Origin of the sequence: Deinococcus planocerae, from assembly GCF_002869765.1 — a bacterium.
Classification (GTDB): domain Bacteria; phylum Deinococcota; class Deinococci; order Deinococcales; family Deinococcaceae; genus Deinococcus; species Deinococcus planocerae.
In genome coordinates, this window is the sequence record NZ_PNOR01000006.1 from 54,254 (window position 1) to 107,933 (window position 53,680).

Sequence of the window (53,680 nt, forward strand, 5' to 3'; positions counted from 1 at the left end):
CGGGGAGGATGTCCATGCCGACGAGGCTCGCAAGGCCGCGGTACATCGGGTAGGAGGCGATGCAGGCCGCGCGAAGGCCGTAGATGTTGGCGAAACTGGGGAAATGCGGCACGTCGCTGTAGCCGCGGAAGAGCACGCCGTTGACCTCGGGCTCACCTTGCAACGCCGCCTCCGCCCGCTGCACGAAGGTGTTCACGAGGTCGGCGGTGGGCGCACTCGTCGTGTCCCCGGCGACGGCGAGCATGGGCTGCACGCCCGTTACCTGGGGGTCCACGTCGCTGATGTTCGCGCCGAGCCCCTGCCCCGCCTCGTCGAGCCCGCGCGAGCGGAAGACGACCACGAAGCGGTGCTCGCTTTCGGTGTAGACCTCGACCGGGGTGCCCCCTATCTCGGGAATGGCCTCGCGCAACCTCGCGACGATCTCGGCGTTCTTCTCGTTGGAGGGGCGCCCGGCGCGGCGGTCCTCAATCACGCGGCCCTTGCCCAGGGTGGCGAAGTTGCCGCGCACGGCCACGTCCCCGGCATTCAGCCTCACCCCGATGCCGACCGCCGAGAGCGCCCCGCGCCCCACCACGTACTTCAGGGGGTCGTACCCGAAGAGGCTGAGGTGCCCCGGGCCGCTCCCCGGCGTGATGCCCGGCCCGACGGGCTCGATCAGGCCAAGTTGCGCCTCCACCGCGAGCGCGTCGAGGTTGGGCGTCTGGGCGGCGGCGAGTTCGGTCTCGCCGTTCGTCGTCAGCGGCAGGCCCGCCACCCCGTCGAGGACGACCATCAGGATTTTGCTGTCGGTCTTCTTCGCCAGGGGCCGGATGGTGTCGATCAGGTCGCTCATGGGGCGAGTGTAACCCGGTCCCAAAAGTCGGGGGGCCGGGGTGGCGGGGGAGCAAAGCACAGGGACCACCCCGCGCCGGAGGTGGCCCCCTGGGAGGGCGCGCGCAGAGGGAGAGCTCAGCGCCCGTCGATGCGCCCGTCGGCGGCGTCCACCACCATGTCGTCGATGGTGTGGACCACCCGCTCGGCCTTGGCCTCGGCGGCGGCTTCGGTCATGGCGGGCTTGCGGGTGGCGAGGAAGGTGCCGATGACGGCGATGGCCGCCATCACGGTCCAGAAGAGGGTCTGGGGCAGATGGAAGGTGGGCACCGCCGGGTAGACCTCGTGGGCGGCCTCCAGCGTCTCGACGCCGAGCTTGACGGCGATCCAGCCCACCAGGGCGTAGGCCACGTTGTCCATCGCCGGGTAGCGGTTGAGCACCCTGAGAAAGATCGTCGCCGCGAAGCGCATCAGGATCAGTCCGATGATGCCGCCGATCACCACGATGGTCAGGCCCTGCTGGGGCGGCATGTCGCGCGGGATGAGCGCCACCCCCGCCAGAATCGAGTCCACGCTGAAGGCGAGGTCGGTGAGGTTGAGCAGCACCACGGTCGCCCAGAAGCCGCGCCCCCGGGCCTTCCCCGCGCCGTCTTCCTCGGAGGTCTTGTGCTTCAGGAAGTGGCTGATGGCGAGGTAGGCGAGGTAGAGCGCCCCGAAGGCCCGCAGCCACCAGTATTCCAGCACGTACGAGGCGAGCAGCACGCCCAGGATTCGCAACACGACGGCCCCGCCGATGCCGTAGGCGAGCGCCTTGCGCTGGAGGTCCCCGGCGAGGTGCCGCACCATCACGGCGAGGACGAGGGCGTTGTCCGCCGAGAGCAGGCCCTCCAGCAAGACGAGGGTGCCGAGGATCGCCCAGGTCTCGGCGTTGAGGGGGGGCATTTCGAGTCCGAACATAAACACGCCAGTCTAGCCGCCCGCCCCGGAGGGAGTGGGACGCACGCAACACACGGAATGCAACGTCCGGGGAGGCGAGACCGACCGCGCCCTCAGCGCACGATCTGCCCCGCCTCGTCGAGCGCCGGGTAGGGTTCGCCGCGCCCGCGCAGGCCGGGGGCGAGCCCCGGGTACGCCCACTCGAAGGCGAGGCGGTCGAGTTCACCGGGAGAGAGCTGCGGCGTGTCGTACATCCCCGCCGCGAGGCGCTGCCGCTGGGCCTCGAAGAGGATGGTGGCGGCGGCGACCGACACGTTGAGGCTTTGCACCATGCCGAACATGGGGATCACGATGTTCGCGTCGGCGAGAGAGGCGGCCTCGTCCGACACCCCCCACTTCTCGGCGCCGAGCAGGACGCAGGTCGGGCGGGTGTAGTCGGGCTCGCGGTAGTCGAGGCTGCGCGTGCTGAGGTGGGTGGCGAGAACCTGCACGCCCTGCGCCTGCAACTCGCGCACGGCGCTCTCCGCGTCCGCGTGCCTGCGGACCTCCACCCACTTGTGGGCGCTGCCGCTCGTGGCGTCGAAGGTGGGCAATGACCCGCCCTTCGGGGGCACGGCGTGGGCGGTGAGCACCCCCACCGCGTCGCAGGTGCGCAGGATGGCGCTGAAGTTGTGGGGCTTGTGCACCTCGTCCATCAAGACGCCCAGGGTAGGCTGGCGCCGGCTCAGGACGCGCCGAATCTTCTCGTACCGCTCGGGGGTCATCAGGGGGCAGGGTAGCGCAGGGGCCGCATGGCGCAGACGACGCCACCCTCAATCCCGCCGGGTCGGGGCCTCAGCATCCGTCAGGTTGCGCGTGCTAGCACTACCCCTATGAGGCTCGCCCTGCCCCTCCTCGCCGCCCTGCTGCTTTGCCCTGCCCTCGCCGCCCCGGGCCCCGGGGACGTGGAGCGGGCCACCACGCGCGTCGCCCAGGCGCTCGACGGGGTGTTGCGGGGCTGCCCGACGAGTTTTGCCCGCATCGGCACCCCCGACAAGAGGTGCGTGGGGGCGGGCGGCACTGTCGAGGGCGTGCGGGTGCGGCTCGGCTCGGCCCTGGGGGCCGACCTCTACGGCGTGTGGCGCAGCCGCGACGAGCAGCGCAGCGTCTACAACTGGCTGCGCACCCCCGGCGGCTACGTCTACGTGCGCGTGCAGCCCGACCCCGACGGGCGCGCCCAGACCCTGGTCTACCTCGACCTGCCGCCCGGCAGCGTGGGCGCCACGGGCAACGGGAGCACGGGTTCGGCCACAGGCTCGGCGACGCCCTCCACCACCCCCCAGGGAGGCGTGAGCGTGCGTCGCCCCACCCCGGCCCCCGCCCCGGTCACCCCGGCGAGGCCCGCGCCCCGGGCTACCCCCCAGCCGACCGCGCCCGCCGCCCCGGCCCGCACCGCTCCCCAGCCGAGCCCGCAGGCGTCTGCCCCGGCCACCCCCTCTCCTGGCCCGTCCACGTCCGGGAACCTCGCGCCCGTGGCCTTCCGGCGAACCCTGCAACTCCAGGCCCAGCGGCAAAACGGAGCGGACGTCGAGGCCGTGCAAAACCGCCTGATCGCCCTCACGCGCCCGAGCGGCGGCGGGCGCGGCGACGGCTGGTACGGCCCGGTCACCGCCGCCACCGTGCGCGCCTTCCAGGCCTCCAACGGGCTGCCCGTCACGGGCCGGGTGGATCAGGCGACCTGGAATCTCCTCTTCAGCGGGGAGGCCCGGACCTTCCCCGCGAGCGCGATCCGCTAGACCACCGGGCCCGCCGGGAGGCCCCACCCGCTGAGCGTCGAGCGGGGCTCTTCTCCGTGTCGGGGCCGGAAGGGCTACCCTGGGGCATGGAAGAATTGCGAGGCCGGATCGTGGTGGGAGACGTCAGGCACGAGGAGCAGCATTTTGTCGTCGTGGGGGGCAGCGTGACCGAAGAAGACTTTGCCGCCCTGCGCCGCGCCGCCGCCGGGGACGGGCAGGTGCGGCTGAACACCGAGTACGGTCCCTGGCCCTTCCGCATCACGCGGGCGGACCCCGCGGCGGGTTCCTTCCACCTCGTCAGCCTGCCGGGCTCGGTGCGGTAGGCCGCGGCGCGGAACGGCGGCGGGCCCCGTCCGTCTCAGCAGGGCCCGTGTTCCGGCGAGGGGGCTCAGTCCTGCCGGGTCTCGCTGGGCAGGTTGGGGCCCTGGGCGTCGTCGCTCTTGACGTGCCCAAAGACGAACTCGTCGGAGGGCTCGGCCCCCTCCACCTCGCGGGCGCCGCGGCCCGGGCGGGCGTTCAGCTCCGCGATCTCCTGCTGGCTCAGGTCGGTGCTGTCCGCGGCGGGCACGTCACCGCCGTCCGAGTGCTGCTTTTGCTCGTTCTGCCCTTTGCTCGTCATGGCGGTCCTCCGGGGAAGAGTCGGGCGTGGTGGACGGGGGATCAGGCCTCAGCTCTTGCCGCCCTTGCCCCCGCCGCTGCTCTTGCCACCGCCCCCGGCGCCGCTCTGGCTGCCGTTGCGCCGTCCGTCGCCGTTTTTCTCGTCCGCGCTCCCCTTGTTGGCCCCCGGGTTGCGGCTGTGGTCGCGGTCGCCCTCGTTGTAGTTGTTTTTGTGGCTCATGGGGGCATCGTGCGCCCTCCTCTCCCGCAGCGGGTGAGGGGCAAATCAAGGTCGGGGCCGAAAGCTGGGCCCCGGCTACCATTGGGCCCCGCACCCCTCCCCGGCCAGGTGCCCGCCGCCGTCGAGTACCCTGAGGGGAAGAGGTCAGACGTGATGAAAGCAGCGCTGTGCGAGGCGGTCGGGGCAGGTCAGAGACGATGAGGAGACTGCTGTGGGTCCCGGTGTTGGTGCTGGCGGCGTGTGCCCCGCGGTTCCAGCCGCCCGTGACCTACGCCGCCTCACGGGCGCAGGTGCTGGCGACGGTGGCGCAGACCCTGGAGACGGACCGCCGGGCGCCGGGCGGCTGGAACATCGTGCAGCGCGACGAGGGCTACCTCAAGGCCGAGGCCCGCAGCCCGCGCGTGTTCGCTGACGGCCCGAATGCGGGCATCCGCGAGAGCGTGACCGTGATGGTGTCGGTGGCCGGAGACGAGACCGTCGCCACCGTCTCCATCAGCACGAGCCCGGCGGCGGCGTACGTGGACCGCAGGATCACGGCGGCGCTGGACGCGCGGTTCAAACGGCGCTGAATTCCTCACAAAGAGGAGAGCGGCAGGACGTGGTGGAAAACCAGCGTCCTGCCGCAGCGGTGGTGCACTCGACTGGAATCGAACCAGTGGCCTAGGGCTTAGGAGTCCCCCGCTCTATCCGACTGAGCTACGAGTGCGTAGCAGCCGGGAGTATAGCAGGGGCGGGACGCTCAGGAACATCCGGCCACGGGCGCGGGGCAGGCTCCCTCACTGGCTCGTGATCGGCGTCGGCACGTGCAGCTCGTAGCGTTGCAGGCCCTGGCTCTCCAGGCTGCGGCGGTAGGTGTCGCTCCCCAGGGGCAGGTAGACGTAGTGCTCGGCGCGGCCCCACCCCGGGTTCAGTTGCCAGCGCTGGATCATCTTCGGCTCGGCGGTGGTGAAGGAGACGTTCACCGCCCCGGAGGCGTAGACCACCCGGTCGTGGGTCATCAGGTTGAGGGCTTCGCCGGAGTCGCGGGCGCCGTCGCTGTTGCGGTCTTGCCACATCAGCCAGCGCAGGAAGAGGACGCGGGTGCCCGGAGCGCTGACCTGCACGCCCTCGGCGGCCCCAGGGATCAGGCTCTCCACCGGCTGCGCGAGGTTCGTCGGCCCCTGCCAGGAGGCCGGGTTCACGTTCACCGCCGTACTCGTGGCCCCCGCCGTGACGGCCTGCTGGAACACGCTCTCGCCCGACTCGGTGAGCAGGTTGAGGTAGACGGTCCCCCCGGCGGGCGCGGCGGGGTGCCGGACCTCCACCCCGGAGGGCAGCGGCGGGCGACCCCCGGTCGAGGACGACGAGCTGCCGCAGGCGGTCAGGGCGCCCGCGAGCAGGGCGAGCAGGGTCAGACGCTTCACTTCCGGCCTCCTTGCAGCCCCTGGCTGGTGAAGTAGTCGGTGGGCTCGTGCATCCGGATCGTCAGGGCCTCGTCGGCCTGGGGGACGCTGTTCATGGTCACGAGGTAGCGGTCCGGCGTGGCGGACGGTTGCAGGACGAGGTGGCGCACCAGCGACCACCCGGCGGCGCGCGTGCCTGTCTCGGTGCTGCGCCCGTCGGGGCTGACGAAGCGGTAGCCGAAGGCCTCGCTGGCGAAGCTGTAGAGGTCGTGGGTGTTGTACAGCTCCTCCTCCGCCGTGGGCCTGCCGTCGCGGTTCGCGTCCCGGAAGACCAGGAAGTACACGTTGCAGGTCTTGGCGGTCGGCGGCGTGACCGTGACCTCGCTCTTGCCTGCCGCCTCGCCCGTCAGGAAGGGGGTGGTGCAGCGGGGGTCGGCGGCGAGCGCCTTGAGCCCGTCGCCCCACAGCGAGAGGGTCGCCGTGCCCGGGCCCGTCGGGTAGCCCAGCCCCACCACGTTGACCGCGCCGCCGAGATAGGCGATGGCGGCGACCCTCACGTCCGTCATGTCGGTCGGCGCCGGGAACTGGAAGTTGAGCTGGACGGGCGGCTGGTAGGGCGGAGTCGGGCCGGGGCAGGCGGTCAGCAGCGAGACGCCCAGCCCGCCGACCGCCAGCAGGGTGAGGGATGGTCTTTGCGCAAATTTCATGGCCCCCTCACCGTACAGGACGAGGGGGCTACCCGTGGGCAAATGTGCGGCGCTCAGCGGTTCACGATGTGGATGGCCTGCCTGTGCACGGCCTCGGCGGCCTCCAGCACGCTCTCGCCGAGGGTGGGGTGGGCGTGGATGGTCAGGGCCACGTCGGTGGCGGTCGCCCCCATCTCCAGCGCGAGGCTCGCCTCCCCCAGCATGTCGCTGCCGTGCGCGGCGACGATGTGGACGCCGAGGAGCAGGTCGGTGTCGTGGTCCACGACCATCTTCACGAAGCCGTCGGTCTGCTGGAGGGTCATCGCGCGGCCCGACGCACTCAGGGGAAAGACGCCCGTGCGGACGTTGTAACCCTTGTCGCGGGCCTCGCCCTCGGTCAGGCCCACCCAGGCGAGTTCGGGGCTGGTGTACACGACGCCGGGGATGGCCACCGCATCCTGCGCGGCGGGCTTTCCGGCGATCACCTCGGCGGCGACCACGCCCTCCTTCATCGCCTTGTGGGCGAGCATGGGGTTTCCGGCCACGTCCCCGATGGCGAAGATGTGGGGCACGTTCGTGCGCTGCTGCACGTCGGCGGGGATGAAGCCGCGCTCGTTCTGGGCCACGCCCGTCACCTCCAGGTTCAGCCCGTCCAGGCGCGGGCGGCGGCCCACCGCGACGAGCACCCGGTCGAAGACCTCCGTGCGCTTCTCGCCGGTTTTCACGTTCTCGATCTCGACGTGAACGCCGTCGTCCTTCTTCACGGCGGAGTTCGCCTTCGTCTCAGTCTCGAACTCGATGCCCTGCTTTTTCATCGACTTGCCGAACTCCTTCACCGCGTCGGCGTCGGCGCCCGGGATGATCGTCGGCAGGAACTCGATGATCTTCACCTTCGAGCCGAGGTTGTTGTAGATGTGCGAGAACTCGAAACTGATCACCCCGCCGCCCACGCACAGCATCCGCGCGGGGATGGGGTCGGGCACGTTCAGGGCCCCCGTCGAGTCCACGATCTGCTGCTGGTCCACGTCCAGGCCGCGAATCTTGGCGGGCTCGCTGCCCGTGGCGATGATGACGTTCGCCGCCGTGTAGGTCTTGTCGCCGACCTTCACGGTGTGCGCGTCCACGAAACTCGCCTGCCCGACGAGGTGGGTGACCTTGTTCGCGCGGAAGAGGCCCGCCACGCCGCCCGTGAGCTTCTTGACGATGCCGTCCTTCCAGCCGTTGAGCTTCGCCACGTCGAGCTTCTGCTCGCCGAAGGTCAGGCCGAAGTCGGAGGCGTGGCGGGCGGCGGCCACCTGCTCGCCCGCGTGGAGCAGCGCCTTGGTGGGAATACAGCCGATGTTCAGGCACACGCCGCCCACCGCCTCGCGCTCGGCACACGCCGCCCGCAGGCCGAGCTGGGCCGCCCGGATCGCCGCGTGATAGCCGCCGGGACCCGCGCCGATCACGAGCACGTCGAAGTCGTAAGAGTTCGTCATGCGGGCAGTCTAAAGCGAGGGAAGGAGGGCGCCAGTAACCTGCATCGAAAGTCGTGAAGGGTTCATTGACGACTCGAACTGGTAGATGCGGCGCCCGGCTCCTCCAGGAAATCCGTCACCACGCGGTTGAGCGTCCACCACCCCTGGGAGGTCGCGCGCAGCCGCCCGCCCTCCAGCGTGAGCAGGCCCCGGCGCACGTTCGCCGCGATGGGCTCGGCGTAGACTGCGCGTACGTCCACCCCCGAGCGGCGCGACAACCCGGCGAGGTCCACCCCGTCCCGCAGCCGCAGCCCCATGAAGAGGGCGTCGGTGACGAACTCGGCGGCGTCCACGTCCTGCACCTCGGGCCTCTCGCCCGCCAGCCAGCCGTGGAGGGGGGGGTTGGTCCAGCGGCGGGAGAGGAGGCCGCTCTCCCCCTCTGCCGGGTAATGCCCCGCCGCGCCCGGTCCCAGGCCCAGGGAGAGGCGGTTGTGCCAGTAGGCGAGGTTGTGCCGCGACTCCTCGCCGGGGCGCGCGTAGTTGCTGACCTCGTAGCGGGTGAAGCCGAGGGCGCCCAGCAGCGCCTCCGTGCGCTCGAAGCCCTCGCGCTCGTCGTCCTCCTCGACCGTCACGCCCCGGCGGGCGAACTCGGTGCCGGGCTCGACCGTCAGGGTGTAGGCGCTGACGTGCCCGACCCCGAGGTCCACCAGGCCGCGAATGTCCGCCTCCAACGGCTGCCCCGGCACGGCGGTGATCAGGTCGCCGCTCACCCGGAAGCCCGTGCCGATCAGCGTGGTCACGGCTTCGCGCGCCTGCTCGGCGTCGTGCTGGCGCCCCAGGAACTTCAGCGTCGCGTCGTCGAGGCTCTGCACGCCGACGGAGGCGCGGTCGAAGCCGAGGCGTCGCCAGTGGCCCGCGCGCTCACGCGACACCGTGCCCGGGTTGACCTCCAGCGTGTTCTCGACCCGGCCCCAACCCAGGTGGCGCCGAATGCTGCCGACGAGGGCTTCCAGCTCCGCGTCCCGCAGGAAACTCGGGGTGCCGCCCCCCAGGTACACCGTGTCGAGGTCCACCGCGTACCCCTGCGCCAGCCGGGCCGCCTCCGCCTCGATGCCCTCCAGGTAGCGCTCGACCAACCCCGCCCGGCGGGTCAGGACGTGGAAGTCGCAGTACGGGCAGATGCTCGGGCAGAAGGGCACGTGCACGTAGAGGTGGCGCACGGTGGGGGCGGGGTGGGGGGCCGTCACGCGGGAAGTGTAGGGGGAGGCGGGGCGCGGCGCGCGGTACACGGTCGCTTTTGGCCCTACCGCCCGTGCGGCGTGGCGTCCATCCAGGCTTCCAGGGCGGCGCGCACCCCGTCCGGCGAGGTAACGACGACGGGCACTCTCAGCGATGCGGTGGCGCTCGCGGCCTCGTTCTCGCCCATCTCGCCCGCGAGGGGCAGGGCGGCATTCCAGGCCGGGTACTCGCCCCCCTCGCGGTAGGGGGTGCCGCCTTGGTCGTCCACCACGCGCTCCGGCACGGTCACGGCGGGGCCGCCCGGCAGGGCACGCGGCGCGACGACGATCACCCCGCGCGGCTCCAGCTCGCGCAGGGCGGCGAGGAGGGGGGTCAGGCCGTCGTGGACGAGGAGGTCGGCGCGGCCCTTGCCGTCGAGGGCCGTGAGTTCGGCGGGCACCCCGGCAGCGAGATCCGGCGGGGCGGCGACCAGCCAGCGGTGCCCCCCCGCGCGCCCCTCGAAACTCGCGCGGGCCGAGCCGTAGATGTCCGTCCAGGTGCGGGTGTGCTGCATGGGGGCCAGCATACGGGGCCGGGCACGGAGAGGGGGGCCGGAGGGAGGCACAAAAAAGCCGCCTCTCGGGCGGTGATAGGGAAACAATAGCGTGCTATGCAGGCCCTGTCAAATCATGCAGCCGGATTTCGCGGAGGCACGGCCCACCCTCAGGAGCCGACGCCTCCGGAGGCCGTCGCCCTCAGCCCATCCGGCTCGCTTCCCAGGCCACATCCCGTCCACTCCGCAGCGGCGGGCCGCACCACCAGCGGTCCCGTCGGCCCCAGGGTCACGCCGGGGCGGGGGCCAGGGTCGCCGCGCACGGGGGCGAGGGGGGGCAGGGCGGCCAGCGCCTCCAGGATGAGGAGGTGCGCGAGGTGCATCCCCAGGCACACCCGCTCGCCGCCGCCGAAGGGCAGGTAGGCCCAGGCGGGGGGCGGAGACTGCCAGCGGCCCGGGCGGAACTCGTCGGGCTCACTCCAGAGCGAGGGGTCGCGGGCGCTGAGGTAGGGGCTGTAGAGGGCGAGGGTGCCGCGCGGGAGGCGCACCCCCTCCCAACTCAGGTCGCGGGCGAGGCGGCGGCTGCCCATCCAGCCGGGGGGAAAGAGGCGCAGCGTCTCCTTGAGGACGGTGGGGTGGTGTTCCGGCGCGTGCCACCCGGGGTGGGCGGCGAGGTGCCACGCGGCCCAGGCGAGGGCGTGGGTGGTCGTGTCGTGGGCGGCGGCGAGGCTCACCCGCGTCTCCTCCAGCCCGCCGGGCAGGGGCGCGAGGAGGGCGAGGAGATCGTCTCCCCCACCCTCCGTCAGCCGGCGGCGGGCGAGGCGGCGCAGCTCGGCGTCCACCCGCGCGAAGAGGAGCGGGCGGGGCAGGGTGGGCAGCGGAAAGGGCAGCCGCAGCGGGGCGAGGAAGGCGTGGAGCAGCTCCGCGTCGAACTCCCCGCCGAAGTACGCCGCGTTGAGCATCCCGAGCACGGCGCGGTCGGCCCAGGCCAGGGCGTCGAACTCCCCCGCCGGGACGGGGGGCAGGGCCGAGCGCACGCGGGAGCGCAGGGCCTCCAGATGCCGCCGCCCGAAGCCGGGGTTCACCGCCTGCCGCCGGGGGCCGTGGCCGGGCGCGTCGGTCAGGATCACCCCGCCCGAGAGGTACGGCACCACCCGCGAGAAGCTCCCCGCGCTGCGGAAGGTGGCGAGGTCCCCGAGCAGGCGGCGGTTCCACTCGGGGCTGAAGCCCACCACGGCGGGCAGGCCCAGGCGCAGGCGGAAGAGGCCCACGCCGTCCGCCCTCGCCCGCCGCGCGCCCTCCTCGACCAGCCCCAGCGGCGAGAGCGCCCAGTCGCGCAGGTGGCCGTCGCCACGCCGGGCGGGCGGCTCGGGCAGGGTTTCCAGCCCGCGCACGTCGGACCTGGGCACGGGCAGGATCGGCACGGGGCGCATTCTGGCACGGGCGCGTAGGCGCGAAGTTGATCAAAAGGAACGGTCCGGGCGGGCAGCGTCTAGCCCGCGGGCGTCTGCACCGCGTCCCACGTCTCCCCCTCCCCCGGCACCCGGGGGCCGTCCAGATCGTCGTAGGGCAGGCCGAGCAGCCCGCCCGCCCCGTTCCACCCGCTCAGCATGGAGAGGGGCACGCCGCCGCCGGGGTGGACGGTCCCGCCGACCTGCGCGAGGTTGTGCGCGCCCGGGTGCGTCCAGCCGGGGCGCAGGCTGCCGATCAGTCCGTGGGGGGCGCGGCCATACAGGGCCCCCCGCAGGGAGGTCCGGGCGTACTCGGCGGGCGAGAGGGGGTGCCAGTCCGTCACCGGGAGGGGGAGCCGGGCCTGGAGCCCCCGCAGCAGGAAGGCGCCGTAGCCGCGCGGATCGTCCGTCGCCCCGGGGTCAGGCGGCGCGTTCACGAGGAGGAAGGCCCGGTCCCCGTCGAGGTGCAGGTAGAGGGTGGGGTCGGTGGGGAGACGCCCGGCGCGGATGTCCCGCCACTCCCGGGCGTAGTCGGCGGGCCAGAGGATGTGGTGGGCGTGGCCGCGATCTTCCGAGAGCCGCAGTTGCAGCGCGAAGCCGCTCACCCCGCGCGGGCTGCGGTCGTCGGGGAGGCCCAGCCAGCCCCGCGTGAGGGCCCGGTCGGCGGCGCTCACCCAGGCGTCCGCGGTGTAGACGCCCCGGCCCGTGTGGGCGCCCACCACCTGGCCCCCCCGCGTGATCAGATGTTCCACCCGCGTGCCGAACTCGAAGCGCACCCCCAGCGCCTGCGCCCGCTCCCACATCCGCACCGCGAGCGCCCCCAGGCCCCCCTCCATGTGCCATACCCCGGAGCCGAGTTCGACCCAGGAGACGTTGTGCAGCACGGCGGGGGCGCGGTAGGGGTCGGCCCCCAGATAGGTGGCGAAGCGCAGCCAGAAGGGGGTCAGGAAGGGGCCGCTCTCCACCAGACGGGCGAGGCTGGACCAGGGGGCGGCGCCGAGCCCGCGCGTGACCGCGTAGCGGGCCAGCCTCAGCCGACCCGGCGGCGGCGCGAAGAGGAAGGTGGGCGCCGCCCCCTGGTAGATGCGCCGCGCGACCCCGAGCAAGCGGACGTACTCCAGCCCCTCCGCCCGGCCCAGTTGCGCCAGGGTGGGCTCCAGGCTGCCCGCCACGTGCAGCGCCTCCGGGGCGAAGGTGCGCCCGCCGAGCGCGTGATAGGTCGTCGTGGGGCGCGCGGGGTCGAGCGGGGGCAGAGTCAGGCCGGTCCGCTCGTGCAGGGCGCGGAAGATCTGGGGCATGGTGACGACCGTCGGCCCGCTGGAGAAGTCCTCGTAGCCCAACGCCGCCTTGCCGCCGGGGCGGTCCAGATGGTCGAGGACGGTGACCCGCACGCCCTCCCCTGCCAGCCGCAGCGCCGCCGCCAGCCCCGCGAAGCCCGCGCCGAGGACGATCACGTGGTCGGGGGAGCTCGCCGTGGCCCTCACTGCTCGTACTCCCGGCCCTTCCAGCCCACCTGACGGCGCAGGCCGCGCAGGTACACGGGGAGGGCGAGGAGGGGGGTGACCGGGCTGAGCAGCCCCTCGGCGAGGTCGGCGGGGCGGCGGCGCCCGGTGACGAGGCTGACGAGGGGACGCTCCAGGAGCCCGGCGGCGCGCAGCGCCCAGAGCCAGCGGGCCCGGCGGGCGGGGAGGAGCCACGGCAGGGTGTACACGGCGAGGTGCCACCCGATGGAAACGGCGAGCACGGCCCGTGAGCGCAGGTGGACCCGGTAGACGTTCTTGCCGAAGCCCGCCACCGAGGCCGGGTAGCTGCGGTACATCCGCACCTCCATACATTCGCCCGCGAGCGCGAGGGCCAGCCGCCCGCCGCGCTCCTTGAGGCGCTGCCCGAAGATCACGTCCTCGAGCACCTCGCTGCGCACCAGGGCGTGTCCCCCCAATCGATCGTAGGCCGCGCGGCGAAAGGCCATCAGTTGCCCGTTCGCCGCGCTCGCCGCCGGGAAGGGCAGCCGCAGTCCCGGCGCGGGCAGGAAGGTCAACAGCACGACCTCCACCAGGGGGGTGATCAGCCGCTCGCCCAGGGTCACGTTGCGCTGGCGCGGCCACACGCTCAGGAGGTCGGCGTCCGAACGTGTCAGCTCGGCGAGCACCGCTCCGAGCGCCCCCGGCCCCCACCGCACGTCCGCGTCGGTGAAGATCAGCACGTCGCCCGTCGCCGCCCGCGCGAGCTGCTGGCAGGCCCACGGCTTGCCGTGCCACCCCGGCGGCAACCCCTCCCCGCACAGCACCCGCGCGCCCGGCACCCCCGCGCACAGCCGCCGCGCGAGGCCGCCCGTGCCGTCGCGGCTGCCGTCGTCGAGCACGAGCACCTCGTCCGCCCCCTGCGCGAGCACGCCGGGGAGGGTGTGGACGAGGTTGTGCGCCTCGTCGCGCGCGGGAATCAGGATGGAGACGCGCGGGCGCTCCCGGGGCACAGGGCGGGGCCGCAGCCGGGGGAAGGTGAGGACGTTGAGGAAAAAGACCGCCGCCTTGTACGTGAAAAAGCCCCGCGCGGCCTCGCGGTAGGCCCGGGCGAGGTCGAGCTTCACCGCTCCCCCGTAAGCCACGCGAGGGCGCGGCCCGGCAGGTCCAGCCGTTCCTGCGCGCTGACCCGTCCCCCCGCCAGGCGCAGGTAGCCCGCCAGGGGCGCCTCGGGGTCGCTCTCCCGCAGCTCCGCATCGAGGGCGGCGAGTTCGCGGGTCAGCGCGTCCTCCAGCCCAGGCCCCTCCACCGCCCGCCCGAAGCGCGCGTAGGCCTCGGGGTGTTGGGCGCCCCGCAGCGTCACCCGCAGGGCGACGGGCACCAGGGGCACGCCCGCCGTCCGGGCGATCCAGGCCGCCCCCGGCTGCACACCCCGGAGCGGCCCGGCGGGTTGCAACGCCCCCTCCGGAAAGACGACCACCCAGGCACCCGCCCGCGCCGCGCGCACCGCCTCCCGCAGGTCGCGCGTGCCGAGCGCCCCCAGCCGCCGCAGGAAGGGAAAACGGGCGAGCTGCCCCTCCGTCATGAGCACCCGGTAGCCCTGCCCCAGCACCCACGTCACCTCGCGCAGCACGTACCCGTCCCACCACGAGTGGTGGTTGGGAGCGAGCACCGCCCCTCCCCCGGGCAGCGGGCCGCGCACCCAGACTCCCCGCAGGTCGGTGTGAACGCTGCGGCGCACGCTCGTTTTCAGCAGGGCCGTCACCGGGTCAAGGCTCACGCCCGCCTCCCGCGCACCGCCCGCGCCAGCGCCAGGCCCGCCAGCATCGCCGCCAGGGTCACGCCCGCCTCCACGTACCGCCCGACGAGGACGAGCCCGCCCGGCAGGAAGAACGTCTCGACCGGGTAGGCGACCCCGAAGGTGAGGCGGGAGAGGTCGGGCTGCGGGGCGGGTTCGGCGGTGGCAGCCTGCACGTTCGGGGAGACCCGAGCCGCCCCTTGCTGCGTGGGCAGATTCCGGGCCCGTCGCCTCGCCCCGAACGTCCCCGGGCTGATCCGCGTGAAGGCCCAGGCGAGCCCCGTGCCCACCGCCCACCAGCCCAGGAAGTTCTGGAGGGGCGCGCCCGCCCACAGCGGCGCCGGGTCCTGCCACGTCCAGTAGCCCTGCGCCGTCATCAGCGGTTCCAGGCCCACGTCCCAGGCCACCATCAGGAGTCCGGCCAGCCACGCCCGGCCCCCCGCGAGAAGCGTCGCCGCCAGCGTCAGGGCGAACCAGCCCAGCGGCACGATCAGGGGCACGCTGAGGAGAGTGGGGGCAGGCGCACCCGCGTAGGTGTAGACGCCGAAGGGAAAGCCCGTGCGGCTGCCGAGCAGTTCGACGCCCAGCCCCACCCCGGAGGCCAGAGCCGCCATCACCAGGGCCCGCCGCCCCCCCGCCCGCTCCCAGGCGTAGGCGAGGGCCGCGGCGAAGAGCGCCCCGGTGCTGAGCAGCGCGAGCAGGGAAAAGCCCTCCGGCCACAGCGGCACGGGCACCTTGAGCGCGGCGTAGAGGGCCAGCCACACCATCCAGGGCCGCGTCTGCCGGGCGAGCGCCGCCCCTCTCTCCCGCACCGTCCCGCCGAAGTCGCCGCGCAGCGCGTCGCCCCCCAGCGCGAGGAGTCCGGCGAGGGGCAGGCCCAGGGCAATCAGCCCCCACCCGCCCGGCACCCCGTCGATCACGAGCAGGGCCCCCAGAAACGCGACCCCCAGCGCGGCGAAGGCGAGCCCGGAGCGCAGGAGGACCGGACTCACGCGGCCTCCCGTCCGGGGGCCACCCGTTCGCCCCCCTCACGGAACGCGGGGGAGAGGGCCTGCCCCCCGGCCTTCTGCCCTCTGCCTTCCACCTGCCGTCCCCTCACCTCCACCCCTTCCTCGTCAGGTCCCCCACGAGCACGCGGGCGGCGTTGCGCCCCGACGCGCCCATGATGCCGCCTCCGGGGTGGGTGCTGGCCCCGGTCAGGTACAGGCCCTTCACGCCGGGCCAGCGGTACCCACTCGCGGCCATCCACGGGCGGAAGGCGAACATCTGGTCGAAGCTCATCTCCAGGTGCATCACGTTCCCGCGGTGCAGCCCGAGGTTGGTCTCCAGCCACTGCGGCGTCTGCACGAGTTCGCCCACGATGGTGTCCCGCGTGCCCGGCGCGTAGTGCTCGAACGCCCGCAGGATGTTCTCCCGCGCCTGCGCCGCGCGCGTCTCCCAGCTTCCCGAGGCCAGCTCGTAGGGGTAATACTGCGCCCACAGCCACAGCACGTCGCCGCCGGGGGGCGCGAGGCTGTCGTCCACGGCGGAAAAACTCATGGCGACCAGCGGCGGATCGGTCGTCGGCTCCCCCGCCAGATATTCGCCGTAGCCCTTCATCAGTTGGCGCTCGTCCTTGATCAGGAGGCCCAGGCCCACCCGGCTCTCGGGCTCGGTGTGGTTTCTGTACCGGACTTTTTCGCTGAGGGCGAGGCGCAGGATCATCCCGAACCCGTTGCCCACCCGGCCACCCCGCGCGGCGGGGGGCACGTACTCGTCGGGCAGCGCGTCTGCCGTCGTCAGGACGTGGGTGCCCGACACGACCGCGCGGGCGGTGTAGGTATCGCCGTTCTCCAGCTCGATGCCCTGCGCCTTGCCGTCCCTGACCAGGATGCGTTTGACGGGCGCGTTGACGAAGACCTCGCCGCCGTCGGCCTCGACCGCCCGGCGCAGGGCCTTCGTGAGTCCCCCCGATCCCCCCTTGGGCCGGGCCACGCCGCCCTCGTGGTAGAGGGGGTGCCACAGCAGGAAGGGGGCACTGAGCGGATCGCTCGGCGGGGGTCCGCTCTGGGCCGCCATCCAGACGAGGGGCGCCCGGACCCGCTCCTCCTTGAAATACTCGCGCGCCACGTCCCCGTAGGGCCGCAGGATGCGCCGCAGTTGCGTCTGGGCGTCGCGGCCCTTCCCGCTCTTGACGAGCATCTTTCCCATCTCCAGGGGGCCGGGGGCCGAGTTGAAGAGGTCGGCGACGCTTCGGGCAAAGGGCGTCCAGTCGTCCAGAAAGCGGCGGTACGCCTCCCCCTGGCCGGGAAAGAGGGTCTCCAGCTCCCGCGCCGTCCGGTCGGCGTCGCGCCACACGAACCAGGGCGTCTCGCCGTCCGAGGCGTGGAACATGGGGTCCACGTCGAGGTAGTGCAGCCCGTGGCGGGTGAGTTCCAGCTCGCGCACGACGGGCGTCATGCGGATCAGGATGTGCGCGCTGCCGCCGTAGTCGAAGCGGTAGCCGGGCACGAGTTCTTCCGTGCTCACCGCCCCGCCGACGAGGTGGCGCCGCTCGAACACGCCCACCCGCAGCCCCGCCTTGGCGGCGTAGGCGGCGGTCACCAGGGCGTTGTGGCCCGCGCCCATCACGATCACGTCGAAATCCGGCATCCGGCCCGAATCCTGTCACACCGGGAAGGCGGGAGACGGTCAGGGATGCCGCCTTCGGGCGCGCCGCCGCCACCTCACGGGGAGAGTTCCCTGAGGCCTCCCATATCTTGGTGCTAACACTTGACTTTTTGTTGTAGAAATACAACAATGCGTGGCATGGTTGCCAAGGCGGCTGGTCGTCCCTCTCCCCCGTCCCTGTTCAACCGGCTGCCCGTGCTGCGCGCCGAGCGCGGGCTGAGCCGCCAGGACCTCGCGGCGGCGGTGGGGGTGAACTACCAGACCATCGGGTACCTGGAGCGCGGGGAGTACCACCCGAGCCTGGACCTCGCCTTTCGCCTCAGCGAGTATTTCGGGCTGCCCATCGAGGCGATCTTTTCGCGCACGCCCTTCACGCCGCTCAGCGAGAGAGTCTACGGAGGTTCCGCATGAACGCGACCCTGCCCCGGCCCCGCCCGCCCGCGCCGCTCGCCGCCCGTCGCCGGGTCGTGCTGCTCGCCGTGGGCGGGTACCTGCTCATGCTGCTCGGCACCGGCCTGAGAGCCGTTCCCGGCGTGTCCGACTGGCTTTGGGGGCCGCTCTCGCTTCTCGGGCTCGTCACGGCCTGGGCCGCGGCCTTCCAGCTCATGCTTCCGGTGCGGCTGGGCCTGCCCTACCTGAAGGCCCCGGGGTTGGATGAGCGGCAGTGGCAACGGCTGGCCCAGGCCCACGTGAGCGCGTACCGGGTCGTGGGCATCCTGATCCTCCTGGGTTACCTGTACTTCCAGACGGCGGATCGCGGCCATTCCCTGCCCGTGCCCCGAGACAGCTTCACCTGGACGGCCCTCTGGTCGGGCGCCATGCTCCTGATCTGCGCCCTTCCCGGCGCTCTCCTCGCCTGGACCGAGCCGGACCCGCCGGGCGAGTAGACAGAACCGCGTGACAGGGCGGGGGGTACGCTGGGCGCCATGTTCGGTCGCCGCGTGCCCCCCCACATCGTCTTCGCACTCAGCGTCGTCCTCGCGCTCCTGTGCGCCGTTCCCGCCGTCCGGTACGGACTCACGGCGAGGTGGCTCCCCGCCCTGCTGTGGGGCGCGGTGGCCGTGTGGTTCGCGGTGGACGCGGTGCGCGCCCACGGGTGGAGGCAGCAGCAGAGGGCCTAGCCGGGGCTCAGCCCAGCCGCCTGACCCAGAAGCGCATGAGCTTGGGGGTCTCCCGCTCCTCGCCCACGTCCTGCCAGCTCATCGTCGTTTCCAGGTCGGGACGCTCCGAGTAGCCGCGTGACCGCCAGAAGGCGTCCAGCGGTCGGTAGCCCTCGGGCCGGGCCGGGTGGTCCTCCGGGCGCCGCACGGCGCAGAAGGCGGTCACCCCCAGCCCCAGGCGCCGGGCGTGGGCCTCGCGCTCGTCGAAGAAGCGGTGGCCGAGGCCACGCCCCCGGTACCCGGGCAGCAGCACGCTCTCGCCGAGGTACAGGATGTCGGCGGGGTCGAACTCGGGGGGCCGGAAGGGGGCGCGTACCTCGGGCGTCTCGCGCGTCAGGGGCACCGCCGTGCTCGCCCCCACCACCCGCCCCCCGTCGCGGGCGAGGACGACCAGCGCCCCGGGCGCGCCCAGGTACGTCCGCAAGTAGCCCTCCTCGTACTCCGCGCTGCCCTCGTACAGGTACGGGAAGGCGCGGAACACCTCCTGCCGCAACCGGGCGAGGTCGGGGAGGAAGGCGCGCAGCTCGTCCCCGGTGGCCGGGCGGACGGTCAGGGCGTCCGGCACCCCCTCAGCCTCCGCCTACCTGCCGGGTCCAGTCGGCGAGGTTGTAGTAGTTCGTCACGCGGGCGAGGCGGCCCCCCCGCACCTCGAAAAAGGCGCCCACGGGGAGCACGTAGGTCTGGCCGCCCGCCTCGGGCAGGCCGGGGTCGGTCCTCAGGTACTCGCCGTGGATCACGAACTCGGCGGCGGCGCGCCCCCCGTCCTCCGTCGCCATCACCACGAGGTCCTCGGCGCGCTCGCGGTAGTGGGCGTCCATCTTCGCCAGGAAGGCGCGGAAGGCCTCCACGCCGCTTTGCGTCTCGCCCTCGTTGATGTCGTGGCGCACGTCCGCGCTCAGGAGGGCGAGCATCCCCTCCGCGTCCCCGGCGTTAAAGGCCGCGTAGTAGCGCCGCACGAGGTCGAGGGTGGCCGCCTGGGGCTCGGGTGCCGTCATGGGGGGCAGTGTAAGCAGGGCGGGGGCGGGAGGCTGGCCGACGTGACGAGACGGTGAAGCCCCCCAACCTCTGCCACATGCCCCGGCAAAAAGGGCATGATGGGGAGGCAGGCTGTTTGCCCCTGCCGGCGTGCGTCCCTCCCTGCTCCGGCCCCGGGCGCGCTCTGCTCCTCTCAACCCCCCTTGAACCTCCGCGCCTGCCGTGTTCCCCGCGGGGCGCTTGTGAAACGGAAGGAGTCCCCGCGTGAATCCTGTGCGCTACATCATCACCCGGCCCTGCCTGCAAGAAGGCAGCCTGCGCCTGCTCAAATACGTCCAGCCAGTCTTTCCGGAACAGGGCCCGGCGCAGTTCGTGGACGACCGGGGCACCGAGCACACGGTGCAGATCGACCGCGCCCAGGGCCGCGTGTGGGGCCTGGGCAAGCTCTACCACGACCTGAACCTCGGGGTGAACGACGTCCTCACGCTCACGCCCCTCGCGCCGGGCCGCTTTCAGGTGGAGGCCACCGTCAAGCCGCACGCCGCCCCGCCGCCCCCCGCCCGGACGAGCGCGCCCCAGGCCCCCGAGCCCCGCCGCGTCGTGGTGTCGGCCACCCCCCACGTCCGCGAGGTGCGCCTGGAGCACCCCCGGCCCACCGCCGAGGCGCGGGAGGCCACCCCGGCGGAGCCCGGCGTGACGGCGCGGCTGGGCTCCAGCCTGAACGCCGAGGCCGCCCCGAGCACCGTCCCCGCCCCGGCACCGCTCGTCCCGGTGCCGCCCTCGCCCGCCGAAACGGCCTCCCAGACGCCGCGCCCGCGGGCCGGGCAGCGACCGGAGGTCAACCTGTCGCGCCCCGCGCCGAGCAGCGTGGAGGGCCAGCTCGCCGAACTCGCCCGGCTGACCGGGTACCGGCTGGACTTCCCGGCGCCGGGGCTCGCGCGGCTGCGCGCCGACCTCGGGGCGCACGGGTACACGGTGCACGTCGCGCTGACGGGCGACGCGACACGCTCGCCCGCCTGGGGGCAGGGGGCGGAGTACACGGCCCTGGTGACGGGGGAAGGCGAGCGGCCCGGGGACCTGCCGCGCCTGACCCGCGAGGCGCTCGCCGCCCTGATCGAGCACGCGCGGCTCGCGCCCCTCTCGCCCATCGACCTGCGCGGGTACTGGAAGGCCGGGAACCTCGACCTGGAGACGGCGGCGAGCGTGTCCGAACTCGTGGGAGCGCACCTCGCCCAGCGCGGGGCTTTTTCCTTCGTGCTCCTCACCCTGGCGAGCCACCCCGCCCACAGCGTCGTGAGCAGCGCCCGCCTCGCCGAGAAGCTCGGCAGCGGCGTGAACACCGCCGAGCTCGGCAGCATCCTCGACACGCTCACCCGCGCGCCCTTCCTGGCCCTCACGCCGCTGCCGGGCGGGCAGTTCCTGCTGCGCGCCGACGTGCGCGACCTCCTCGCCGATCTCGCCGAGTACGCCGAGGGGGTGCGCCGCCGGGTGCGGACGCCGACCGCCGAGGGGGGCACGCGGGCGGGCGAGACCCTGGCCGTCACGGCGTAGGCCGGGCCAGACGGGCCGGGCGGAGAGACACACACGCGCTCCCCGCCCGGGGGGTTGGCCGGCGGACTACATCCCCTTGTCGTCGCCCCCGGTGCCGAAGGTGGTGCCGGTGGAGGTGAGCCCGTCCGCGAGGCCGGGGGCCCCGGGCACGCCGCCTGGAGCGCCGTCGCTCATGCGGGTGGCCTCGCCCACGGCCACCGGTGTGTCGGTCATGCCGCTCTCGGACTCGTCGGTGTTCCCGGCACGGTCACTCATGCCGTTGCCCGCGTCGGCGGGCAGACCGCCCTCTTGACCGCGGTCCTGGGCGTCGTTCTGGGTCATGGCTGCTCTCCTGTCCTGGGGCTCAGCGGTCGTCGCCGTCGGTGTTCAGGCCGCCGCCGAGAGAACCCATTGGCGTGTCGGCGTTGTCCTCGCTCGTCGCGCCCGGGTCCCCGCTGCGGTCTACGGTGCCGTCCGTGCCGGAGGGGTCGGTGCCCAGGCCGATCTGGCCGCTGCCGGTCCGGCCTGGGCCGTTCTGGCCGCTGGGGGTGGGGTCGCTCGGGTCGGTGGTCATGGGCGCCTCCGTCGGGGCGGAAGACCCGGGGCACGGACCCTACCGCGCCGCCGGGCTTCCAGGGGGTGGAGGTCCATTCAAACGCGCCCGGGCCCCCGTCACAAGGCCGGGGGCGTTGAGCGTTCACCCGCCGCACCCCTCATGCGCGGGGGCCGGGCGCGGGGTCAGGCCGCCGGGCGCGAGCGCAGCAGGTACCGCACCAGACTCCCCAGGCTGGGGTCGCGCAGCACGCACACGATGAGCAGCTCCCCGTGCAGGGCGATGAGCAGGGTGCGGTGCTCGAACTCCAGTTGCGCGGAGAAGAGCGGGCCCCCCTGCGGCAACTCGCCCAGGGCCCGCGACGCGTCGAGCAGGGCACACAGCGGCGCGAGCAGCGGGGCCGGCAGCGCCTCGCCCTCCGCCCCGAGCGGCTGGCGGCCCGCCGTGAGCAGGGTGACCCCCAGGACCCCGGGCTTGCCCAGCAGATCCCGCAGCAGGCGCCGGTCGGCGGGAGAGAGCGCCGGGGGCGCGGACGGCGCGGGGGAGAGGAGAGCGAGCGCGGCGCGCAGCCCCTCGGCGCTGGGGACCGGGCCGAGCGAGACGATCCCGGCAGGCACCTCCGCCCCGCAGGCGAACAGCCGCGTGCCCGCCGGCAGGCAGAGGTCCCCCAGCCCCCCGAAGCCTGCCAGGGGCAGGTCGAGCAGCACGGCCCCCGGCGGCCCGGCGCGCAGGGCGGCGCGCAGCCCCGCGAGGCTGGCCGTGCGGCGAACGCGCAGCCCCAGGCCCTCGACCAGACGCTCGGCGGCCTTGCCCCGGCCACGCTCGCGCTGACGACGAGCACGTCGGTGCGGGGCGGCGGGGCCACGTCCCCCTGCGCCTTGCTGGCGATGGTCCGTCCTCCTCTCGGCGGCGTCTTGCCGGTCGTCCTGTCTGCCTCGGTCACGGTGCTCTCCTGGTCCGCCGGGACCACCCTCACCCGGTTCGGCGCCCGCCCCCACTAGAGCGCCCCCCGGCTCACGGCTTCCTTACAGGCGCCTTCCCGGCGCACTTCCGCGGAGGCCGGGTCCCCTCATGAGTTCATATGCGGGCGCGGCGAATTTGGATCACCGGGGTGTTCCGCCCTTGTGCCCCGCGCGGGAACAAGGCGGGGGGTGCGGGCGCCGCCATCGGGCGCCGGGCCGGGGGGTATGCTGGGGCGTTATGACGCAGTCTCAGACGATCATGTCCGGCGGGAATGCGGCCTTTATCGAGGGGCTGTACGAGGCGTACCTCGCCGATCCTGCAAACGTGGACCCCGAGTGGCGCGCGTACTTCGACGACCTGCGCGGCGGGGCACGCGAAACCCCCCACTCCCAGGTCCAGCAGGCCTTTTACCAGCTCGGCACGCAGCGGCGGGGCGGCGCGGTTCTCCCCGCCCCGGAGGGGGTCAGCGGCGCGCAGCAGGCCGCCGGGGCGCTCATCACGGCCTACCGGGTGTACGGCCACATCAGCGCGCGGACCAATCCCCTCAAGATGCGCGGCCTCCCGGTCGTGCCCGAACTCACCCCCGAGTATTACGGCCTGTCGGAGGCGGACCTCAACGAGACCGTCCACGACGGTGTGTTCCACGGGCCGCTGCGTGAGGTGATCGCCCAGCTTCAGGAGACGTACTGCGGGGCCATCGGCTTCGAGTTCAACTACCTTCCCGCGAACGAGCGGGCGTGGTTCCAGGAGCGGGTGGAGGCCGGGCGGGGCCGGGGCCGCTACTCCCCGGAGGAGCGCCGCCGCCTGATGGTCAAACTCAACGCCGCCGAGGGGCTGGAGCGCTACCTCCACGTCAAGTACGTGGGGCAGAAGAGGTTCTCGCTGGAGGGCGGCGAGAGCTTCATCCCGCTGCTCGACCGGATCATCCAGCAGGCGGGAAGCTTTGGGGTCAAGGAGACGGTCATCGGGATGGCGCACCGCGGGAGATTGAACGTCCTCGTCAACATCTTCGGGAAAAAGCCCAGCGACCTCTTCGCCGAGTTCGAGGGCAAGAAAAAGATCAGCGACGATCCGGACATCGCGGGCGACGTGAAGTACCACATGGGCTATTCGAGCGACGTGCGGACCCCCGGCGGCCCGATGCACCTCGCGCTGGCCTTCAACCCCTCGCACCTGGAGATCGTCTCGCCGGTGGTCCACGGCTCCGTGCGCGCCCGCCAGGACCGCCGGGGAGACGCGGAGCGCAAGCAGGTGCTGCCGGTCACCGTGCACGGCGACGCGGCGGTGAGCGGGCAGGGCGTGGTGATGGAGACGCTGAACATGTCGCGCCTGCGCGGCTTCACGACGGGCGGGGCGATCCGCATCGTGATCAACAACCAGATCGGCTTCACGGTGAGCGATCCGCGCGATACCCGCTCGAGCCGCCACTCGACCGACGTGGCGAAGATCGCCAACGCGCCCGTGATGCACGTCAACGGCGACGACCCCGAGGCGGTGGCCTTCGCGGGCGACCTCGCCATCGAGTACCGCCAGAGCTTCGGCAAGGACGTGTTCATCGACCTGATCTGCTTTCGCCGCCACGGCCACAACGAGGCCGACGACCCCACGATGACCCAGCCCATCATGTACCGCGAGATCAAGGCGCACCCCGGCACCCGCGCCCTGTACGCACGCGACCTCGAGGCGGCGGGCGTCTTGCCGGCGGGCGAGGGCGACCGACTGGTGGAGCGGTTCCGCGACCAGCTCGACGCGGGGGGCGCCGTGGTCGAGGAGATGGAGAACCTCGAGCAGAGCCGACTCGCCGCCGACTGGAAGGGGTACGTGGGCACCGAGTGGACCGACGACACGCCCACGAGCGTGCCCCGGGAGCGCCTTACCGAACTCGGCCTCAAGCTCAGCGAGGTGCCGGAAGGCTTCGGGCTCCACCGCGGGGTGGCGCGCGTGCTGGAGGCCAGACGGGCCATGAGCCGCGGCGAGCAGCCCCTCGACTGGGGGATGGGCGAGATGCTGGCGTACGCGACGCTGCTCGTGGAGGGCTACCATGTCCGGCTCGACGGCCAGGACTCGGGCCGCGGCACCTTCGTCCACCGCCACGCGACCCTGCACGACCAGAGCGCGCAAGACCCCATGAACGAGGAGTACCTCGGCCTCGCGCACCTCTCGCCCGATCAGGGCCGGGTCGAGGTGATCGACTCCACGCTCTCGGAAGAGGCGGTGGTCGCCTTCGAGTACGGCTACTCGACCTCGGAGCCCAAGGCCCTCGTCGCCTGGGAGGCGCAGTTCGGCGACTTCGCCAACGGGGCGCAGGTCGTGATCGACCAGTTCCTCTCGGCGGGCGAGAGCAAGTGGCAGCGCCTCTCGGGCCTGACCATGCTGCTCCCGCACGGGTACGAGGGCGCGGGGCCCGAGCACTCCAGCGCGCGGCTGGAACGCTACCTGCAACTGTGCGCCCAGAAGAACATGCAGGTGGTGGTGCCCTCCTCCGCCGCGCAGATCTTCCACCTCCTGCGCCGTCAGGTGCTGCGGCCCTACCGCAAGCCCCTGATCGTGATGACGCCCAAGAGCCTGCTGCGCAACAAGCTCGCCATGAGCCCGCTGAGCGACCTCGCGGGGGGCCGCTTCTGTGAGGTTATCGGCGACGACACGGTGCAGCAGGCGAAGCGGGTGGTCGTGAGCAGCGGCAAGCTCCACTGGGAACTCTTCGAGGCGCGTGACGCCGACAAGGAGGGGTACGCGGGCACGGCGCTCGTGCGGCTGGAGCAGCTCTATCCCTTCCCCGCCGATGCGCTGAAGGCCGAGCTGGCCAAGCACCCCGGCGCGCAGGTGGTCTGGGCGCAGGAGGAACCCCAGAACCAGGGCGCGTGGTTGATGATCCGCGACGACCTGGAGAAGGTGCTCTCTCCCGGACAGCGCCTCATCGCCGCTACCCGTCCCCGCGCGGCGAGCACGGCGGTGGGCTACGCCAGCGTCCACACCCGCGAGCAGGCGCAGGTCATCGCCGACGCGCTGGGCGAGCGGGTCACGCCCGAGAAGGTGGAAGCCCAGGTGCAGGCGGTGCAGGAGGCGACGGCGCAGGCCTGAGCCAGGAACCCGGGGGCGGAGGGAGGCCAGGCGGCCACCTCCGCCCCTTTCATGTGTTCCGTGCCCCTCCTGCGGGAAGCGTCCCCACGTCAGTCACGCCCCCCGGGGGGTATAAAGGGTCTCGTTATGGCCGAAATCAAGGTTCCCGTTTTTTCCGAGTCGGTGAGCGAGGGCACGCTGCTGACCTGGCACAAGAAGCCCGGCGATGAGGTCAGGCGCGGCGAGGTGATCGCCGAGATCGAGACCGACAAGGTGGTCCTGGAAGTCACCGCCCAGCAAGACGGCGTGCTCCAGAGCGTCGCCAAGAACGAGGGCGACACCGTGCTCAGCGAGGAGGTCCTGGGCACCGTCGGCGACGCGGGCGCCCCGGCGCAGGCCACGCCCACGCCCGCCGCCCAGACTCCGGCGCCCGCCGTGGATCAGGCGAGCGGCCCGGTGGCGAACGAGACGAGCGCGGGCGGTACCGCCACCCAGCCCGACAGCGCGAACCTCGGGAACGAGGCGACCCGCCGCGACGACCTCTCCCCCGCCGTGCGGCGCGTGGTGACCGAGAACAACCTCGACCCGGCCCAGCTTCCCGCGACCGGCCCCAAGGGCAACATCACCAAGGCGGACGCGCTGGGAGCGGTCGCCACCGCCCAGGCCGCGCCGAGCACGGTGGCCCAGCCCGCGACGACCCAGCCGAGCGCGCCCGCTCCGGCCACCCCCACCCCCTCGGCGCCCGTTCCCAGCGGCCCCCGTGCCGAGCAGCGCGTACCCATGACGCGTATCCGCCAGCGCATCGCCGAGCGGCTCAAGGAGGTGCAGAACACCGCCGCGCTGCTAACCACCTTCAACGAAGTGAACATGAAACCGGCGATGGACCTGCGCAAGAAGTACCAGGACCAGTTCGTCGCCAAACACGGGGTCAAGCTCGGCTTCATGAGCCTGTTCGTGCGTGCGGCGACCGAGGCCCTGAAGCAGTTCCCGGTCGTGAACGCCTCGGTCGAGGGCAAGGACATCATCTACCACGGCTACTACGACATCGGGATCGCGGTGGCGAGTGACCGGGGCCTTGTTGTCCCCATCCTGCGCGACACCGACGGGATGAGCCTCGCCACCATCGAGAAGGAGATCGCGGGCTTTGCCCAGAAGGCCAAGGGCGGCAAGCTGACGCTGGAGGACATGAGCGGCGGCACCTTCTCCATCACGAACGGCGGCACCTTCGGCTCGATGATGAGCACGCCGATCATCAACGCGCCGCAAAGCGCCATCCTGGGGATGCACAACATCATCGAGCGCCCGGTCGCCGAGCAGGGGCAGGTCGTCATCCGCCCGATGATGTACGTGGCCCTGAGCTACGACCACCGCATCATCGACGGGCGTGAGGCCGTGCTCTTCCTGGTGACGATCAAGAACCTGCTGGAAGACCCGGCGCGGATGTTGCTGGAGGTGTAGGAGCAGTCAGCTATCAGCCGTCAGCGGTCAGCGGTCAGCTTTTCGGGGCTGGCCGCTGTTGACTTGTGGGACGAGAGTCCAAAGAATCCTCTAGATTGTCCGTATGCTTTCAACACTATACGAGCTTCACCCTCTTCGGGGGGTAGGTCCTATCGAATTGGGGATGACCTGTGATGAGTCGCGCCTTGCTATGCGGCAGACACCTAAGACCTTCCGCAAGTCCCCCCTATCCCCTACCTTGACGGACGCTTACCACGGAAATGCCTTTCAAGTCTTCTTCGACGAGGAGGAAAGAATCGAGTTTATTGAACTTTCCCGAAACGACGGGATCGGAGCGATCTTCCAGGGGACGGACCTTCTCCACACTCCAGCCGAACAAGTCATCCTCTTGCTGTGTTCTGTGGCAAACCTTGACTCTAACCATTCTGAATTGGGGAACACCTACACATTTCCAGAGCTTGAGCTATCACTATGGCGAGCGGTGATACCCCAAGGTGATGGAGACAGCGAAGGACGTTTCTTCAACACCGTGGGTATCGGAAAATTGGGCTACTTCTCCCGTTAAGCCGCGTCGTCCTTTCCGCATAGCAACGCTTATTGTCAACTTCTCAAATCTTCTGCAACGGCCTCTCCGCCAACCACTCCGGCACCTCGTCGGGCAAGTAGGTGTCGAAGGTCAGGTGGGCCAGGCTGACGAGCGGGTAGCCCGCCAGCGGCCCCGCCTCCTTCCGCCGATCCACGATGCAGGCGATGGCGACGCACTTTCCGCCTGCCGCCTCCGATGCGCGCACGGCCTTGAGAACGCTGCCGCCGGTCGTGAGCACGTCCTCCACAGCGACGAAGGGTTCACCGGGAGCGAGGGTAAACGCCTCCCGAATCTTCATGCCGCCCTGACCGTCCTTCTCGGCGAAGATGGCGCGGGTGCCGAGGTGACGGGCGACCTCATAGGCGAGGACCACGCCGCCCATCGCGGGGCCGACGGTGACCGTGGCGCGCACACCCTCCTCACGCAGCTTCTGGGCTAGCCCCTGCCCGATGCGCTCGGTGAGGTGGGGGTACTGGAGCACGGTGGTCGATTGCAGGAACTTGGGGGAGTGGCGGCCCGAGGCGAGCAGGAAGTGCCCCTCGTGGTACGCGCCCGCCTCGCGGTAGAGGGCTAAAACGTCCATGCCCGGAGTATTGCCGATTCCACAGCCGAGCGCGGGACCTCACACAGCGGCCCGGCGCATTCCTTCCCTATGATGGCGCATGGAGTTCCCTGACCATGCGCCCCCCTCTCTCCACGTCCCGCGCCCGCGCCTCCCGCTTGGCATTCCGCTGCGAACGACGGTGCAGACGCGCACGCTCGATGTCGAGTTGTAAGGGCAGCCACCCCGGAGGCGCGGCGTGAATCAGGCTTACGTGGACGCGAGCTGGCACGAACTCCAGGGAGGGCAGGGGGTGGGAGGCTGGGGTCTGGTGCTCCTGCTGCCGGAGGCTCTCCCCGCCCGCTACCAGGGGCAACTCGACGCGCCCGATAACAACGCCGCCGAGCTGCGCGCCGTGCTGGAGGCCGTGCGCCACGCCCCGGCGCACGAGTCGCTGGCGGTGTACACCGACAACGAGGCGGTGATCGCGTCGGTGGGGAGGGGCCGGGGACCGCACTCACTCACCGACCACGCCCGCGAGGTTCAGGACGAGGCCCAGGTGAGGGGCGTGCGGCTGCGGGTGAGTTACGCGCCGCGCACCCGGCGCCACATGCTCGCCGCCCACGACCTCGCCAACGACGCCCGCCGGGGCCTGACCACCCCCGCCCTCGCCGGGCCGCACGCCGACGTGCTGATCGAGCAGCGGCCCAGCAGCCCCGAGGCGCGCGTCAGCCTGCGCCGCCACGGCGAGCGGGTCACCGCGCACGTCCGCCTCGACCCTCTGTCCGCCGTGCCGCCAAGCGCGCAGGCCCTCCTCGCCGCCGTGACGCTGGCCCGCCCCGGCGAGGTGCTGTTCGTCCGCCGCGCGAGCAAGGTCGCCCAGGCCCTCTGGCAGCGGCCCGAGCGTGCCCTCCTCCCCGACGCCCTCGCCCGCTTGCAAGAGGCGCGGCAGACGGCAGACGGGCTGGGAGTGCAGGTGCAGTTCCAGAAGACGGGGTAAGGCCTCGCTCGACATCAAGACGACGGGCGCAATGGCGGGGAGGACACAAATCCAAAGAAGAGGCACAACCGAAGTGTGCACTCAGGTGTCGGGGGTGAGGTCCACTCCTACCCTTGTCATCGGACATCTGTTTCAGCCTGATGATGTGTCCGACGTGTCAGGCACTTCCGCCCGCCGACCGTTTCCTCTTACCCCTTCCGACCATTCGGATTATAAGGCGTGGAGCCCTCACACCTCTACCCATTCCCCTGGCTCCAGCACCCGCACGTCCACCCCGCGCGCCTGCCCCTCCCGCGCGAAGACCTGCGGGTCGCCGGTCAGCGGCGGGAAGGTGCCGTAGTGCATGGGAACGGCGACGCGGGGACGCAGCAGCTCCAGCGCGCGGGCGGCCTCCTCCGGCCCCATCGTGTAGTGGTCGCCGATGGGCAGAATGGCGGCGTCCAGGCCCCGGTCGCCGATCAGCCGCATGTCGGAAAAGAGGCTGGTGTCGCCTGCGTGGTAGACGCGCGCGCCGCCCATCTCGATCACGAGGCCGGTGGGCATCCCCCCGTAGGTGCCGTCGGGGAAGGAAGACGAGTGCCAGGCGGGGGTGAAGTACACGCTGCCCCACTCGCCGCGCACGGTGCCGCCGATGTTCGCGCCGATGGCGTTCGGGGCGCCGTTCTTGCCCGCGTAACCCCCGATCTCCGCCGTGCCGATCACGGGCACGCCCGCCTGGCCGAAGTCGAGGGCATTGCCCCAGTGGTCGCCGTGCGCGTGGCTGATCAGGACGGCGCTGACGTTCCAGCCCAGCGCCTCCTCCAGGGAGACGGGGGACTTTGGGTTGCCCTGGATGAAGGGGTCGATCAGGACGCGGTGCTCGCCGCTCTGAAGGAGGAAGGTGCTGTGGCCGAGGAAGCGAAGCTGGAGGGGCATGACGCCACGCTAAAGGCTCGGCGCGGGGGCCGGACGCAGGCGGGATTTCGAGTTCGCTGAGCCTTCGAGGGGGAGGGCTTGACATGGCCGCGCTTCAGCGGGAGTTCATCCCCGGGCCCGTATAGTGGACGCGTGCCGCACGCTTGCCCACACGGCGGAAAGGAGCGCCGGGTCTGCCTTTCCCCATCGGTTCGCTGACCCTCCAGGACGTCCTCGACGTGCTGCTGGTGACGTTCCTGATCTACCAGGGCTACCTCCTGGTGGTGGGCACGCGGGCGGTGAACGTGGTGCGCGGCATCCTGGTCTTCGCCGGGGTATGGGTGGTGTCCAAGGTCCTCGGCCTCGCCACCCTGAGCTACCTCCTCGACCGGGCGGGGACGGTGGGGCTCTTCGCGCTCGTGGTGCTTTTTCAACCCGAGCTGCGCGCCGCGCTGGAGCGGGTGGGCCGCCCACGTGCGCGTGACGCCGGGCAAGGCGGGGCGGCCCTCCAGGACCTCGCGCGGGCGATGGAGCGTCTCGCCGAGCGCAAGACGGGGGCCCTCATCGCCATCGAGCGCCGCACCCCGCTCGGCGAGTACGCGGCGACGGGCGTGCGGCTCGACGCGGTGGTGAGCGTGCCCTTCCTCGAAGCCTTATTCGCGCGCAACGCCCCGCTGCACGACGGCGGCGTGGTCGTGCAGGAGTCGAGGGTGGTCGCGGCAGGATGCCTCTTTCCCCTCCAGGCGGCGGACGGCACCTACCGCCGTTACGGCACCCGGCACCGGGCGGCCATCGGGCTCTCCGAACTCACCGACGCCGTGGTGCTGGTGGTCAGCGAGGAACGCGGCTCGATGCGGATTGCGCTCGCAGGCAGGCTGGGCCCGCACCTCAACGGCTCGGAGCTGCGCGAGCAACTGCGGGCCCTGGTGTACGACCGGGCCGACCTGACCGGCGAGCTGCCGGGGGTGCCGGGCACGGTTCCGCCCCCTCCCCCCGAGCCCGAGGCGGGCGGGCAGCCGGAGCGGGGGGGAGCGTGAGGGGCCCGGGCGGCGAGCTGCGGCGCTGGCTCGACCCCAGGTACGTGTGGCGCCGCGCCCTGCACAACCTGCCCGCCAAGGTGCTCGCGCTGCTGGTCGCCGTGACCCTGTGGTTCGTGGCGACCAGCGACCGCCGGGCGAACGTCGAGCAGGGCTTCGACGTGCCCGTGACGGTCGCCGACACGACGGGCGGGCGGGGCGAGGGTACCCGCGCCGTGAGCGGCCTGACCCCCGCGACCGTCCGGGTGACGCTGAGCGGGCGGCCCGAGCGCTTGCAAGAACTCACGGGCGACGACGTGCGGGCGGTGGTGGACGTGACGGGCGTGCCGGAGGGGAGCTTCACCCTGCCCGTGACGGTAGAGCCCCCCACCGGCACCACGCTCCGCGAGGGGCGGCCCCGGCGGGTGCAGGGCTTCGTGGACACCCGGCTCACCCGCAGCCTGCCCGTCACCCTGAGTGTCGCCACCCCCCCCGAGACGAGCCTGCCGCGCTACAGCGTGAGCCCCGACGGGGCCACCGTGGGCGGGCCGGGCCGGGTGGTGCGCGAGGTCGCGCGGCTGGTGAGCACGCCTCTGAGCCTCGCCCCCGGCGACGAGCGCGAGGCGGCCCTGATCGCCCTCGACACCGAGGGCGAGCCCGTCTCCGGCGTGACGGTCACCCCGGCGAGCGTCACGGTACGCCGCCTGGACACCGGCGAGCTGCCCGTCAAGGCGGTGCGCGTGGTGCTGAGCGACCCGCCCGCCGGGCTGCGCGTCACCTCGGTGAGCGTGCAGCCCAGCAGCGTGAGACTCATCGCCGCCCCCGAACTCCTCGCCCGGCTGCGCGAGGTCACGGGTGCCGTCACCTACCGGGAAGGCACCTACACCGCCCCCGTCACCCTGCGTGTTCCGGCGGGGGCCCAGGCGCTGGAGACCGTCAGCGTGCGCCTCACCGTCGAGCGCCGCGCCGCCACGACTCGGGCGGCGGACCCCGCCTCCGGAGCGGGGGTGGGCGACTCGGCCCCCTGAAGCTGGGGAAGATCCCCACCCCCCGGGTGAGGACCCCACCCGAAATGGAAGCGCTACCGTTCGCGGCGGCAGGATGGAGGGCGCGCGGGGCGGTATACTTCACACATGGTGTGGCGCGGCACTCCAGTAGCCATATGATTGCCCAATTCCTCGACCTTCAGCACCCCCTGGCCGAACTCGCCGGGTGGGACGAGCGGGTGCGGCTGATGGTGCGCCCCCGCCGGTACGAGCACGTGCTGCGGGTGGCCGACCTCGCCTGCCGCATTGCGCGGGCCAACGGGCTCGACGAGGCGCGGGCCTACGCGGCGGGGCTGCTGCACGACCTCGCCCGCGACCTGCCGGACGCGGAGCTGCTGCGGCTGGCGCCCCCCGAGTGTCCTATCGACGCCGCACACCCGCTCGCGCTGCACGGGCGGGCCGCGCGGACCCTGCTCGAACGCTGGGGCTACCGCGACCCCGTGGTGCTGGAGGCCGTCGAGGACCACACGACCGGCCCGCGCGGCGGCAACCCGGTCGCCGACTGCGTGTACGTCGCCGACGTGTCCGAGCCCGGGCGCGGCGTGAACGACCACATCCGCGACCTCGCCCTGCACGACCTGCCCGCGGCGCTGAGCGGCGCCATCGTCTCCAAGGTGACGTATCTCCAGGGGCGCGACATCACCGTGCATCCCCGCACCCTGCGCGCCTACCACGCGCTGCCCTGCGTGCGGCAGGCGCTGGCCCAGGGGCAGGACCCGTCCACCGTGGCCGCCGCGGGAGCGGACGGGAGAGTCGTCCGGCCCCCGCGGCGGCGGCGCGGTCCCACCTCCCACGCATGACCTCTTCCCGCCGCCTCTCCCGGCTGCGCGCCCTGCAAGTCGGCGGGCTGAGCCTCGCCGCCCTGTCATTGGGGGGCTTCGCCGTGCTGGGGGCGCCGGGCTCGTCGCCCCTCCAGGCCGCCCAGGGGACAGGCCGCGTGCCGCACTTCACCCTGCTCCTCGCCGGGCGGGACATCGTGTACTGCTACTACCGCACGCCCTGCCAGGATCAGGACCAGCGCACCGGGCTCGTCCAACCCCCGAACACCGACACCCTGATGCTCGTGAAGGTGGACGCCGGGCGCCTGAGCGTGTTGAACATCCCGCGCGACACGAATGTCGGGGAGTTCGACCCCCGGGAGCCTATCGCCGCGCAGAAGGTGAACAGCCGCTACTGGTCGGGGGGACCGCAGGCCCTGACCCGCGCGGTGGAGACGATCACGGGCGAACGGGTGGACGCCTACGTGGTCGTGCGCACCGACTACGTGGCGCGGGTGATCGACGCGCTCGGCGGCCTCGACGTGACGGTGCCGGAGGGCGGCATCGAGTGGGTCGATCAGGCGGCGGGGGTGGACCTGCGCCTCCCGGCGGGGCCGCACCACCTCGGCGGCGAACAGGCCGTGCTCTTCTTGCGGGTGCGCAAGGGCTTCGGGGACGACTACGGGCGCATCGACCACCAGAAGCAGGCCTTGACCCAGCTCGCCGCGCGGCTGCGGTCGCCGCAGGGGCTGGCGGCCTTGCCCACCATCCTGGGCGGCATCGGCCACGGGGTGGAGACGAACGTGGACCCCAGTCTCCTGACCACCCTGCTGCCGCACCTGCCGCAGCTCAAGCTCTCCTTCGCCACCCTGCCCACCCGGGCGATTCCGGGCACCTTCAACCTCGCGCCGGACCGGGAGGCGCTCGCGCGGGTGTGGGAGCAGGGGGCGGGGACCACGGCCTCCCGGGCGGCGCCGGACGTGAGCGTGCAGGTGGTGGACGCGAGCGGCGCGAGCCTCGGCGTGGGGCTGACGCGGGCGCTGCGGGCGCTGGGGTACACTCGCGTAACGCTGGAGGCCGCGCCCCCCAGCCGCGAGGCGAGCCAGGTGCTGACCGGACAGAGCGTGGAGGCCGCGAACGAACTCGCGGGCGCGCTGGGGCTGCCGCGGCTCCAGGGTGAGCGCTTCCCGGTTTCGGCGGGCGAGGTCGGTATCCTGCTGGGGGCCGACGCCCGCGTCAGCCTCGCCGCCCTCGCCGCACTCAGCCGGGGCGGCGACCGGCCTCGTCTCAGTCGCGTGCCCACCACGGAGAACCCATGACCTCGACATCCCCACATAGCGACCCCACCCAGCACCAGCTCCGCGTCATCGTGGACGCCGCCCGCGAACGCCGCGCCGAGGACGTGGTCGTGCTCGACCTGACCGCAGTTTCCTCCACCCTCGAATACTTCGTGATCTGCACCGCCACCGCCGGGCTGCAACTCAACGCCGTCCAGGAGAACATCCGCGAGAAGGCCCAGGAGGCGGGGCTCTCCCGCCCGAGCGTGGAGGGCCCCAGCGAGCGCTGGCTGCTCCTCGCCTTTGGCGGCGGCATCGTCGTCCACATCATGACCCGCGAGGCGCGCGAGTATTACGACCTCGAAGGCCTGTGGAGCGACGCCCACGTGATGCAGTTCCCCGAGCAGGCGGCAGACCGGACGCTGTGAAGGCCGCCAGCTTCCAGCCGCCAGCCACCGGCGCGGGAGTCCTGGCTGGCGACTGGAAGCTGGCCGCTGACCGCCTGCCCTGACATCCGCCTGACCTCGCGCCCCACAATGAGGGCCATGAGCCATGTGGTCGTGATCGAGGACGAGGGCACCGTGCGGGAGGTGGTGCGCTTTCACCTGGAACGCGCCGGGCTGCGGGTGAGTGCCTTCGACACGGTGCGCGCGGCGGAGGAGGCTCTCTCCGGGGCCGACGCCTTGGTGCTCGACTGGATGCTGCCGGGCGAGAGCGGCCTCGGGCTGCTGCGCCGCTTGCGCGCCGACCCCGAGCGCAGGCGCCTCCCGGTGCTGATGCTCACCGCCCGCGCGGCGGAGGCGGAGCGGGTCGAGGGGCTCGAATCGGGCGCGGACGATTACCTGACCAAGCCCTTCAGCTCCGCCGAACTCGTAGCGCGGGTGCGGGCGTTGCTGCGCCGCTCGCTGCCCGACGCGCCCCAGGTCCTCAGCAACGGGCCGCTCGGCCTGGACCTGGGGGCCGCCGACGCGCGGCTGGGCGGGGAGCGGCTGCACCTCACCCGCCGCGAGTTCGACCTTCTCGCCTTCCTGACCCGCAACACGGGCCGGGTGTACTCGCGCGCCGAACTCCTCGACCGGGTGTGGGGGGCCGACTTCCTGGGGGGCGAGCGCACGGTGGACCAGCACGTCACCCAACTGCGCGCCCACCTGGGAGACGACCCGGCTCGCCCCCGTTTCCTGGAGACCGTGCGCGGCAAGGGCTACCGGATGCGGCCCTGGACGGAGGCGGGCGTATGACCGCCGGGCCCACCCCCCGCCTCGGCGCCTGGATGGACGCCCTGCCTCAGGCCGTGCTGCTCTTTCGCCCCGGCGAGGCGGACCCGCACGCCGTCACGGTGAGCTGGGTGAATGCCGCCGCCGTTCGGCTGTGGGGCGTGTCCCGGGAGCGCGCGGCGGGCCGTCCCCTGCTGGAGGTCGTGCGGCGGCACACCCTGGAAGCACTCGCCGGTCGCGGCGGCGAGCTGGAGCTGGAGGCGAGCGGGCGGACCCTGCGCTGCACCGCCGTGCCTCCGGAAGAGGGCGGGGAGGGCGCCCTCATCGTGGAGGACGTGACCGAGCTGCGCCGCCGCGAGGCCGAGCTGCGGGAGGCGACCGCCGTGCTCTCGCACGAGTTCCGCACGCCCGTCACCGGGCTGAGGGGCGTGCTGGAGGCGCTGGAGTATGACATGCCCCCCGAACTCGCCCAGAGCTTCGTGCGCCAGGGTCTTCAGGAGGTCGAGCGGCTCGCCCGCCTCGTGGAGGACCTCGCGGTGGGTTTTCGGCCCACCCGCGCCCGCACCCTGCCGCTCGCGGAGGCCTTCGCCCGCGCCGAGCGGTTGCTCACCCCCGAGGTGAGCGCCCGGGGCACGCGCCTCAGTTTCGGCGAGAGCCACCTCGTGCGCGCCGACCCCGACAAGCTGCTTCAGGTACTTCTCAACCTGATCGAGAACGCCCTGAGGTACGGCCCGCCGGGCGGTCCCGTCGAGGTGCAGACCCTGCGGCAGGGCGCCTGGGTGGAGCTCGCCGTCCTCGACCACGGCCCGCCCCTGGAGGACACCGAGGCCCTTTTCCGCGCACACACCCGGGGCAGGCACGCCACCGGCCAGGGCAGCGGCATGGGCCTGTACATCGTGCGCAGCATCGTTCACGGCTGGGGCGGGCAGGTGTGGACCGAGCGCCGCTCTGAGCACAACGCCTTTTGTTTCACCCTGCCGGGGGTGGCGGGACTCGGGTAGGTCGGCCCGGGGAACACTTCGGACACAAGAAGAAGGGAGGAGCCTCCGGTGCTCCCCCCTCCTCTCCTTGAACTGTGCCTCAGCGGCGCGGCCCGTCGGTCGGTCCACCCAACCGGACCTCGGTGCGCTGCCCGCCGCCCCGGCCCGCCAGCCCCGCGAGGCCGATCAAGCCGAGCAGCCCCCACGGGAAGCCACGGTTGTTGTTCGTGGTGGTCGTGGTCTCGGTCGTCGTGGCCGCACCCGCCGTCGCCGCATCGGTCGCCGTCGTGTCCGTACCCGTCGTGTCGGTCGTCGTGGTGTCGGTACCCGTCGTGTCGGTGGTCGTCGCGTCCGTACCGGTGGTCGTGGCGTCCGTCCCCGTCGTCGCCGTGTCCGTGCCGGTCGTGTCGGTGGTCGCGGTGTCGGTTGCAGTCGCGTCCGTACCGGTGGTATCGGTGGTCGTGGTGTCGGTTCCCGTCGTCGCCGTGTCCGTAGCGGTAGTATCCGTGCCGGTGGCGTCGGTCCCCTGGACCTCGTTCCCAGCGGTGCCGTCGCTCTCGGTCTGGGTGGTGACGTTGTCGTTCTGGACGCCTGTATCCGTGCCGGTGGTATCGGTCCCCTGGACCTCGTTCCCGGCGGTGCCGTCGCTCTCGGTCTGGGTGGTGATGTTGTCGTTCTGGACGCCGGTGTCCGTGCCCGTGGTACCCGTGGCGGTCGTATCGGTCGTCGTCGTGTCGTTGGTGGCCGCGTCTGTCTGCGCCGTCGCCATCACCGGAGTGGAGACGAGGGCCAGGGCGAGAATCAGGTTACGCATATTGGGGGTCATTCAGTCCTCCGGCAGGGGCAATCGAGGGGAAGTCGTCGGGCTCGGATGGGGAGGGTCGGGCTTACTTGCGGTTGTTCCGCAGGTCGTCGTCGTCGCCCGTCACCCGCACGTCGCCCGTCTGGTTGACCTCCAGCACCTCGCGGCCCACCGTATCGGTGACCGTCTGTTGCTCGGTCACGACGCGCTTGCCAACCTCGACCTCTTCGGTCACGAAGGCCTGCTTGCTGACCTGGGCGCGCTCGGCCTCCAGGTCCACCCGCACGGTCTGCGTCTCGCCCGCCGAGAGCACGTCACCCTGCACCGGCTGCGGGTTGCTCACGGGGTGACGCTCGATGATCACTTCCTCGCGCTGCACCGGCACGCTCACGGTCTCCTGGTGGGTCTCCACCCGCTTGCCGATCTGCACGCTCCCCGCGCGGTACTTTTCCTTGTTGACCGTCAGGCGCTCTTCCAGAAGCTGGAGGCGGTCGGGCGTCTTGAACATCCGGTCCCGGGCCTCGCGGTCGTAAGAAGCGCCCGCCGCACCCGTGGCCGCGGTGCCCATCGCCGCGTCACCCATCGTGGTGCCCGTCACGGCGGTCGTGGTGGTCGTCGAGGTCGTGGTCCCCATCGCGGTGTTCGCGCCGCGCAGCACCCGCTCGTCGCTCTCCTCGACGTCGAAGACGTACTCCTCGTTCTCGTCGTAGCGGTGCAGCGAGGAGAGCTGGCCTGCGCTCATGCTGTCGAAGTACACGCCGTCGTTCTCGATCCGCGCGTAGCCGATGGGCACGATCAGCGCGCCGTTGAGGCTGCCGTTGTCGTCATCGACGAGCAGGTAACGGATCTTGCCGTAGTCGTCGTCGACGAGCACGTCGCGGATGGTGCCGATCTGGCGTCCGCCGGCGTAGGCGGTCGCGCCCACGGGGTTGTACATTCCCGCGTCCTGGAAGTCCTCGCGGTAGCTGTTGGAAATGTCGGACAGACGATGAAGGTGTGGCATGTTCTTCTCCTTGTGGGGTACGACTTGACTTCGCGGCCATTGTGCGAAATGCAACTTCACCTTGCCTGAGAAAGTTAAGGTGAAGGGTTGAAAATAACGCTCTCTGAAGCCCAGACAAACGTGCGATTAAAGCCGAGCGGTGTTGTTGAGAGGGGGATACCGAAGCCGGGCGGGTGCCTCCATGAAAAGCCGTCCGGTTCGTCCCATGTCCCCCTCAGACACGAGGATTTCCAACGGGCCCGGGGCCCGGGGCGGGGGCGTCACCGTTCCATGACCCGCCCGCCCCACCGGGAGTGGTACGTTCCTGACAGGAGCCCCCATGCGTGACGCCCTGGAAACCGATCTGCGAGCCGTCCTGAACGGCGCCCTGAACATGCTCGGCACCGTCGAGCGGATGCTGCCCATCGCCGGGGACGTGCTGATCCACGCCCAGACCGCGCGGCTGGAGGAGGTCCGGGCCCTCGACCGCGAGGTGGACGCGCAGGAGGAGAGGATCGAGGCCGAGTGCCTGCGGATCATCGCCCTGCACCAGCCCGTCGCCCGCGACCTGCGGCTTGTCGCGTTGATCCTTAAGAGCCTCAGCGACATCGAGCGCATGGGCGATTACGTGGTCCACGTCGCCGCCGACGGGGCCGACCTCGCCCAGGCCCCGCCCCTGAAGCGCTACATCAACCTCGCGCGGATGCTCGAACGGCTCGGCGAGATGAGCCAGAACCTGCGCACCGCCATCGCCGACCGCGACGTGACCCGCGCCGAGGCCACCATTGAGATGGACGACGAAGTGGACGAGCTGTACGAGCAGATTCAGCGCGAACTCGTCACCTACATGCTCGAAGACCCCCGCAATATCTCCAAGGCCCTGACCCTGATGCGGGTGGGCCGCTCCCTCGAGCGCGTCGGCGACCACATGGAGAACGTGGCCGAGCGGGTGAGGTACTGGGTGACGGGGCAGCGGGAGGCGTAGGGGAACATGGATGCCCCACCCGGAGGTGAGTTGGCGAGGGAAACCGTTCTTGCCGCTCTCGTCCGTGCTTTGCTCGGTGTCATCACGCCGGAAATCCGCCGCGTAGGCTTTGTGTTGGACGGGCGAAAGATTCAGGTGGTGTGTATTCACGACGGCTCACCCGGCAAGAGCCTGCGCGAAGACATGAACGACGTGGAAGGCCACATCCTGGGTGACTTCGCCCCGCATGTGGCGGTAGAAATCCAACTGGCTCGGATAGAGACTCCACAGCCCATAGCGAGGGAAGCGGTCTGGGGCTATGCCCGGAAAGAATCGAATCTTTCCTGACGCTTACTCCCCCGTCACAATGCGCCCATGACCCATCTTCCGGCGGACTTCCTGTGGGGCGCGGCGACGGCGGCCTACCAGATCGAGGGGGCGGTGCGCGAGGGCGGGCGCGGCGCGAGCATCTGGGACACCTTCTCCCACACCTGGGGGCACGTGAAGGGCGGCGACACCGGGGACGTGGCCTGCGACCACTACCACCGTTACCAGGAGGACGTGGCGCTGATGCGGGACCTCGGGCTCTCGGCCTACCGCTTCAGCGTCGCGTGGCCGCGCATCCAACCCGAGGGCCGCGGGCGGGCGAACGAGGCGGGCCTCGCCTTCTACGACCGGCTGGTGGACGAGCTGCTGGGGGTGGGCATCCAGCCGTGGGCGACCCTCTTCCACTGGGACCTGCCGCAGGCGCTGGAGGACGCGGGCGGCTGGAGAAGTCGCGACACGGCCCACCGCTTCGAGGAGTACGCCTTCCTGATCGGGGAGCGGCTGGCCGACCGGGTGGCGGGTTTCATGACGCTGAACGAGCCCGTCGTCGTGTTCCTGCTGGGGCACATCTTCGGGAACCACGCGCCGGGGAAGCGGCTGGGGCTCGCCGGGTTTCCGGTGGCGCACCACCAACTCCTCGGGCACGGGCTGGCGGTGCGGGCGCTGCGCGAGGCGGGGGCGCGGCGGGTAGGAATCGCCAACAACTACGCCCCCGCCTGGCCCGCCAGCGACCGGGAGGCGGACGGGCGGGCGGCGGCGCGGATGGACGCGTGGCGCAACTGGCTCTTTACCGACCCGCTGCTCAGGGGCGAGTACCCGGCAGAGGTCACCGAACTGCTGTCCGAGCGCGTGCCCGGGGCGCTGGAGGCGGTGCGGCCCGGCGACCTCGATCTCATCCGCGAGCCTCTCGACTTCCTGGGTGTGAACTACTACCAGCCCGACTGGGTGCGCGCCGACCTCTTCTCGCCGTTCGGGGGACACACGGGGAGCGTGCCAGGGCGCGAGAAGACGGGCTTCGGCTGGTCCGTCGTGCCCGAGGGGTTGACCCAGGCGCTCACTGGACTCAAGGAGCGGTACGGCGACACCTGCCCGCCCCTGTACGTCACCGAGAGCGGCTGCTCCTCCCCCGACCGGGTAGACGAGCGGGGACGCGTGCGCGACGAGGCCCGCATCCGCTACCACGAGGCTCACCTGGAGGCCGTGTGGGAGGCGATGACCCGGGGGGCGGACGTGCGCGGGTACTTCGCGTGGAGCCTGCTCGACAACTTCGAGTGGGCGGAGGGGTACAGCCAGCGCTTCGGCCTCGTCCACGTGGATTTCGAGACGCTGACCCGAACGCCGAAGGACAGCTACTTCTGGCTTCAGGAGTACCTGCGGGGGCGGGGGTAGGGGGCTCAGGGCGCGTTTCAACGAGGTCGTTGCCGCCTCGTGCGTGTGGAGTGCCGCTCGGCAGCCTGGTGGGGGCTTGACCTTCCCGCTGCCGGAACGCCTAGCGTGCCGTGATGCGAGGTCGCCTGATCATCTCCCGGTTCGCCGTCCTGACGGGCCTCTCCCCAAGAACCCTGCGGTACTACGACGAGATCGGCCTGCTGTGTCCCGAGGCCACGGACGAACTCACCGGCTACCGGTACTACGGCGTCACCCAGGTTGACCTGGCCGTCCGGGTCCGCCGCTGGCGTGAATTGGGGCTGCCCCTCGACGAGATTCAACGCCTGATCGACCGGCCAGACCGCGCGAGGGAGGTCTTTCTTCGTCACGAGCAACGCCTGAGCGCCGAGATCGAGAACCGCCAGCGGTCCCTGCTGCACCTGCGCCCCTTTCTCCAGGAGAACCCTATGGACTACCGCACCGAGCAGCTTTCCCCCCGGCAAACCCTCACCGTCCGCACCCGTCTCCAGCCACCCCACTACGAGGTCATCCCCGAGGCGTTGCGGGAACTGATGATGTACACCAAGGCCCGGGGTTACCGGCCCGACGCTCCCAGCTTCTTCGTCCACCACAACGACGACCGGGGCGAAGGAAGCTCGGTCGAGGTGTGCCTGCCCGTCGCAGGGGACGTGCAACCCGCTGGACGAATAGAGGTGAAGACGTTCGGGGGCGGGCTCGTCTTCGTGGGGCGGTTCGTGGGTCCCTACGACAAGACGGGCGCCGCGTACGCCGCGGTGGTGGAAGAGGCGCTGCGGCGTGGGCTCAGCATCACGGGGGTGACGGCTGAGTTCTACGTGAAGAGTGTGCCGGACACCCCGAACCCGGAGGAGTACGAGACGGACATCGCCTTCTTCCTCGAAGACCTGGGGGAGACGGGGCGACCCCTGACCTGAAGAATCCTCACGCCTCCTCCGCCCACAGCGCCCGCATCTCCGCGCTGCGCTCCAGCAGTTCGGGGAGGGTCCCCTCGCCCGTCAGGCGCCCGCCCTCCAGGATCAGGATGCGGTCGGCGCGGGTCAGGGCGGCGCGGCGGTGGGAGACGACGAGGCAGGTCGTGCCCTCCTCGCGGAAGAGGCCCTCCCACAGCAGGGCTTCCGTGCGGGCGTCGAGCGCACTCGACACGTCGTCGAACACGAGGAGGTCGGCGTGTTGGGCGAGCATCCGGGCGACCGCCGTGCGCTGCACCTGCCCGCCCGAGAGCTTGACCCCGCGCGCCCCGACCTGGGTGTTGAGCCCCCCCGGGAGCCCCGCGAGGTCGGGTTCGAGAACGGCCAGCCGCACGGCTCGCCCCAGCCGTTCCTCGCCTGCGCCCGTCAGCACGTTCTCGCGCAGGGTCTCGGAGAAGAGGCCGGGCAGTTGCGACGTGTACGCCGCGCGGGGCGGCACGAGGAAGGTGGCGGGGTCGGGCACCTCCTCCCCGTTCCAGAGGAGGCGGCCCTCATCAATGGGGATCAGGCCCAGGAGGGCCCGCAGCAGGGTCGTCTTCCCGCTGCCGATGCGCCCGGTGACGACCACGAACTCGCCCCGGCGCACGGTGAAGCTCACGTCGGTCACGCCCAGACCGCTGGCGTGGTGGGCGGTCAAGCCTTCGATGCGCAGCTCACGCAGGGGGAGGGGCCGGGGGGCAGGGAGGGGGGCGGGCGGGTCCTCGTGGAGGAAGGTGGGGTGGTGGGCGACGGGGGTGCCGGGGGGCGCGTCCTGCAAGAGGCGCTCCATGCGGTCGTAGCTGACCCCGGTACGGCGGTGGCGGGCGATGGCGTCGCCGAAAAAGCCCATGCTTCCGGTCAGGCGCGGCAGCAGGCCGATGAAGAGCACGAAGTCGGCCACGTCCATCGCGCCGCCGCGCACCCGGCTCGCGCCGAGGAGGAGCACCAGCCCGACCGCCACGTTCACCATGTTGGTGTTCACGCCCCGGATCAGCTCGGTGAGGAGCACGTCGCGCAGGGCGGCGCGGCGGCGGACCTCTCCCAGCGCGGCGAGGTGCGCGACCATGCCCCCCTCGCGGGCGGCGAGCTTGACCGCCGAGACGGCCCCGAACGTCTCGCCGATGAAGTCGGTCACCCGGGCGGTCGCCTCGCGCAGGCGGCGGCGGTAGGCGCGGATGACGGGCGAGAGGCGCTGCACGAACACGACCATCAGGAGCAAGGGCGCGCACACGAGCGCGGTGATGAGGGGGTCCACCCGGCTCATCAGCAAGGCGGCGATCACCGAGTAGGCGACGAAGCCCACCCCGTCCACCCAGACCTCGGTGTAGGCGGCCACGTCGTCCACGTCGTCGCGGAAGCGGCTGACCGCCTCGGCGGGCGTGTCGGGCAGGCGGCGCGAGCCCCGCGCGGTGAGCAGATACGCGAGCAGGTTGCGCCGCACGAGCGCGTCGAGCGTGTACCACAGCTCGATCCAGACCCGGAACCCCCCGTAGAAGATGCCGAAGCGGCTGACCCGCACGAACGCGAACCACCCGACCGCCACCCACGCCGCCGCCAGGGCCGTGTTGATGCCTTCCCCGCCCACCCGCAGCCGCTCGGCCTCCTCCAACTGCCGGAACACGTCGCTCACCGCCACCGTGAGCAGGGCGGGCGTGATCCGCACCAGCGTCCACAGCAGGAGGTTGACCGCGAAGAGCCACGGGCGGTAGGCGAAAAGGCGCCCGGAGAGGGCGAGCGTGCGGTCCTGGGCGGCGGGGGGCGGGGAGGTGGTCATGGGAGGCTCCGGGGGCGGTGAGTGGGGCGTGGTCCATGGTGGGTGGGAAAAGCCGGGGAGCGAGGGCGGGAGCAGGAGCGGTCTCCTCCACGGACCACGCCCCACTTCCCACTGACCGCCCCCTCACACCAGCACCCCTTCCCCCGTCACCTCGGCCCCGGCTCCCTCCAGCCCCGCCCGCAGCAGCCCCGCGTAGTGGCTCCCGGGGTCGCGGGCCAGCAGGGCGCGGGGGCCGTCCTCCAGCACCCGGCCCTCCCCCAGGACGAGGATGCGGTCGGCGCGGGCAACCGTCTCCAGGCGGTGCGCGATCACGATGGCGGTGCGCCCGCTCAGCAGCCGGGTCATCGCCTGGGTGAGCTGGGTCTCCGTGGCGGGGTCGAGGCGGCTGCTCGGCTCGTCGAGGATGATCACGGCGGGGTCGCGCAGCATCACCCGCGCGAAGGCGAGGAGCTGGGCCTGCCCCGCGCTGAGGCTCCCGGTGGGCAGGGGCGTGCGGACGCCCTCGGGGAGGCGGGCGAGCCACTCTCCCAGCCCCACCTCGCGCAGGGCGGCCTCCACCCGCTCGTCGGGCACCCCCGGGTCGAAGAAGCTGAGGTTGTCGCGCACGCTGGCCTGGAAGAGCTGCACGTCCTGGGTGACGACGGCGACGCGCGTTCGCAAGCTCTCCAGCCGCACCTCGCGGGTGTCGAGGCCGCCGAGGCGCACCTGCCCGGCGGTCGGGTCGAACAGGCGCGAGACCAGCCGCGTGAGGCTCGTCTTGCCGCTTCCGGTGCGCCCCAGCAGGCCGAGGGTCTGCCCGGCGGGGAGGTGGAAGCTCACGCCCTGCAAAACGGGGCGGACGGCGGGGTCCCCCGGCACGTAGCTGAAGGTCACGTCCTCGAAGGTCAGGTCGAGGGGGCCGGACGGGAGATCACGCGGTCCCTCCGGCAGGGCGGACTGGAGCCCCAGCAATTCGCCCACGCGCACGAGGCTGGCCCCCGCCTTTTGCAGGTCCTGAAGCTGCTGGGTGAGCTGGTCGATGGGTTCTTCCACCATGCTCATGTACTGGTAGAGGAGAAAGGCCGTGCCCAGCGTGATCGCCCCCGCCGCGTACAGGCCCACCGCCGCGGCAAGCACTCCCACGTACCCGACGGCGAAGAGGGCCATGCTGACCTGCCACACAATGCTGCGGCGCCGCCACGACCACGTGCTGCGTCCGAAGAACTCGCGCTGCACCCGCAGGAAACCGCGCAGGTGGTGCTCGCCCGCCCCGAGGGCGCGCACGTCCTCCAGACCCGCCAGCCGCTCCTCCACGTAACCGAAGAGCCGCGCGCTGCTCTCGCGCTCCAGCCGGGTGGGTTCCACCCCCGCGCGCCGGGTGCGGTTCAGGGCGAGGAGCGTCACGGCGGCGAAGACGGCCACGCCGAGCCCCACCCGCCAGTCCTCCAGGAAGAACATCACGAGGGCGCCCGCGAGGAGCAGGGCCGCGCCGAACACCCGCACCGCGAACTGCGAGAAGAAGTTGCTCAGGGCCGTCACGTCCCCGTCGATGCGCTCGATCATCTCACCGGGGGTGCGCTCCTGGTGCTCGCGCAGGTCGAGCGAGAGGAGGTGGCACATCAGGTCGGCGCGCAGCCTATTCGTCGCCGTCCACCCCACCTGCGCCCCCACGTACGTCGCCCCCGCCGTGAGCAGTTGCACCCCCACGCCGAGCGCGATGTAGGCGCCCGCCAGCCGCGCGAGGAGGCCCACGTCGGCCCCCGCGCCCAGCTTCGCCCCGTCCACGAACTGCCTGAGCAGTTGCGGCAACAGCAGGTTCAGGCCCGTGCCCGTCAGCAGCAGGGCGGCGAGGGCGGCCACCTGCCCGCGCAGCGGCCCCAGGTACTCGCGCAGCACCCGCGCGGCCCCGAAGCGCGGTGGTGAGGGAGGGGGCGGGGAGGAGCCGGGCGCACCTTGCATCCCTTCAGGCTAGAGCACCGGGGAGCGGGACGGCATCCGCCGAGTGGCGCAGTCGGGGAGCCTCCGGTCAGGCCGACGTCACGTCAACGCCGCGATCTTGCCCAGCACGACTTCCGGCCTGACCGTGTACTCGCTCGTCTTGGCCTCGACGTGCTCGAAGCGCACGACGCCCGCCTTGTCGATCAGGAACACCGCCCGCCCGCTGATGCCGCGCTCGTCGATGGCCACCCCGTACTGCCGGGCGACCGCGAGGTTCATGTCGGCGAGGAGGGGCACCTCGATGCCGTACTCGGCGGCCCAGGCCTTGTGGGCGTACACGCTGTCGCGGTTGACGCCCAAGACCACGGCGCCCGCCTCGGCGAAGTCGTCCTGGCGCCCGGAATACTCGGGCAATTGCATGGAGCACACCGGGCTGAAGTCGAGGGGGTAGAACACCAGCACCACGTGCTTGTGCCCACGGTAACTGCTCAGGGTCACCGGCTCGCCGCCCGTGGAGGGCAGCGTGAAATCGGGCGCGGGCTGACCGAGAAGGCTCATGGCGAGAGTGTAGCGGGCGGGCAGGGATCACCCCGATTTTCTGAACATTCCCCAGACCCATCCGGCGATGACGGGAAGAAGAATGAAGGCCGCAGTGAGCAATCCGCCCCAGCCCCAGCCGTAAGCCCGGTTCGCCAGCCCCAGCGCCGCACAGACGAGGGCGAACAGGACGAGCCAGGGGAAGGGGCCCCGCGTCTTTTTCGTCATGCGCCAGTCTAGAGGGGCAGGGGTCGGACCCCGACGAAGGATGAAGACCACCCCCGTTTGTACCGCGTCCCCATTCACGGCCCCGCCGTGGGAGGGGGGATAGCCTGTCTGCGTACCGTCCCCTCCCCTGCACGCACGTCCGGGACGGCAAGGAGGCCCCACATGGCTGACATCATGCCCCCCAACATGCTGAACGAGCGACCGCGCACGCCCGCCGGGCTGCTGAGCAACGCTGAAAAAGACCGCCTGATCGAGCGCGGCTTCCTGGGGCTGTACCGCTGGTACACCGCCCGCAGCCAGGAGACGCGCAACTGGAACCCCGACCAGAGCTTCGACTGGCGGGCGATGAACAAGAACCTCCCGCCCGAGATCGTCACGGTGATGCAGGGCTTTTTCGCGGTCGAGCAGTACGCGCCCGACTTCACGAGCAGCCTGCTCTACCTCGTGCGGCGTTCGCATGGCCGCAGCCACTTCCAGCTCCGCTGGGGCAGCGAGGAAGAGAAGCACGCCGACGCCTGGGAGAACGCCGTGCTCTTCTCCGAGCAGCGCAGCCCCGAGTGGATCGCCGAGTACAAGCACCGCCTGAAGTCGCAGACCTGGGAGCTGCCCTTCCCGGACGCGATCCACAACCTCGTGTACACCGTGTTTCAGGAGCGGGCCACCCAGCTCAACTACCTGAACATGATGAAAATTGCCCAGGGCAAGAGCGAGAAGCCGCACCTCGCGGGCATCTCCGACCCCGTGCTCGCCCGGGTCGCGCAGACCATCGCGGTGGACGAGGCGGCGCACTACAACTTCTTTCTAGAGGGCGTGCGGATGTACCTCTATTACTACCCCGAGCGCACGCTGGGCGCCATCAAGAACGTGATCGGGCAGTTCTCGATGCCTGCCGCGCAGCTCGTGCCCGACTGGCAGGAGTTCTCGGAGACGGTGTACCGCGCCGGGATCTACGGCCCGCGCGATTTCAACCGCGACGTGATGCAGGTGGCTTTCCGCAACCTCGGCATCGAGAGCCGCAAGGCGCTGGAGGAAGGCATCAAGAAGACCCGCGAGGTCCCGGACTTCGAGGGCGGCAACTTCAAGACGACCGCCATCTTCGACACCTTCGACTACGGCGCGGTCGAGGGCGACGTGCGCAGGCTCCACGTCAAGATTCAGGAGTACGAGAAGAGCTTCGGCATGGACCGGCTCGACCCCACCGTCTTCGTGGAGAATCCCGCCGTGCCGAAAAAGGGCGGCCAGGCGGCGGACGACTGAGGGAGGCGGCCAGCGAGGACGGGAGGGCTCCTGCTTCGGCGGCGGGCCTTTCCCTTTATGGCAGAGTGCAAAATGTTTTCATGCTGATTTGTAAAGCTGCGCAGCAGAGCGCAAGCGAAGCATCCCCAAACGAGGGGTCCCTTCGCTGCGCTCAGGGTGACAAGCCTTGAGCGCCCCGCCATGGTGGGGAGAGGTCCCGCCTGCCGCGCCCCCGGAGCCTCGTTGACACCCGTCGGCATGACGGCCCCCTCGACCTCCGCCCGCTACGCTGAGACCCGATGCGCGCCCTTGAAGTGTTCACGGTGTTCCTGCGGCTGGGGCTCACGAGCTTCGGGGGGCCGGTGGCGCACCTGGGCTACTTCCGCTCGGAGATCGTGGCCCGGCGCGGCTGGGTCAGCGAGGCGGGGTACGCGGACGTGGTGGCGCTCGCCCAGTTTCTGCCGGGGCCCGCGAGCAGCCAGACGGGGATGGCCCTGGGGCCGCTGCGGGCGGGGTGGGCAGGGCTGCTCGCCGCCTGGGCCGCCTTCACCCTGCCGAGCGCCCTGCTGATGTTCGCCTTTGCGCGGGGGGTGGCGGGCGCGGGCAGCCTGGGAGACGCGGGATGGCTCGCGGGACTGAAGGTCGCGGCGGTCGCCGTCGTCGCGCAGGCGGTGGCGGGGATGTGGGGGAGCCTCGTCACGGACCGGCTGCGGGCGGGGCTCGCGCTGGGGGTGGCGGCGGCACTCGTGCTCGTGCCGGGGGCGTTCGCGCAGGTGGCGGCGCTCCTGGTGTGCGCGGGGCTCGGGTGGCGCTTTCTTCCGGCGGGCACGGGGGGAGGGGGCAGCCTGCCGCGCGTGACTGTCTCCCGCCGGGTGGGGGCGGCGCTGCTCCTCGTCTGCGGGGGGCTGCTCCTGCTCCTCCCCCTCCTCGCGCCGCTGGGGGCGGGGTGGGCGCTCGCGGACGCGACCTTCCGGGCCGGGGCCCTCGTGTTCGGCGGCGGACATGTGGTGCTGCCGCTGCTGGAGACGGGCTTCGTCCCCCGCTTCCTGACCCACGAGACCTTCGTCGCCGGGTACGGGGCGGCGAACGCGGTCCCGGGGCCGCTTTTCACCTTCGCCACCTACCTCGGGGCGGCGCAGACGGCGCTTCCGGCCTGGGCCGGGGCGGTCATCGCCACGCTCGGCGTCTTCCTCCCCGGCGCGCTCCTGATGGCGGGCACCCTCCCCTTCTGGGCCACGCTGGCCGCCCGTCCCGCCGCGCGCTCGGCCCTGGCTGGCTTGAATGCGGGCGTGGTGGGGCTGCTCCTCGCCGCGCTGTACGATCCCGTCTTCACCTCGGGCACCCGCGGCCCGCGCGAGGCGGCCCTGGCTCTGCTCGCCTACGCGGGGCTGACGGCGGGGCGGCTTCCGGCCTGGGCCGTCGTCGGGGCCTGCGCCGGGCTGGGGTGGGTGGGGCTGTGACCCGACCATCCGCTCAGCGCGCGTGATGAGCGGTCAGAGCCTCTTCCTCCAGCCCGTAGATCTGGAGAAACCGCGCCACCCGCGCCGCCAGGGTAGGCAGGGGCGCGACCTCGCCGCACACCCAGTCGGGCCGGTAGTTGCGGCACACTCCGGGCCGCGCCGAGTACACGGCACACAGGCAGTCGTGCCCCAGGTGGACGCAGGAAACGCCCAGCGGCTTGCCGAGCGCGTGGATGTCAGGCGCCGCGCAACACGCCCCACACGCCGTGCAGTCCCGCACGAGCGGGGAGCGGGGCGGGAGGTCGGGGGGCGCGGCGAAGGGGTCCATAGGGGGCGGTGCGCGGGACGCGGTTGGAGGAAGGCTAACGCCCTCGCCCCAGTTGCTGTGTGACCCCGGCCCCGCGTGGCATGAGCCGCCTCCCACCGCGCCCCTACCGGAAGTCGCGCGCCGCCGCCAGCAGGGCGTCGTTCTCAGCGGGCGTGCCGATCCCCACCCGCAGGCAACCTTGCAGACCCGGCAACCTGTCCTGACGGCGCACCACGATGCCGTGCGAAAGGAGGTGACGGTACGCGGCGTCCGCGTTCGGCGTCCGCAGCAGGAAGAAGTTGGCCTGGCTCGGGTGGGCCCGCCAGACGGGGTGCCCCTCCAGCGCGGCGAGCACGCGGGCCCGCTCGGCGACGACCTCGCGGGCGCGTTCCTCCACGTAGCCGGGGTGTTCGAGGGCCACCTCCAGCGCCGTCTGCGCGAGGATGCCCACGTTGAAGGCGGAGACGAGCTTCTGGACGTGCGAGGCGAGGGTCGGCGTGCCGAGCGCGTAGCCCAGCCGCACGCCCGCCAGCCCCCACGCCTTGCTGAAGGTCCGCAGACCGATGCGGTTGCCGCCCTCCCGGATCAGCGCCCGGTAGTCCGTCGCGCTGAACTGGTGGTACGCCTCGTCGAGGACGACCACCCAGCCCTCGGCGGCCCCCACGACCTCGCGCACGGCGGCTTCAGGGTCGGCGTGGCCCGTCGGCGCGTGGGGCTGCGTGACGTACAGGACGCCGGGGGGATTCTCGCGCAGGGCCGCCCTGAGCCCGTCGACTGGCAGCGAGAAGTCGGCCCGCAGCGGCACCTGCACGAGCCGCGCCCCGAGAAGCTGCGCCTCTAGGGTGTACACGCTGAAGGTGGGGCTGACCGTCAGCACCGTCTGCCCGATGCCCGCGAGTTCGGTGAGGAGCTTGATCAAGACGTTGCTGCCCGGCGTGACGACCACGCCCTCCGGGTCCCAGCCCTCGAACTGGGCGATGCGCTCCCGCAGGGTGTCCGCGTGCAGGTCGGGGTAACGGTTCCAGGGCCGGGCGAGCATCCGCTCGGCGGCGAGGGCCTTGAGCCCCTCGGGGAAATCGTAGGCGCTCTCGTTCTGGTCGAGCTTGACGGGCACGTCGATGGGCGTGAAGGGGTAAGCGGCCACGGCGCGCACGGCGTCGCGCACCCCTGCCGGATCGTCCGTGCGGGAGAGGGGTTCGGAGGTCATGGGGCCCATTCTCCCACCCGGGCCCCGCCGCGCGTCCACCCAGGCCAAACGGACGTTCGTTCTGCTCGCGTGGTAACTTGCCTCAGACGCGCCCCGCGCTTCCTCCCCGTCCATGACCGACCTGCCCGCCGACCCTCCCACCCCCGCCCGCACCCGCCGGGAGCAGATTCACGACGTGGCGAGCCGCCTGTTTTCCGAGCGCGGCTACCACGCGACGAGTATGCGCGACCTCGCCGGGGAGCTGGGGATGCAGGGGGGCAGCCTCTACGCCCACATCAGCGGCAAGGAGGAACTGCTCATCGAGATCGTGAACCGCGCGGCGCGGCAGTTCGACGCGGCCCTCTTCACCCTGCGGGATGAGCCGCTGTCCGCCGAGGCCAAGTTGCGCGAGGCGATGTACCGCCACCTGCGGGTGGTCGCCGACAACATGGAGAGTGCCACCGTCTTCTTCCACGAGTGGAAGCACCTCTCGCCCGGGGCGTACCGCCACGTCACCGACTGGCGCGACACCATCGACACCTTTTACCGCGACCTCGTGCGGCAGGGCATCGCCGAGGGCACCCTCCGCGCCGACCTCGACGTGAGGATGGCCGCCAACCTGATCCTCTCCGCCGTGAACTGGGCCTACACGTGGTACCGCCCCGGCGGCCCCCTCTCGCCGCGCGACGTGGCGGAGGGCTACGCCGACATGCTGCTCGGCGGCCTGCGCGCCGGGACAGGAGAGGGCGCGTGAGTTTTCCCACCGTCACCGTCCGCATCCGCGACGCGCTGCGCTACGCCCAGGGCCGCGCCGAGAACCTGGGCCGCACCCAGCAGCTCGAACTCGACCCCAACCTCTTTATCCGCATCGCGCCGGGGGGGCGCCGCTTCCTGCTCTTTTGCCTCGACGGCGAGCCCGACCACGCCACCGCCCGCGCCATTGCGGGGGCGCTGGGCCTGAAAGACCCCCAGTACGGCTGGCACCAGGGCGCGACCCTGCGCTCGCTGACGGTGGTCGAGGCGGGATCGGAGGGAGACTCCGGCACGAATTCCCCGGCCCGCCCCGAAGCTGACGGGGAGATGAGCTGAGAGCCCTCCCGGTGGGGCCTCTTCCCTTCACCTCGGCAGAACGGGCGCGACTACAGTGACCCGTATGCGAAAACTTCTCCTGCTGGGGCTGCCCCTCGTCATCGCCGCTTGCAGCACGGTCGGCGTTCCCGACGGGGACGTGACGGGCGACATCACGGGCGCTCCCACGAACCAGGGCACCATCCGGCTCGCTCTGCTCGGCCTGACCTTCGGCGGCGCGGTCAACGAGAGCGTCGAGCAGTTCGCCGTGACCCCCACCGACCGGGGCGTGTACGCGATCAGCCTGCCCGCCACTCCCCGTGACGGCGGGTACGAGGTCATCGCCTACGCCGACCGCAACGGCAACGGGAATTACGACTCGGGCGAGACGCGCACCCAATCGAACGGCAAGATTCTCGCCTACACCAGCAGCAACTTCGTCGGCAGCGTGACTGGACTCAGCCAGGGCTGGAACCTCATTCAGGACGGCAGGCTCGTCAAGAGCGGCACGCCCTTCAACAACTACGACCTGAGTTTCTGATCCCCGAACCGAAGACGGGAGCCGTCTCCATGAGTGAGACGGCTCCCGCTCCCGTTGACCTCAGTTCGCCGGGTTGGCGCCCTCCATCATGGGTAGGGTGATGACGTGGCCCCGCTCGAACTCCCGCTCCAGGTCGTTCATAACCGGCCTTTCGTGCAGTTGGACTACCACTTCGGCTGGAGCGGACGTGTGGGCGTGTGGACCTACCTCGACACGGGCGGCGGCGCGGTGCTGCTGGGGCGGCGGCTGCGCGAGGAACTGGGCCTCCCGTCCACAGGTGCCCCGGTTCAGGAAGACGGGGCCTGGCTTACCCCTCTTGCTCCGCCTGAGGTGACCGTTCAGGGACGCTCCCTCTCGCTCGACGGCTGCCGGGTCTTCGGGGTGGAACACGACTGGATCGCCCCGGCGGCCTTCGGTGCCCCCGCGTTTCTCCCCGCCAGATTCTTCAGGCCCCAGAGCGTGACTTTCGATTACCCGGGACGAACGCTTCGTCTCGACCAGCCGGGCACTCTCGCTGGAGATGCCTCTTTTCCTGTCGGCGTGCGTCCCGAGACGGCGTTCTTGCGGGTGGAACTGGAGATCGCGGGCGAGCGGCTCGGCTTCCTGCTGGACACCGGGGCGTCTTACAGCATGGTTTCGGAGGCGGTGCTGGAAACCTGGAAGCGCGGGCACCCGACGTGGCGCTCTGTGACGGGAGCCCACGGGCACGCCCTTCGAGGCCGGGTGCCGGATGGTCCGGGTGCCCGAGGTCGGATGGGGCCCTCTTCGGCTGACGGAGGTCGGCTTCGTGACGCGGCCAACCGGCGTTTTCGAGGAGCACATGTCGTCCAGGATGACCGCCCCCGTGGTGGGTGCGCTCGCCGGAAACGTCTTGCGCCACCTGCGGGTCACCGTGGACTACCGGAACGGGCGGCTGGCCGTGGTGCCCGCCCGAACCGCGTGCGGGGACGATCTCCACGCCCTCGGCCTGACGGTTCGGCAGACCGGGGGGCGGTCCTTCGTGCAGGCCGTCGCCGAGTCGGCCCATGAACACACCCGGCAGGAAGTCGAGGTCGGCGATGAGGTCCTGACGGCTGGGGGAACAGACCTGCGAGACCGGAACTTGACGGAGGTCGTCGAAGCCCTCTGCGCTCGGGAGGGGACAGCCATCGAGCTGCGGCTGGGGCGCGAAGGTGAGACACGGCGGCGACACTTGACGACGGTCGCCCTGCTTTGAGGCGCGAATACCGGTGGGGCCGCCCCGCGTTCTGACAAGAGGGGAGGCGGCGGCCCGCGAGCCACCGCCTCCCCTCTCCCGACTCAGTTCGCCGGGTTCGAGCCCTCGAAGGTCGTCTTGAACTTTTGGAGGTCCTCGGCGATCTGCTGGCTGGGCTCCTCGCCGAAGAGCTTGGCGACGGCGGCCCCCAGCGCCCCGGCGGGCGGGCGGTAGGAGAGCGCGACGTGGACGCGGGTGCCCCCGTTCGGGAGATTCTCGAACTGAACGCTGCCCGCGTTGTCCACGGTGGCGCCGGGCAAGGAGTGCCAGCCGATGCGCTCGCCGGGCTTGTCGTTGACGATCTCGGCCTCCCACTCGACGTGGGTGCCCAGCGGCGCCTTGGCGACCCAGCGGCTGCGGCGCTCGTCGAGGACGGAGACGCTTTCCAGGTGGCTCATGATGCTGGGAAGGTTGTCGAGCTTGCGCCAGTAATCGTACACCTGCTGCGCCGGGCGGTCCACGACCACGCTGTGCTCGACGAAAATCGGCTTGGCCGCCGCCGCACTGCCGCTCAGGCCCGCCGCCGCCATCACCGGGTCGTTGCCGGTCGCCGCGCGGTAGGCGAGGTAGCCGCCCACCGCCGCCATCCCCAGGCCCAGAATGCCGCGCCGACGCAGGCCCATCAGCATCAGGGCCCCGCCCGCCGCCCCGCTGATCACACGGCCCTGGTCCATGCCCTTGCCCTGCTCACCGCTGTTCGTATTCGTCATGAAGGGTT

The 53,680-nt window shown here is 71.7% G+C and carries 61 protein-coding genes and 1 tRNA gene (1 of these 62 only partly in view); 28 read left to right on the forward strand and 34 right to left on the reverse strand.

What is annotated here, in order from left to right:
* The 3 genes from A7B18_RS04740 to trmH all read right to left on the reverse strand — a co-directional run.
* Positions 1-832: the 5' portion of a 2,3-bisphosphoglycerate-independent phosphoglycerate mutase gene (locus A7B18_RS04740; RefSeq protein WP_102125542.1), read on the reverse strand. The gene continues 413 nt to the left of window position 1, outside the view; 832 of the gene's 1,245 nt are visible here — the first part of the coding sequence; its start codon is at positions 830-832; its stop codon lies beyond the left edge, outside the window.
* A gap of 116 nt (positions 833-948) precedes the next feature.
* Positions 949-1,767, reverse strand: coding sequence for a TerC family protein (locus A7B18_RS04745; protein ID WP_102125543.1), 819 nt, complete (start codon positions 1,765-1,767; stop codon positions 949-951).
* Positions 1,768-1,859: 92 nt separating this feature from the next.
* A complete protein-coding gene (trmH, locus tag A7B18_RS04750; protein ID WP_102125544.1) occupies positions 1,860-2,510 on the reverse strand; it encodes a tRNA (guanosine(18)-2'-O)-methyltransferase TrmH in 651 nt (216 codons plus the stop codon).
* A 108-nt stretch (positions 2,511-2,618) separates the two neighbouring features.
* Between trmH and A7B18_RS04755 the strand changes: the two genes are divergently transcribed.
* Together A7B18_RS04755 and A7B18_RS04760 are read left to right on the forward strand one after the other, a co-directional pair.
* Positions 2,619-3,521, forward strand: coding sequence for a peptidoglycan-binding domain-containing protein (locus A7B18_RS04755; protein WP_102125545.1), 903 nt, complete (start codon positions 2,619-2,621; stop codon positions 3,519-3,521).
* Positions 3,522-3,607: 86 nt separating this feature from the next.
* Positions 3,608-3,844, forward strand: a complete 237-nt coding sequence (locus tag A7B18_RS04760; protein WP_102125546.1) for a hypothetical protein — start codon at positions 3,608-3,610, stop codon at positions 3,842-3,844.
* 65 nt (positions 3,845-3,909) lie between these two features.
* On the opposite strand, the gene A7B18_RS04765 is transcribed toward A7B18_RS04760, so the two are convergent.
* Together A7B18_RS04765 and A7B18_RS04770 are read right to left on the reverse strand one after the other, a co-directional pair.
* Positions 3,910-4,140, reverse strand: coding sequence for a hypothetical protein (locus tag A7B18_RS04765; protein WP_102125547.1), 231 nt, complete (start codon positions 4,138-4,140; stop codon positions 3,910-3,912).
* 48 nt (positions 4,141-4,188) lie between these two features.
* Positions 4,189-4,359 (reverse strand): hypothetical protein, encoded by a 171-nt coding sequence (locus tag A7B18_RS04770; protein ID WP_180970018.1) that lies wholly within the window; start codon positions 4,357-4,359, stop codon positions 4,189-4,191.
* A gap of 197 nt (positions 4,360-4,556) precedes the next feature.
* Here A7B18_RS04770 and A7B18_RS04775 point away from each other — a divergent pair, with 197 nt between their 5' ends.
* Positions 4,557-4,928 carry a DUF1499 domain-containing protein gene (locus A7B18_RS04775; RefSeq protein WP_146009456.1) on the forward strand — a complete coding sequence of 124 codons (372 nt, stop codon included), beginning with the start codon at positions 4,557-4,559 and terminating at the stop codon, positions 4,926-4,928.
* 60 nt (positions 4,929-4,988) lie between these two features.
* On the opposite strand, the gene A7B18_RS04780 is transcribed toward A7B18_RS04775, so the two are convergent.
* From A7B18_RS04780 to A7B18_RS04835, 12 genes are all read right to left on the reverse strand, one after another.
* Positions 4,989-5,065, reverse strand: a tRNA-Arg gene (locus A7B18_RS04780).
* A gap of 70 nt (positions 5,066-5,135) precedes the next feature.
* On the reverse strand, positions 5,136-5,762 hold the full coding sequence (locus tag A7B18_RS04785; protein ID WP_102125549.1) for a hypothetical protein: 627 nt from the start codon (positions 5,760-5,762) through the stop codon (positions 5,136-5,138).
* Positions 5,759-6,448 (reverse strand): hypothetical protein, encoded by a 690-nt coding sequence (locus tag A7B18_RS04790; RefSeq protein ID WP_102125550.1) that lies wholly within the window; start codon positions 6,446-6,448, stop codon positions 5,759-5,761. The genes A7B18_RS04785 and A7B18_RS04790 overlap by 4 nt, the downstream gene beginning before the upstream one ends.
* 53 nt (positions 6,449-6,501) lie before the next feature.
* Positions 6,502-7,905 (reverse strand): dihydrolipoyl dehydrogenase, encoded by a 1,404-nt coding sequence (gene lpdA / locus A7B18_RS04795; RefSeq protein WP_102125551.1) that lies wholly within the window; start codon positions 7,903-7,905, stop codon positions 6,502-6,504.
* Positions 7,906-7,967: 62 nt separating this feature from the next.
* Positions 7,968-9,131, reverse strand: coding sequence for a radical SAM family heme chaperone HemW (hemW, locus tag A7B18_RS04800; RefSeq protein ID WP_180970019.1), 1,164 nt, complete (start codon positions 9,129-9,131; stop codon positions 7,968-7,970).
* Positions 9,132-9,187: 56 nt separating this feature from the next.
* Positions 9,188-9,676, reverse strand: coding sequence for a hypothetical protein (locus tag A7B18_RS04805; RefSeq protein WP_102125552.1), 489 nt, complete (start codon positions 9,674-9,676; stop codon positions 9,188-9,190).
* Positions 9,677-9,825: 149 nt separating this feature from the next.
* Positions 9,826-11,079, reverse strand: a complete 1,254-nt coding sequence (locus A7B18_RS04810; protein ID WP_281260142.1) for a cytochrome P450 — start codon at positions 11,077-11,079, stop codon at positions 9,826-9,828.
* Positions 11,080-11,147: 68 nt separating this feature from the next.
* On the reverse strand, positions 11,148-12,590 hold the full coding sequence (locus A7B18_RS04815) for a phytoene desaturase family protein (protein WP_180970020.1): 1,443 nt from the start codon (positions 12,588-12,590) through the stop codon (positions 11,148-11,150).
* Positions 12,587-13,693, reverse strand: coding sequence for a glycosyltransferase family 2 protein (locus A7B18_RS04820; RefSeq protein WP_102125639.1), 1,107 nt, complete (start codon positions 13,691-13,693; stop codon positions 12,587-12,589). The genes A7B18_RS04815 and A7B18_RS04820 overlap by 4 nt, the downstream gene beginning before the upstream one ends.
* Positions 13,690-14,346, reverse strand: coding sequence for a lysophospholipid acyltransferase family protein (locus tag A7B18_RS04825; RefSeq protein ID WP_245872743.1), 657 nt, complete (start codon positions 14,344-14,346; stop codon positions 13,690-13,692). Before A7B18_RS04825 ends, A7B18_RS04820 begins: the two co-directional genes overlap by 4 nt.
* The gene (locus A7B18_RS04830; RefSeq protein ID WP_102125554.1) at positions 14,343-15,356 is read right to left on the reverse strand and encodes a carotenoid biosynthesis protein; all 1,014 of its coding nucleotides are present in this window, start codon (positions 15,354-15,356) and stop codon (positions 14,343-14,345) included. The genes A7B18_RS04825 and A7B18_RS04830 overlap by 4 nt, the downstream gene beginning before the upstream one ends.
* Positions 15,357-15,459: 103 nt before the next feature.
* Entirely contained in the window at positions 15,460-16,995 is a 1,536-nt protein-coding gene (locus tag A7B18_RS04835; protein WP_102125555.1) for a phytoene desaturase family protein, read from the reverse strand.
* A 156-nt stretch (positions 16,996-17,151) separates the two neighbouring features.
* On the opposite strand from A7B18_RS04835, the gene A7B18_RS04840 reads away from it, so the two are divergent.
* The 3 genes from A7B18_RS04840 to A7B18_RS04850 are packed head-to-tail and all read left to right on the forward strand — an operon-like array spanning position 17,152 to position 18,134.
* On the forward strand, positions 17,152-17,424 hold the full coding sequence (locus A7B18_RS04840; RefSeq protein ID WP_102125556.1) for a helix-turn-helix transcriptional regulator: 273 nt from the start codon (positions 17,152-17,154) through the stop codon (positions 17,422-17,424).
* Entirely contained in the window at positions 17,421-17,900 is a 480-nt protein-coding gene (locus A7B18_RS04845) for a hypothetical protein (protein WP_102125557.1), read from the forward strand. The genes A7B18_RS04840 and A7B18_RS04845 overlap by 4 nt, the downstream gene beginning before the upstream one ends.
* 39 nt (positions 17,901-17,939) lie before the next feature.
* The gene (locus A7B18_RS04850) at positions 17,940-18,134 is read left to right on the forward strand and encodes a hypothetical protein (protein WP_102125558.1); all 195 of its coding nucleotides are present in this window, start codon (positions 17,940-17,942) and stop codon (positions 18,132-18,134) included.
* 7 nt (positions 18,135-18,141) lie between these two features.
* Here A7B18_RS04850 and A7B18_RS04855 read toward each other — a convergent pair whose 3' ends face one another.
* Both A7B18_RS04855 and A7B18_RS04860 read right to left on the reverse strand, forming a co-directional pair.
* A complete protein-coding gene (locus tag A7B18_RS04855; RefSeq protein WP_102125559.1) occupies positions 18,142-18,738 on the reverse strand; it encodes a GNAT family N-acetyltransferase in 597 nt (198 codons plus the stop codon).
* A 4-nt stretch (positions 18,739-18,742) separates the two neighbouring features.
* The gene (locus tag A7B18_RS04860) at positions 18,743-19,168 is read right to left on the reverse strand and encodes a ketosteroid isomerase-related protein (protein WP_102125560.1); all 426 of its coding nucleotides are present in this window, start codon (positions 19,166-19,168) and stop codon (positions 18,743-18,745) included.
* A 244-nt stretch (positions 19,169-19,412) separates the two neighbouring features.
* Here A7B18_RS04860 and A7B18_RS04865 point away from each other — a divergent pair, with 244 nt between their 5' ends.
* A complete protein-coding gene (locus A7B18_RS04865; RefSeq protein ID WP_425430316.1) occupies positions 19,413-20,699 on the forward strand; it encodes a hypothetical protein in 1,287 nt (428 codons plus the stop codon).
* 66 nt (positions 20,700-20,765) lie between these two features.
* Here A7B18_RS04865 and A7B18_RS04870 read toward each other — a convergent pair whose 3' ends face one another.
* The 3 genes from A7B18_RS04870 to A7B18_RS21255 form a co-directional block, all read right to left on the reverse strand.
* Positions 20,766-21,020, reverse strand: coding sequence for a hypothetical protein (locus tag A7B18_RS04870; protein WP_102125561.1), 255 nt, complete (start codon positions 21,018-21,020; stop codon positions 20,766-20,768).
* Positions 21,021-21,042: 22 nt separating this feature from the next.
* The gene (locus tag A7B18_RS04875; protein WP_102125562.1) at positions 21,043-21,252 is read right to left on the reverse strand and encodes a hypothetical protein; all 210 of its coding nucleotides are present in this window, start codon (positions 21,250-21,252) and stop codon (positions 21,043-21,045) included.
* Between the two features lie 164 nt (positions 21,253-21,416).
* Positions 21,417-22,229 (reverse strand): hypothetical protein, encoded by an 813-nt coding sequence (locus A7B18_RS21255; protein ID WP_146009457.1) that lies wholly within the window; start codon positions 22,227-22,229, stop codon positions 21,417-21,419.
* A gap of 202 nt (positions 22,230-22,431) precedes the next feature.
* Here A7B18_RS21255 and A7B18_RS04885 point away from each other — a divergent pair, with 202 nt between their 5' ends.
* The 3 genes from A7B18_RS04885 to A7B18_RS21260 all read left to right on the forward strand — a co-directional run bounded on the left by A7B18_RS04885 (position 22,432) and on the right by A7B18_RS21260 (position 27,277).
* Positions 22,432-25,275 (forward strand): 2-oxoglutarate dehydrogenase E1 component, encoded by a 2,844-nt coding sequence (locus A7B18_RS04885; protein WP_102125564.1) that lies wholly within the window; start codon positions 22,432-22,434, stop codon positions 25,273-25,275.
* Positions 25,276-25,401: 126 nt separating this feature from the next.
* Positions 25,402-26,712, forward strand: coding sequence for a 2-oxoglutarate dehydrogenase complex dihydrolipoyllysine-residue succinyltransferase (gene odhB / locus A7B18_RS04890; RefSeq protein WP_102125565.1), 1,311 nt, complete (start codon positions 25,402-25,404; stop codon positions 26,710-26,712).
* Positions 26,713-26,950: 238 nt separating this feature from the next.
* Positions 26,951-27,277: a hypothetical protein gene (locus A7B18_RS21260; protein ID WP_146009458.1), complete on the forward strand. Its 327-nt coding sequence runs from the start codon at positions 26,951-26,953 to the stop codon at positions 27,275-27,277.
* A 43-nt stretch (positions 27,278-27,320) separates the two neighbouring features.
* Here the strand turns inward: A7B18_RS21260 and pyrE are convergent, their stop codons facing one another.
* The gene (pyrE, locus tag A7B18_RS04895; RefSeq protein ID WP_102125566.1) at positions 27,321-27,881 is read right to left on the reverse strand and encodes an orotate phosphoribosyltransferase; all 561 of its coding nucleotides are present in this window, start codon (positions 27,879-27,881) and stop codon (positions 27,321-27,323) included.
* Positions 27,882-28,098: 217 nt separating this feature from the next.
* On the opposite strand from pyrE, the gene A7B18_RS04900 reads away from it, so the two are divergent.
* Positions 28,099-28,839, forward strand: a complete 741-nt coding sequence (locus A7B18_RS04900) for an RNase H family protein (RefSeq protein ID WP_102125567.1) — start codon at positions 28,099-28,101, stop codon at positions 28,837-28,839.
* A gap of 228 nt (positions 28,840-29,067) precedes the next feature.
* On the opposite strand, the gene A7B18_RS04905 is transcribed toward A7B18_RS04900, so the two are convergent.
* A complete protein-coding gene (locus A7B18_RS04905; RefSeq protein ID WP_102125568.1) occupies positions 29,068-29,754 on the reverse strand; it encodes a metal-dependent hydrolase in 687 nt (228 codons plus the stop codon).
* Positions 29,755-29,927: 173 nt separating this feature from the next.
* Between A7B18_RS04905 and cdaA the strand changes: the two genes are divergently transcribed.
* The 7 genes from cdaA to A7B18_RS04940 all read left to right on the forward strand — a co-directional run bounded on the left by cdaA (position 29,928) and on the right by A7B18_RS04940 (position 36,045).
* Complete coding sequence (cdaA, locus tag A7B18_RS04910; RefSeq protein WP_180970026.1) at positions 29,928-30,770, forward strand: diadenylate cyclase CdaA; 843 nt, start codon at positions 29,928-29,930, stop codon at positions 30,768-30,770.
* Positions 30,767-31,777, forward strand: coding sequence for a CdaR family protein (locus tag A7B18_RS04915; protein WP_102125570.1), 1,011 nt, complete (start codon positions 30,767-30,769; stop codon positions 31,775-31,777). Before cdaA ends, A7B18_RS04915 begins: the two co-directional genes overlap by 4 nt.
* 134 nt (positions 31,778-31,911) lie before the next feature.
* Positions 31,912-32,595, forward strand: coding sequence for a bis(5'-nucleosyl)-tetraphosphatase (symmetrical) YqeK (gene yqeK, locus A7B18_RS04920; protein WP_180970021.1), 684 nt, complete (start codon positions 31,912-31,914; stop codon positions 32,593-32,595).
* A complete protein-coding gene (locus tag A7B18_RS04925; protein ID WP_102125571.1) occupies positions 32,592-33,872 on the forward strand; it encodes an LCP family protein in 1,281 nt (426 codons plus the stop codon). The genes yqeK and A7B18_RS04925 overlap by 4 nt, the downstream gene beginning before the upstream one ends.
* Entirely contained in the window at positions 33,869-34,258 is a 390-nt protein-coding gene (gene rsfS, locus A7B18_RS04930) for a ribosome silencing factor (protein ID WP_102125572.1), read from the forward strand. The genes A7B18_RS04925 and rsfS overlap by 4 nt, the downstream gene beginning before the upstream one ends.
* A 117-nt stretch (positions 34,259-34,375) precedes the next feature.
* Positions 34,376-35,068: a response regulator transcription factor gene (locus tag A7B18_RS04935; protein ID WP_102125573.1), complete on the forward strand. Its 693-nt coding sequence runs from the start codon at positions 34,376-34,378 to the stop codon at positions 35,066-35,068.
* Positions 35,065-36,045 (forward strand): sensor histidine kinase, encoded by a 981-nt coding sequence (locus tag A7B18_RS04940; protein WP_102125574.1) that lies wholly within the window; start codon positions 35,065-35,067, stop codon positions 36,043-36,045. The genes A7B18_RS04935 and A7B18_RS04940 overlap by 4 nt, the downstream gene beginning before the upstream one ends.
* 79 nt (positions 36,046-36,124) lie before the next feature.
* Here the strand turns inward: A7B18_RS04940 and A7B18_RS04945 are convergent, their stop codons facing one another.
* Together A7B18_RS04945 and A7B18_RS04950 are read right to left on the reverse strand one after the other, a co-directional pair.
* Positions 36,125-36,850, reverse strand: coding sequence for a hypothetical protein (locus A7B18_RS04945; RefSeq protein ID WP_102125575.1), 726 nt, complete (start codon positions 36,848-36,850; stop codon positions 36,125-36,127).
* 61 nt (positions 36,851-36,911) lie between these two features.
* Entirely contained in the window at positions 36,912-37,829 is a 918-nt protein-coding gene (locus tag A7B18_RS04950) for a PRC and DUF2382 domain-containing protein (RefSeq protein ID WP_102125576.1), read from the reverse strand.
* 319 nt (positions 37,830-38,148) lie between these two features.
* Between A7B18_RS04950 and phoU the strand changes: the two genes are divergently transcribed.
* From phoU to A7B18_RS04965, 4 genes are all read left to right on the forward strand, one after another.
* Complete coding sequence (phoU, locus tag A7B18_RS04955) at positions 38,149-38,793, forward strand: phosphate signaling complex protein PhoU (RefSeq protein WP_102125577.1); 645 nt, start codon at positions 38,149-38,151, stop codon at positions 38,791-38,793.
* 30 nt (positions 38,794-38,823) lie between these two features.
* Entirely contained in the window at positions 38,824-39,120 is a 297-nt protein-coding gene (locus A7B18_RS21265) for a MafI2 family immunity protein (RefSeq protein WP_180970022.1), read from the forward strand.
* Positions 39,121-39,147: 27 nt separating this feature from the next.
* The gene (locus tag A7B18_RS04960) at positions 39,148-40,488 is read left to right on the forward strand and encodes a GH1 family beta-glucosidase (RefSeq protein WP_102125578.1); all 1,341 of its coding nucleotides are present in this window, start codon (positions 39,148-39,150) and stop codon (positions 40,486-40,488) included.
* 113 nt (positions 40,489-40,601) lie between these two features.
* A complete protein-coding gene (locus tag A7B18_RS04965) occupies positions 40,602-41,420 on the forward strand; it encodes a MerR family transcriptional regulator (RefSeq protein WP_102125579.1) in 819 nt (272 codons plus the stop codon).
* A gap of 7 nt (positions 41,421-41,427) precedes the next feature.
* Here A7B18_RS04965 and A7B18_RS04970 read toward each other — a convergent pair whose 3' ends face one another.
* The 4 genes from A7B18_RS04970 to A7B18_RS04985 all read right to left on the reverse strand — a co-directional run bounded on the left by A7B18_RS04970 (position 41,428) and on the right by A7B18_RS04985 (position 45,909).
* Positions 41,428-43,227, reverse strand: coding sequence for an ABC transporter ATP-binding protein (locus tag A7B18_RS04970; RefSeq protein WP_102125580.1), 1,800 nt, complete (start codon positions 43,225-43,227; stop codon positions 41,428-41,430).
* Between the two features lie 123 nt (positions 43,228-43,350).
* A complete protein-coding gene (locus A7B18_RS04975) occupies positions 43,351-45,165 on the reverse strand; it encodes an ABC transporter ATP-binding protein (protein ID WP_102125581.1) in 1,815 nt (604 codons plus the stop codon).
* Positions 45,166-45,243: 78 nt separating this feature from the next.
* On the reverse strand, positions 45,244-45,702 hold the full coding sequence (locus A7B18_RS04980; protein ID WP_102125582.1) for a peroxiredoxin: 459 nt from the start codon (positions 45,700-45,702) through the stop codon (positions 45,244-45,246).
* 27 nt (positions 45,703-45,729) lie between these two features.
* Positions 45,730-45,909 (reverse strand): hypothetical protein, encoded by a 180-nt coding sequence (locus A7B18_RS04985; RefSeq protein ID WP_102125583.1) that lies wholly within the window; start codon positions 45,907-45,909, stop codon positions 45,730-45,732.
* Positions 45,910-46,071: 162 nt separating this feature from the next.
* On the opposite strand from A7B18_RS04985, the gene A7B18_RS04990 reads away from it, so the two are divergent.
* Complete coding sequence (locus tag A7B18_RS04990; protein WP_102125584.1) at positions 46,072-47,166, forward strand: acyl-ACP desaturase; 1,095 nt, start codon at positions 46,072-46,074, stop codon at positions 47,164-47,166.
* Between the two features lie 278 nt (positions 47,167-47,444).
* The gene (chrA, locus tag A7B18_RS04995) at positions 47,445-48,605 is read left to right on the forward strand and encodes a chromate efflux transporter (protein ID WP_102125585.1); all 1,161 of its coding nucleotides are present in this window, start codon (positions 47,445-47,447) and stop codon (positions 48,603-48,605) included.
* A 13-nt stretch (positions 48,606-48,618) separates the two neighbouring features.
* On the opposite strand, the gene A7B18_RS05000 is transcribed toward chrA, so the two are convergent.
* The gene (locus A7B18_RS05000) at positions 48,619-48,933 is read right to left on the reverse strand and encodes a YkgJ family cysteine cluster protein (protein ID WP_102125586.1); all 315 of its coding nucleotides are present in this window, start codon (positions 48,931-48,933) and stop codon (positions 48,619-48,621) included.
* Positions 48,934-49,036: 103 nt separating this feature from the next.
* Positions 49,037-50,119 (reverse strand): pyridoxal phosphate-dependent aminotransferase, encoded by a 1,083-nt coding sequence (locus tag A7B18_RS05005; RefSeq protein ID WP_102125587.1) that lies wholly within the window; start codon positions 50,117-50,119, stop codon positions 49,037-49,039.
* A gap of 112 nt (positions 50,120-50,231) precedes the next feature.
* Here A7B18_RS05005 and A7B18_RS05010 point away from each other — a divergent pair, with 112 nt between their 5' ends.
* The 3 genes from A7B18_RS05010 to A7B18_RS05020 all read left to right on the forward strand — a co-directional run bounded on the left by A7B18_RS05010 (position 50,232) and on the right by A7B18_RS05020 (position 51,707).
* Entirely contained in the window at positions 50,232-50,852 is a 621-nt protein-coding gene (locus tag A7B18_RS05010; protein ID WP_102125588.1) for a TetR/AcrR family transcriptional regulator, read from the forward strand.
* Positions 50,849-51,187, forward strand: a complete 339-nt coding sequence (locus tag A7B18_RS05015) for a hypothetical protein (RefSeq protein WP_102125589.1) — start codon at positions 50,849-50,851, stop codon at positions 51,185-51,187. Before A7B18_RS05010 ends, A7B18_RS05015 begins: the two co-directional genes overlap by 4 nt.
* A 64-nt stretch (positions 51,188-51,251) precedes the next feature.
* A complete protein-coding gene (locus tag A7B18_RS05020) occupies positions 51,252-51,707 on the forward strand; it encodes a hypothetical protein (RefSeq protein WP_102125590.1) in 456 nt (151 codons plus the stop codon).
* Between the two features lie 60 nt (positions 51,708-51,767).
* Here A7B18_RS05020 and A7B18_RS21270 read toward each other — a convergent pair whose 3' ends face one another.
* Positions 51,768-52,097: a hypothetical protein gene (locus A7B18_RS21270; protein WP_146009460.1), complete on the reverse strand. Its 330-nt coding sequence runs from the start codon at positions 52,095-52,097 to the stop codon at positions 51,768-51,770.
* Positions 52,098-52,539: 442 nt separating this feature from the next.
* Here A7B18_RS21270 and A7B18_RS05025 point away from each other — a divergent pair, with 442 nt between their 5' ends.
* Complete coding sequence (locus A7B18_RS05025; protein WP_146009461.1) at positions 52,540-52,923, forward strand: PDZ domain-containing protein; 384 nt, start codon at positions 52,540-52,542, stop codon at positions 52,921-52,923.
* Between the two features lie 83 nt (positions 52,924-53,006).
* Here A7B18_RS05025 and A7B18_RS05030 read toward each other — a convergent pair whose 3' ends face one another.
* Positions 53,007-53,672, reverse strand: a complete 666-nt coding sequence (locus A7B18_RS05030) for an SRPBCC family protein (RefSeq protein WP_102125592.1) — start codon at positions 53,670-53,672, stop codon at positions 53,007-53,009.
* Between the last annotated feature and the right edge of the window lie 8 nt (positions 53,673-53,680).

Coding starts and splice junctions, on each gene's coding strand:
- A7B18_RS05005 (WP_102125587.1), bottom strand. CDS start 50,119: ATGACCTCCGAACCCCTCTCCCGCACGGACGATCCGGCAGGGGTGCGC.
- A7B18_RS04905 (WP_102125568.1), bottom strand. CDS start 29,754: ATGCCCCTCCAGCTTCGCTTCCTCGGCCACAGCACCTTCCTCCTTCAG.
- trmH (WP_102125544.1), bottom strand. CDS start 2,510: ATGACCCCCGAGCGGTACGAGAAGATTCGGCGCGTCCTGAGCCGGCGC.
- lpdA (WP_102125551.1), bottom strand. CDS start 7,905: ATGACGAACTCTTACGACTTCGACGTGCTCGTGATCGGCGCGGGTCCC.
- A7B18_RS04840 (WP_102125556.1), top strand. CDS start 17,152: ATGGTTGCCAAGGCGGCTGGTCGTCCCTCTCCCCCGTCCCTGTTCAAC.
- A7B18_RS05020 (WP_102125590.1), top strand. CDS start 51,252: ATGCGAAAACTTCTCCTGCTGGGGCTGCCCCTCGTCATCGCCGCTTGC.
- A7B18_RS04935 (WP_102125573.1), top strand. CDS start 34,376: ATGAGCCATGTGGTCGTGATCGAGGACGAGGGCACCGTGCGGGAGGTG.
- A7B18_RS05010 (WP_102125588.1), top strand. CDS start 50,232: ATGACCGACCTGCCCGCCGACCCTCCCACCCCCGCCCGCACCCGCCGG.
- A7B18_RS04950 (WP_102125576.1), bottom strand. CDS start 37,829: ATGCCACACCTTCATCGTCTGTCCGACATTTCCAACAGCTACCGCGAG.
- A7B18_RS04945 (WP_102125575.1), bottom strand. CDS start 36,850: ATGACCCCCAATATGCGTAACCTGATTCTCGCCCTGGCCCTCGTCTCC.
- A7B18_RS04940 (WP_102125574.1), top strand. CDS start 35,065: ATGACCGCCGGGCCCACCCCCCGCCTCGGCGCCTGGATGGACGCCCTG.
- A7B18_RS04790 (WP_102125550.1), bottom strand. CDS start 6,448: ATGAAATTTGCGCAAAGACCATCCCTCACCCTGCTGGCGGTCGGCGGG.
- A7B18_RS04745 (WP_102125543.1), bottom strand. CDS start 1,767: ATGTTCGGACTCGAAATGCCCCCCCTCAACGCCGAGACCTGGGCGATC.
- A7B18_RS04805 (WP_102125552.1), bottom strand. CDS start 9,676: ATGCAGCACACCCGCACCTGGACGGACATCTACGGCTCGGCCCGCGCG.
- phoU (WP_102125577.1), top strand. CDS start 38,149: ATGCGTGACGCCCTGGAAACCGATCTGCGAGCCGTCCTGAACGGCGCC.
- A7B18_RS04980 (WP_102125582.1), bottom strand. CDS start 45,702: ATGAGCCTTCTCGGTCAGCCCGCGCCCGATTTCACGCTGCCCTCCACG.
- A7B18_RS04925 (WP_102125571.1), top strand. CDS start 32,592: ATGACCTCTTCCCGCCGCCTCTCCCGGCTGCGCGCCCTGCAAGTCGGC.
- pyrE (WP_102125566.1), bottom strand. CDS start 27,881: ATGGACGTTTTAGCCCTCTACCGCGAGGCGGGCGCGTACCACGAGGGG.
- A7B18_RS04775 (WP_146009456.1), top strand. CDS start 4,557: ATGAGGAGACTGCTGTGGGTCCCGGTGTTGGTGCTGGCGGCGTGTGCC.
- A7B18_RS04860 (WP_102125560.1), bottom strand. CDS start 19,168: ATGACGGCACCCGAGCCCCAGGCGGCCACCCTCGACCTCGTGCGGCGC.
- A7B18_RS04765 (WP_102125547.1), bottom strand. CDS start 4,140: ATGACGAGCAAAGGGCAGAACGAGCAAAAGCAGCACTCGGACGGCGGT.
- A7B18_RS04835 (WP_102125555.1), bottom strand. CDS start 16,995: ATGCCGGATTTCGACGTGATCGTGATGGGCGCGGGCCACAACGCCCTG.
- odhB (WP_102125565.1), top strand. CDS start 25,402: ATGGCCGAAATCAAGGTTCCCGTTTTTTCCGAGTCGGTGAGCGAGGGC.
- A7B18_RS04965 (WP_102125579.1), top strand. CDS start 40,602: ATGCGAGGTCGCCTGATCATCTCCCGGTTCGCCGTCCTGACGGGCCTC.
- yqeK (WP_180970021.1), top strand. CDS start 31,912: ATGATTGCCCAATTCCTCGACCTTCAGCACCCCCTGGCCGAACTCGCC.
- A7B18_RS04990 (WP_102125584.1), top strand. CDS start 46,072: ATGGCTGACATCATGCCCCCCAACATGCTGAACGAGCGACCGCGCACG.
- A7B18_RS04770 (WP_180970018.1), bottom strand. CDS start 4,359: ATGAGCCACAAAAACAACTACAACGAGGGCGACCGCGACCACAGCCGC.
- A7B18_RS04845 (WP_102125557.1), top strand. CDS start 17,421: ATGAACGCGACCCTGCCCCGGCCCCGCCCGCCCGCGCCGCTCGCCGCC.
- A7B18_RS04875 (WP_102125562.1), bottom strand. CDS start 21,252: ATGACCACCGACCCGAGCGACCCCACCCCCAGCGGCCAGAACGGCCCA.
- A7B18_RS05030 (WP_102125592.1), bottom strand. CDS start 53,672: ATGACGAATACGAACAGCGGTGAGCAGGGCAAGGGCATGGACCAGGGC.
- A7B18_RS04760 (WP_102125546.1), top strand. CDS start 3,608: ATGGAAGAATTGCGAGGCCGGATCGTGGTGGGAGACGTCAGGCACGAG.
- A7B18_RS04850 (WP_102125558.1), top strand. CDS start 17,940: ATGTTCGGTCGCCGCGTGCCCCCCCACATCGTCTTCGCACTCAGCGTC.
- A7B18_RS04970 (WP_102125580.1), bottom strand. CDS start 43,227: ATGACCACCTCCCCGCCCCCCGCCGCCCAGGACCGCACGCTCGCCCTC.
- A7B18_RS04975 (WP_102125581.1), bottom strand. CDS start 45,165: ATGCAAGGTGCGCCCGGCTCCTCCCCGCCCCCTCCCTCACCACCGCGC.
- A7B18_RS05025 (WP_146009461.1), top strand. CDS start 52,540: ATGACCGCCCCCGTGGTGGGTGCGCTCGCCGGAAACGTCTTGCGCCAC.
- A7B18_RS04985 (WP_102125583.1), bottom strand. CDS start 45,909: ATGACGAAAAAGACGCGGGGCCCCTTCCCCTGGCTCGTCCTGTTCGCC.
- A7B18_RS04870 (WP_102125561.1), bottom strand. CDS start 21,020: ATGACCCAGAACGACGCCCAGGACCGCGGTCAAGAGGGCGGTCTGCCC.
- A7B18_RS04885 (WP_102125564.1), top strand. CDS start 22,432: ATGACGCAGTCTCAGACGATCATGTCCGGCGGGAATGCGGCCTTTATC.
- A7B18_RS04755 (WP_102125545.1), top strand. CDS start 2,619: ATGAGGCTCGCCCTGCCCCTCCTCGCCGCCCTGCTGCTTTGCCCTGCC.
- A7B18_RS05000 (WP_102125586.1), bottom strand. CDS start 48,933: ATGGACCCCTTCGCCGCGCCCCCCGACCTCCCGCCCCGCTCCCCGCTC.
- chrA (WP_102125585.1), top strand. CDS start 47,445: ATGCGCGCCCTTGAAGTGTTCACGGTGTTCCTGCGGCTGGGGCTCACG.
- rsfS (WP_102125572.1), top strand. CDS start 33,869: ATGACCTCGACATCCCCACATAGCGACCCCACCCAGCACCAGCTCCGC.
- A7B18_RS04960 (WP_102125578.1), top strand. CDS start 39,148: ATGACCCATCTTCCGGCGGACTTCCTGTGGGGCGCGGCGACGGCGGCC.